The sequence below is a fragment of the Caulobacter sp. KR2-114 genome, assembly GCF_049446115.1.
Classification (GTDB): Bacteria; Pseudomonadota; Alphaproteobacteria; order Caulobacterales; family Caulobacteraceae; genus Acaudatibacter.
Window position 1 is genome coordinate 1,262,433 of record NZ_JBMSEC010000002.1, and the last position, 41,054, is coordinate 1,303,486.

The 41,054-nt window shown below is 72.1% G+C and carries 41 protein-coding genes and 1 pseudogene (1 of these 42 only partly in view); 24 read left to right on the forward strand and 18 right to left on the reverse strand.

The features are described from left to right. Both ACO2Q3_RS12255 and ACO2Q3_RS12260 read left to right on the forward strand, forming a co-directional pair. On the forward strand, window positions 1–707 hold the 3' portion of the coding sequence (locus ACO2Q3_RS12255; RefSeq protein WP_423306872.1) for an alpha/beta hydrolase. 448 nt of this gene lie to the left of the window's left edge; only the last 707 of its 1,155 coding nucleotides appear in the window; its start codon lies off the left edge, out of view; its stop codon occupies window positions 705–707. Between the two features lie 221 nt (window positions 708–928). Next, window positions 929–1,537 carry a hypothetical protein gene (locus ACO2Q3_RS12260; RefSeq protein WP_423306873.1) on the forward strand — a complete coding sequence of 203 codons (609 nt, stop codon included), beginning with the start codon at window positions 929–931 and terminating at the stop codon, window positions 1,535–1,537. Between the two features lie 294 nt (window positions 1,538–1,831). Here ACO2Q3_RS12260 and ACO2Q3_RS12265 read toward each other — a convergent pair whose 3' ends face one another. Together ACO2Q3_RS12265 and ACO2Q3_RS12270 are read right to left on the reverse strand one after the other, a co-directional pair. Continuing rightward, window positions 1,832–2,248, reverse strand: a complete 417-nt coding sequence (locus ACO2Q3_RS12265; RefSeq protein ID WP_423306874.1) for a GFA family protein — start codon at window positions 2,246–2,248, stop codon at window positions 1,832–1,834. A gap of 137 nt (window positions 2,249–2,385) precedes the next feature. Beyond that, the gene (locus ACO2Q3_RS12270) at window positions 2,386–2,979 is read right to left on the reverse strand and encodes a hypothetical protein (protein ID WP_423306875.1); all 594 of its coding nucleotides are present in this window, start codon (window positions 2,977–2,979) and stop codon (window positions 2,386–2,388) included. Between the two features lie 141 nt (window positions 2,980–3,120). Here ACO2Q3_RS12270 and ACO2Q3_RS12275 point away from each other — a divergent pair, with 141 nt between their 5' ends. Then, a complete protein-coding gene (locus tag ACO2Q3_RS12275) occupies window positions 3,121–4,110 on the forward strand; it encodes an alpha/beta hydrolase (RefSeq protein WP_423306876.1) in 990 nt (329 codons plus the stop codon). A gap of 28 nt (window positions 4,111–4,138) precedes the next feature. On the opposite strand, the gene ACO2Q3_RS12280 is transcribed toward ACO2Q3_RS12275, so the two are convergent. The 3 genes from ACO2Q3_RS12280 to ACO2Q3_RS12290 form a co-directional block, all read right to left on the reverse strand. After that, window positions 4,139–4,771: a NeuD/PglB/VioB family sugar acetyltransferase gene (locus ACO2Q3_RS12280; protein ID WP_423306877.1), complete on the reverse strand. Its 633-nt coding sequence runs from the start codon at window positions 4,769–4,771 to the stop codon at window positions 4,139–4,141. A 142-nt stretch (window positions 4,772–4,913) separates the two neighbouring features. Continuing rightward, window positions 4,914–6,032: a PAS domain S-box protein gene (locus ACO2Q3_RS12285; protein ID WP_423306878.1), complete on the reverse strand. Its 1,119-nt coding sequence runs from the start codon at window positions 6,030–6,032 to the stop codon at window positions 4,914–4,916. A 194-nt stretch (window positions 6,033–6,226) separates the two neighbouring features. Continuing rightward, window positions 6,227–7,852: an ABC-F family ATP-binding cassette domain-containing protein gene (locus ACO2Q3_RS12290; protein WP_423306879.1), complete on the reverse strand. Its 1,626-nt coding sequence runs from the start codon at window positions 7,850–7,852 to the stop codon at window positions 6,227–6,229. Window positions 7,853–8,149: 297 nt separating this feature from the next. On the opposite strand from ACO2Q3_RS12290, the gene ACO2Q3_RS12295 reads away from it, so the two are divergent. Next, window positions 8,150–8,887 carry a hypothetical protein gene (locus ACO2Q3_RS12295; RefSeq protein ID WP_423306880.1) on the forward strand — a complete coding sequence of 246 codons (738 nt, stop codon included), beginning with the start codon at window positions 8,150–8,152 and terminating at the stop codon, window positions 8,885–8,887. Window positions 8,888–9,570: 683 nt separating this feature from the next. On the opposite strand, the gene ACO2Q3_RS12300 is transcribed toward ACO2Q3_RS12295, so the two are convergent. Next, window positions 9,571–10,008 carry a hypothetical protein gene (locus ACO2Q3_RS12300; protein ID WP_423306881.1) on the reverse strand — a complete coding sequence of 146 codons (438 nt, stop codon included), beginning with the start codon at window positions 10,006–10,008 and terminating at the stop codon, window positions 9,571–9,573. Between the two features lie 282 nt (window positions 10,009–10,290). Then, window positions 10,291–10,629: a DUF2185 domain-containing protein gene (locus ACO2Q3_RS12305; protein WP_423306882.1), complete on the reverse strand. Its 339-nt coding sequence runs from the start codon at window positions 10,627–10,629 to the stop codon at window positions 10,291–10,293. Between the two features lie 292 nt (window positions 10,630–10,921). Here ACO2Q3_RS12305 and ACO2Q3_RS12310 point away from each other — a divergent pair, with 292 nt between their 5' ends. After that, the gene (locus ACO2Q3_RS12310; RefSeq protein ID WP_423306883.1) at window positions 10,922–11,818 is read left to right on the forward strand and encodes a DapH/DapD/GlmU-related protein; all 897 of its coding nucleotides are present in this window, start codon (window positions 10,922–10,924) and stop codon (window positions 11,816–11,818) included. 60 nt (window positions 11,819–11,878) lie between these two features. Here ACO2Q3_RS12310 and ACO2Q3_RS12315 read toward each other — a convergent pair whose 3' ends face one another. Both ACO2Q3_RS12315 and ACO2Q3_RS12320 read right to left on the reverse strand, forming a co-directional pair. After that, a complete protein-coding gene (locus tag ACO2Q3_RS12315; protein WP_423306884.1) occupies window positions 11,879–12,694 on the reverse strand; it encodes a hypothetical protein in 816 nt (271 codons plus the stop codon). 9 nt (window positions 12,695–12,703) lie between these two features. Further along, entirely contained in the window at window positions 12,704–13,405 is a 702-nt protein-coding gene (locus tag ACO2Q3_RS12320) for a hypothetical protein (protein ID WP_423306885.1), read from the reverse strand. 202 nt (window positions 13,406–13,607) lie between these two features. Between ACO2Q3_RS12320 and ACO2Q3_RS12325 the strand changes: the two genes are divergently transcribed. Together ACO2Q3_RS12325 and ACO2Q3_RS12330 are read left to right on the forward strand one after the other, a co-directional pair. Then, window positions 13,608–15,110 (forward strand): hypothetical protein, encoded by a 1,503-nt coding sequence (locus ACO2Q3_RS12325; protein ID WP_423306886.1) that lies wholly within the window; start codon window positions 13,608–13,610, stop codon window positions 15,108–15,110. 137 nt (window positions 15,111–15,247) lie between these two features. Further along, a complete protein-coding gene (locus ACO2Q3_RS12330) occupies window positions 15,248–15,523 on the forward strand; it encodes a hypothetical protein (protein ID WP_423306887.1) in 276 nt (91 codons plus the stop codon). 10 nt (window positions 15,524–15,533) lie between these two features. Here ACO2Q3_RS12330 and ACO2Q3_RS12335 read toward each other — a convergent pair whose 3' ends face one another. Together ACO2Q3_RS12335 and ACO2Q3_RS12340 are read right to left on the reverse strand one after the other, a co-directional pair. Further along, window positions 15,534–16,520 carry a phosphoribosylaminoimidazolesuccinocarboxamide synthase gene (locus ACO2Q3_RS12335; protein WP_423306945.1) on the reverse strand — a complete coding sequence of 329 codons (987 nt, stop codon included), beginning with the start codon at window positions 16,518–16,520 and terminating at the stop codon, window positions 15,534–15,536. 183 nt (window positions 16,521–16,703) lie between these two features. Beyond that, window positions 16,704–17,219 (reverse strand): annotated as a pseudogene (locus ACO2Q3_RS12340) (MerR family transcriptional regulator); the annotation flags it as partial. A 17-nt stretch (window positions 17,220–17,236) separates the two neighbouring features. Here ACO2Q3_RS12340 and ACO2Q3_RS12345 point away from each other — a divergent pair. Both ACO2Q3_RS12345 and ACO2Q3_RS12350 read left to right on the forward strand, forming a co-directional pair. Next, complete coding sequence (locus tag ACO2Q3_RS12345; protein WP_423306888.1) at window positions 17,237–17,698, forward strand: hypothetical protein; 462 nt, start codon at window positions 17,237–17,239, stop codon at window positions 17,696–17,698. 236 nt (window positions 17,699–17,934) lie between these two features. Further along, entirely contained in the window at window positions 17,935–18,573 is a 639-nt protein-coding gene (locus ACO2Q3_RS12350) for a hypothetical protein (protein ID WP_423306889.1), read from the forward strand. Between the two features lie 181 nt (window positions 18,574–18,754). On the opposite strand, the gene ACO2Q3_RS12355 is transcribed toward ACO2Q3_RS12350, so the two are convergent. Next, a complete protein-coding gene (locus ACO2Q3_RS12355; RefSeq protein ID WP_423306890.1) occupies window positions 18,755–19,114 on the reverse strand; it encodes an endonuclease domain-containing protein in 360 nt (119 codons plus the stop codon). Between the two features lie 240 nt (window positions 19,115–19,354). Next, window positions 19,355–19,879, reverse strand: a complete 525-nt coding sequence (locus ACO2Q3_RS12360; RefSeq protein WP_423306891.1) for a glycine cleavage system protein R — start codon at window positions 19,877–19,879, stop codon at window positions 19,355–19,357. 253 nt (window positions 19,880–20,132) lie between these two features. Between ACO2Q3_RS12360 and ACO2Q3_RS12365 the strand changes: the two genes are divergently transcribed. From ACO2Q3_RS12365 to ACO2Q3_RS12425, 13 genes are all read left to right on the forward strand, one after another. Continuing rightward, the gene (locus tag ACO2Q3_RS12365; protein WP_423306892.1) at window positions 20,133–20,366 is read left to right on the forward strand and encodes a hypothetical protein; all 234 of its coding nucleotides are present in this window, start codon (window positions 20,133–20,135) and stop codon (window positions 20,364–20,366) included. Further along, window positions 20,363–21,727 carry a CynX/NimT family MFS transporter gene (locus tag ACO2Q3_RS12370; protein ID WP_423306893.1) on the forward strand — a complete coding sequence of 455 codons (1,365 nt, stop codon included), beginning with the start codon at window positions 20,363–20,365 and terminating at the stop codon, window positions 21,725–21,727. The genes ACO2Q3_RS12365 and ACO2Q3_RS12370 overlap by 4 nt, the downstream gene beginning before the upstream one ends. Beyond that, on the forward strand, window positions 21,724–23,133 hold the full coding sequence (locus tag ACO2Q3_RS12375; RefSeq protein ID WP_423306894.1) for an amidohydrolase family protein: 1,410 nt from the start codon (window positions 21,724–21,726) through the stop codon (window positions 23,131–23,133). Before ACO2Q3_RS12370 ends, ACO2Q3_RS12375 begins: the two co-directional genes overlap by 4 nt. A 28-nt stretch (window positions 23,134–23,161) precedes the next feature. After that, window positions 23,162–23,752 (forward strand): flavin reductase family protein, encoded by a 591-nt coding sequence (locus ACO2Q3_RS12380; protein WP_423306895.1) that lies wholly within the window; start codon window positions 23,162–23,164, stop codon window positions 23,750–23,752. Window positions 23,753–23,807: 55 nt separating this feature from the next. Further along, entirely contained in the window at window positions 23,808–24,302 is a 495-nt protein-coding gene (locus ACO2Q3_RS12385; RefSeq protein ID WP_423306896.1) for a VOC family protein, read from the forward strand. Between the two features lie 387 nt (window positions 24,303–24,689). After that, a complete protein-coding gene (locus ACO2Q3_RS12390) occupies window positions 24,690–27,023 on the forward strand; it encodes a TonB-dependent receptor (protein ID WP_423306897.1) in 2,334 nt (777 codons plus the stop codon). Between the two features lie 255 nt (window positions 27,024–27,278). Beyond that, window positions 27,279–29,063, forward strand: coding sequence for an allophanate hydrolase (gene atzF, locus ACO2Q3_RS12395; protein ID WP_423306898.1), 1,785 nt, complete (start codon window positions 27,279–27,281; stop codon window positions 29,061–29,063). A gap of 102 nt (window positions 29,064–29,165) precedes the next feature. Next, a complete protein-coding gene (locus ACO2Q3_RS12400; protein ID WP_423306899.1) occupies window positions 29,166–29,720 on the forward strand; it encodes a hypothetical protein in 555 nt (184 codons plus the stop codon). 281 nt (window positions 29,721–30,001) lie between these two features. Beyond that, window positions 30,002–30,928, forward strand: a complete 927-nt coding sequence (locus ACO2Q3_RS12405; RefSeq protein WP_423306900.1) for a VOC family protein — start codon at window positions 30,002–30,004, stop codon at window positions 30,926–30,928. Window positions 30,929–30,944: 16 nt separating this feature from the next. Continuing rightward, complete coding sequence (locus ACO2Q3_RS12410) at window positions 30,945–31,802, forward strand: fumarylacetoacetate hydrolase family protein (protein WP_423306901.1); 858 nt, start codon at window positions 30,945–30,947, stop codon at window positions 31,800–31,802. Further along, window positions 31,799–33,343, forward strand: coding sequence for a bifunctional 3-(3-hydroxy-phenyl)propionate/3-hydroxycinnamic acid hydroxylase (locus ACO2Q3_RS12415; protein ID WP_423306902.1), 1,545 nt, complete (start codon window positions 31,799–31,801; stop codon window positions 33,341–33,343). Before ACO2Q3_RS12410 ends, ACO2Q3_RS12415 begins: the two co-directional genes overlap by 4 nt. A gap of 46 nt (window positions 33,344–33,389) precedes the next feature. Further along, a complete protein-coding gene (locus tag ACO2Q3_RS12420; RefSeq protein WP_423306903.1) occupies window positions 33,390–34,058 on the forward strand; it encodes a TetR/AcrR family transcriptional regulator in 669 nt (222 codons plus the stop codon). Further along, window positions 34,055–35,650 carry an AMP-binding protein gene (locus ACO2Q3_RS12425; protein ID WP_423306904.1) on the forward strand — a complete coding sequence of 532 codons (1,596 nt, stop codon included), beginning with the start codon at window positions 34,055–34,057 and terminating at the stop codon, window positions 35,648–35,650. Before ACO2Q3_RS12420 ends, ACO2Q3_RS12425 begins: the two co-directional genes overlap by 4 nt. Before the next feature lie 45 nt (window positions 35,651–35,695). On the opposite strand, the gene ACO2Q3_RS12430 is transcribed toward ACO2Q3_RS12425, so the two are convergent. From ACO2Q3_RS12430 to ACO2Q3_RS12440, 3 genes are all read right to left on the reverse strand, one after another. Next, window positions 35,696–36,235: a DnaJ domain-containing protein gene (locus tag ACO2Q3_RS12430; protein WP_423306905.1), complete on the reverse strand. Its 540-nt coding sequence runs from the start codon at window positions 36,233–36,235 to the stop codon at window positions 35,696–35,698. Window positions 36,236–36,711: 476 nt separating this feature from the next. Next, on the reverse strand, window positions 36,712–37,176 hold the full coding sequence (locus ACO2Q3_RS12435; protein WP_423306906.1) for a DUF3291 domain-containing protein: 465 nt from the start codon (window positions 37,174–37,176) through the stop codon (window positions 36,712–36,714). An 82-nt stretch (window positions 37,177–37,258) separates the two neighbouring features. Beyond that, on the reverse strand, window positions 37,259–37,849 hold the full coding sequence (locus ACO2Q3_RS12440; RefSeq protein WP_423306907.1) for a hypothetical protein: 591 nt from the start codon (window positions 37,847–37,849) through the stop codon (window positions 37,259–37,261). A gap of 225 nt (window positions 37,850–38,074) precedes the next feature. On the opposite strand from ACO2Q3_RS12440, the gene ACO2Q3_RS12445 reads away from it, so the two are divergent. Further along, window positions 38,075–38,611, forward strand: a complete 537-nt coding sequence (locus ACO2Q3_RS12445; RefSeq protein WP_423306908.1) for a DUF1003 domain-containing protein — start codon at window positions 38,075–38,077, stop codon at window positions 38,609–38,611. Between the two features lie 74 nt (window positions 38,612–38,685). Beyond that, window positions 38,686–39,219, forward strand: coding sequence for a hypothetical protein (locus tag ACO2Q3_RS12450; protein WP_423306909.1), 534 nt, complete (start codon window positions 38,686–38,688; stop codon window positions 39,217–39,219). A gap of 171 nt (window positions 39,220–39,390) precedes the next feature. Here ACO2Q3_RS12450 and ACO2Q3_RS12455 read toward each other — a convergent pair whose 3' ends face one another. Continuing rightward, a complete protein-coding gene (locus ACO2Q3_RS12455) occupies window positions 39,391–40,311 on the reverse strand; it encodes a DoxX family protein (RefSeq protein WP_423306910.1) in 921 nt (306 codons plus the stop codon). Between the two features lie 63 nt (window positions 40,312–40,374). Next, the gene (locus ACO2Q3_RS12460; RefSeq protein ID WP_423306911.1) at window positions 40,375–40,980 is read right to left on the reverse strand and encodes a hypothetical protein; all 606 of its coding nucleotides are present in this window, start codon (window positions 40,978–40,980) and stop codon (window positions 40,375–40,377) included. Window positions 40,981–41,054 lie beyond the last annotated feature (74 nt).

A 41,054-nucleotide genomic window follows, 5' to 3' on the forward strand; every position in this document is an offset into this window, starting at 1 on the left:
TCATCCACGGCGGCGTGTGGATCGCCGGCGACTTCGAGAACCACAAGCGCCTGGCCCGCGACATCGCGGTGGGCTCCGGCGCGGCGGTGGTGTTCGTCGAATACACCCCGATCCCCGACGCGGTGTTCCCCACCCAGCTGGAGGAAAGCTACGCCGCCGCCAAGTGGGTGGCCGCGCACGGCGACCAGATCGGCGTCGACGGCTCGCGCATGGCGGTGGCCGGCAACTCGGTGGGCGGCGACATGTCCGCGGCCCTGGCGATCATGGCCCGCGACCGCGGCGGCCCGGCCTTCCGCTTCCAGGCCCTGCTGATCCCGGCCACCGACGCCAGCGTCGACTCGGGCTCGTACCACGCCTACGCGACCGGCCGGTTCCTGGCCCGCGACTTCATGAAGTTCGGCTGGGACATCTACGCCCCGGACGCCGCCCAGCGGAACAACCCGTACGTCTCGCCGCTGCGCGCCACCCCGGCGCAGCTGCAGGGCTTGCCCCCGGCGCTGATCGTCACCGCCGAGAACGACCCGCTGCGCGACGAGGGCGAAGCCTATGCGCACAAGCTGGCCGACGCCGGCGTGCCGGTGACCGCCACCCGCTACGGCGGCACGATCCATGACTTCGTGCTGCTCAACGCCCTGCGCCAGGAACCGGCCACCCGCGCCGCCCTGCAGCAGATCGGCGACGAACTGCGCGCCCACCTGGCGAAGTAGATCGCCGGCTGACGCCGCCGCAAGTCCGTGGACCTCGCCCCCTCAACGGAGCGGGGTCCTTGGCGTTCCGGGGGGCCATGGCGCACTGGGGGCCCGCCAAGGGATGGAACACGGCCGCCGCACGGGCAAGATGCACAGATGCCGACGTCCGGGGCCGCTGGCCAACAACCACAGAGGGTCTAAGCTCGCGGGGCAAGGACACCGCCCAGGGAGGACAACAGATGCCAAAGCGTGGCGCGAGGCGCCGGGTCGCGATGGCGGCGGGCATGGCCTGCCTGATGCTTGCGACGGGCGCGGCGATGGCGGGGGACCAGCCGACCGGTCCGGCGCCTGCGCCCGCGATCAGCGCGGACGAGCAGGATGTCTATGAGGCCGTGCTGGCCGGCTGGCTGGGCAAGGAGACCCAGCGCCAGCAGGTCAATGAGCAGCTCAGCCCGCCGCCCGCGGCGCCGGACGACGACCTGGCCGATTGCACCAAGGGGCTGGACTTTCCGCCGCCCGCCCAGCCTCCGGCCCCGGAGAAGTCGCTGGCCGGCGTCGCCTTCAGGCTGCCTGGCGTGGTGCTCGTCGACGGCTCGCGGTGGCGCGCCGACGATCCGGGCGATGCGATCGCCGGCGGCAAGTCCGTCGACGCCGCGGTGACCCAGGGGATCAGCCACTCGCTGATCTCGTTCTCGCAGATCGCCTTCAGCCGCGACCACAAGGACGCCCTGGTCCGCTTCGGCATGGTGTGCGGCCGGCTCTGCGGCACGGGCTCGGTGATGCACCTGCGCCGGACCGGCGCGCGATGGAAGACGCTGGGCGACTGCGGCGGCCGGTGGATCTCGTAGGCCCCCACCACGCCCCCGCCCCGCCCGCCTCACCCGTCACCCCGGCCGTAGCGAAGCGAAGCGCCGGGGCCAGCCGGGCCGCGGTCTCAGAAGGGCGAGTCCGGGCGCGGATGGAGCTGCGCTTCGCCTGAGATCGCCTCGGTGGCGGAGCGGCCGGCCCCGGATCGGCGCGCTGCGCGCTTGTCCGGGGTGACGAGGGAAACGGCTGTTCGCCTGTTCGGGACACGATACCTATCCCCTACGCAACCGCGGCCGACGCCTCCGCCGGAGACAGGTGCATGTCCCGAGTCGCGGCTACTGCGGTGGGGCGGGCATGCCTTCGAACACGGCCACGCCTTCGGGGACATGGTCCCAGGCGCGGCGGCGCTTGCCGTAGATCAGCATCGACGGCTCCAGCGGGGCGTCGGGCTCCATCGTGCCCACGGCGATCATCACCACGTTCGGCATCACCGAGGCGCGGGTGAACAGGCGCGAGCCGCAGGTGGGGCAGAACTCGTGGGTGGTCGGCTGGCCGCTGTCGCCGACGCCCTGGTAGGACGTGGTCGTCCCGCGGATCGTCACCTGCGGCTCGGGATAGGCCGCGACGGTGGAGTGGCTGGCGCCCGTGCTGCGCTGGCAGTTCTGACACGCGCAGTGGCCGACGAAGATCGGCTCGCCCTCGACCGTATAGCTCACCGCGCCGCACAGGCATCCGCCGTTGATCGTCGCCATCGCTTCACGCTCCCGATTTGTGGCGTTGGATGCGCCGAGGCTAGGCCCGGGTCGGGGCCGGGTCGAGTGAAAGGCGCGTGACGGGGCCACGCTGCTGACAGCATCGGTTCTGGCGCCTGGGGTCGGAGGGCAGGCCCTCACTGGCAGGTGATGGTGGTCCCGGCAGGGTCGCCGAGTTGGAAGTCGGCCAGGTCGATCTCCACCAGCGGCCCCTGCCAGTTCTCCATGGAAAACACCCCGGGCAGCACCGGGCAGGTGCTGGTGTGACGTTCGTCCCCGCCCTTGGACAGCAGGAAGGCCTTGTACAGCAGGGGGCGCGCATAGCCGTTGCGCACCGTCAGGTTGGTCAAGGTCGAGCCGTCCATCTGGGCGAACTCCACCTCGACCATGTCCTTCAGCGTCCCGCCGGGCCGGGGCGGGTCGCTGGCCTGGCCGTGGGCGACGACGGTCAGCGGCGGCTCGCCGGGGCCGCCGACGCGCAGGTCCACCCGCTCGCCCAGCACCAGCCACAGGCGCTGATGGCCGCCGATCTGGCGCAGGAACGGCATGTTGCGGTTGAGCGCGGGGGTCTTGACGCCCTGGTCGGTGCGCAAGGTCACGGCGCCGACGAAACGGCAGTCCGGCCGCGACACGCAGCCCGGGTCCGGCGTCTCCGCGACCGCGCCCGCCGCGCTCAGGACGGTGACGGCGATCGCGGCCAGGCCGCCGACCGCCCGCAGACGTGTGACCATGCGTGTTTCCCCCCTGGGATGCGTCCTCTGTAGCACGGGCGCGCGGGCGCGGAAGCGGCCAGCCTGCGCCGCGAACCCCCTGGCCCCCTCCCCGGCCCGGACCGAGACTGGTCGGCGGGGCGGCGGGGAGGAGAGATTCGCATGGGACCACTGGCAGCGCCGGAACCGTGGCTGGACCAGCACTATGCCGCGCCACAGACGCTGGTCAGGATCGGCCGGCGACGGCGGCTGAACCTGATGCTCGCCGGCGAGGGCGGGCCGGCGGTGATCCTCGCCCCCGGCCTGATCAACACCACCCTGGAGTGGTGGCGCGTGCAGCGTGAGCTGGCTCGGGAGGTACGCACCGTCGCCTTCGACAAGGCCGGCCTCGGCTTCAGCGACCCCGGCCCCCTGCCCCGCACCGCCGGCGCGGTGGTCGAGGACCTGCGCGCGGCGCTGCAGGCGCTGGACCTTGCCCCGCCCTATGTGCTGGTCGGCTGGTCCGCCGGCGGGCTGGCCATGCAGCTGTTCGCCCTGCGCCACCCCCACGAGATCGCCGGCCTGGTGGCGGTGGACAGCGCCAGCGCGCATCAGGACCGGCGGCTCGACGCGGTGCGCGGCGATCGGCAGAGCGAGGACCGGCGACGCCAGATGCTCGCCGACTATGGCCGGCTCGACCGTCTGGCGCGCGCCGGCGCCTTGGTCCCCGGAACGCCCGACCACGCCCGCGCCGTCGGCGCCCCGCCGTCCTGGCTGACGCCGGCGCTATGCGCCGCCCGCGAAGCCCAGCGCACCGCGCCGGGGTGGTGGCGGGCGCTGCGCTCGGAGTCGGCGGCGACGGGCGGCGCCAGTTCGGATCAGGTCGTCGCCGCGCGCCAGGCGCTCGCCGCCAGCCGGCCGCCGGGCGCGCCGCCGCTGGGCGACATGCCGCTGATCGTGCTCACCGCGGCCGGCAACGCCCTGCCGCGGCCGGGCGAGAGCGCCGCCGAGGCTGCCGCGCGCCACCAGGCGTGGCGCGCCATGCACGACGAGATCGCCGCCCTCTCCGCCCGCGGCGAGCGCCGCCTCGTCGATGCCGGCCACGGCATCCCGCTGGAACGTCCGGAGGCTGTGGTCACCGCCGTCGCTCAGGTGCTGGCGCAAGCGCGCTGAAGCAGGCGCCCGTCCCCCCTTGCGCGCCTCACCCCCTGGCCAGCACCCGCGCCGGGTTGCCGACCACCGTCGTCCCCTCGGCGACATCGCGCACCACCACCGCGCCGGCCCCCACGGTGGCGCGGGGGCCCACGGTGACGCCGTTGATGATCAGCGCGCCCAGGCCGATGAAGCTGCCCTCCAGCACCGTCACCCGCCCGGCGGTATGCGAGCCCGGCCCGAACGAGACGTAGTCGCCGACCACATTGTCGTGGTCCACGCTGCAGGCGGTGTTCAGCACGCAGAACCGTCCGACCCGGGCGTCGGACTGCACGATCGCGCCGGCCGACAGCACCGTGCCGGCCCCGATCACGGCCGTGGCCGAGACCACCGCCGACGGATGGCGCACGACCGGCAGACCCGCGCCGATCCCCAGCAGCCGCTCGCACAGCATGCGCCGCGCCGGCCCTTGTACGGCCACCGCCAGGTCGAAGGCCGCCAGGAACGCCGGGTCCTGCAGCCGCTCCTCGTCCCCCAGCCGCGTCAGCGGCGTCGCCGGGGCCGGCGGCTGCGGCCCGACGTCCAGGTAGCCCGCCAGCGGCGCGCCGCCGGCCGCCGCCGCCTCGGCGATGATCCGCGGCAGCGCCGCCTGACCCGCGCCCACCATCACCAGAGGCTTCATCCGTCCGCTCCCCGCACGTCCCGCCGCACGGTCGCGCACGCTGCCCTGTTCGGCGAGGCGAAGGAAGCGGGCTCATCGGCGCCGGGCATTCCGCGCCGCGGCGCGCCAGCAGTTGTTTCGGTCCGCCAGCGCACGAACGCCCTCAGGCCGCGGGCTGCGGATCCGCCGCCAGGTTGCGCGCCGCCGGCGCCGTGATGCGGCACCGGCAGCCGGCCGGCTCGAAGGTCAGGGTCGCGGCGCCGCCCAGCGAGCGGGCGCCGGCCTCGATCACCAGGGAGCCGAACCCCTTGCGCCGCTGCGGGGCGACCGGCGGTCCGCCGGTTTCGATCCACTCGAACGCCAGCCGGTCCTCGGCGCGCGCCAGCGACCAGCGGATGTCGAGCCGGCCGCGAGCGTCGCTGAGCGAGCCGTACTTGACGGCGTTGGTCGCCAGCTCATGCACGATCATCGACAGGTTCTCCGCCGCCGCGGCGTTGAGCTCGAGGTCGGGCCCCTGCAGCGAGATGCGGTCGGCGGCCTCGCCATAGGGCCGCAGCTCGAACGCCACCAGCTCGCGCAGCGACCTGGAGGTCCAGCCCTGGCGGGCAAGCTCGACCTGGGCCGCGCCGAAGGCCGAGACCCGCGCCAGCAGGGCGTCGCGGTAGGTCGCGACGTCGGGCTGCGATCGCGCCGTCGCCTGAACCAGAGAGCCGATCACCGCGAACATGTTGTTGATCCGGTGGCGCAGCTCGCGCACGACCAGTTCGCGCTGCGCCGCCTGCTGGCGCTGGGTCTCGACGAGCTTGCGCGCGGTGACGTCGCGCAGCAGGCCCGTGAAATAACGGGTCTCGCCGTCGCGCCACTCGGCGACGGCCAGGTCGACGGTCAGCAGGGCGCCGTCCTTGCGCAGCGCCTCGACCTCCCGGCCCGACCGCTGGATCCGACCCTCGCCGCCGGCCAGATACGCGGCCAGATAGCCTGCGTGGGCCGAGCGGTGCGGCTCGGGCATCAGCATCGTCACGTTTTCGCCCAGGAGCTCGTCGGCGGCCCAGCCGAACATCGCCGCCGCCGCCGGGTTCGACGACTGGATGACGCCGGTCTCGTCGATCACCAGGATGGCGTCCGTGGCGGTCTCGACGATGGCCCTGAGCCGGGCCTGCGCCGCCGCCAGCTGCTGGTTCGCCTGGCCCCTGAGGCGCTCGGCCCGCACGTGGGCGTACGCCAGCAGCGCCAGGCCGCCCAGCAGGGCCACGGCGATCAGGAACCCGCCCGTCGCCGTCACGGCCCGAAGCAGACCCGTCCCCGGGGCGCCATCGCCGCCGCGTCGCGCAGGTCCCTGCCGCCCATCCGCCGTCTCCGCCGCGCCGTTCGAAGGAAGGGCGCGCGGGCACATTGGACCGCCGCCGCCGGGCGACTTTGCGCGACATCAATGCGCCGGCGGATTTCGTCCTCGCGGCGGCGCCCGCGCCTCGCCCCCTAGCCCGGGTGCAGGCCGGGCGCTTCCTGGCCGGTGCGGGCGACGTATTCGCTATAGCCGCCGCCGTACTGGTGGACGCCCTCGGGGGTCAGCTCCAGCACCCGGTTCGACAGGGCCGACAGGAAGTGGCGGTCGTGCGAGACGAACAGCATGGTGCCCTCGAAGTCGGCGAGGGCCGCCACCAGCATCTCCTTGGTGACCATGTCGAGGTGGTTGGTCGGCTCGTCCAGCACCAGCAGGTTCGGCGGATCGAACAGCATCTTGGCCATCACCAGCCGCGCCTTCTCGCCGCCGGACAGCACCCGGCAGGGCTTTTCGACATCGTCGCCGGAGAAGCCGAAGCATCCCGCCAGGGTGCGCAGCGCCCCCTGCCCCGCCTGCGGGAACGACCCGTCCAGCGACTCGAAGATCGTCTCCTCGCCGTCCAGCAAATCCATCGAGTGCTGGGCGAAATAGCCCATCCGGACGCTGGCGCCGAGGCTGACCGCCCCGCGGTCGGGCGCGGTGGCGCCGGCCACCAGCTTCAGCAGCGTCGACTTGCCCGCGCCATTGGCGCCCAGCACGCACCAGCGCTCCTTGCGCCGCACCAGGAAGTCCAGCCCCTGGTAGATCGGCTGGTCGCCATAGCCCTTGTGCACGTCGCGCAGGCTGATCACGTCGTCGCCCGACCGGGGCGGGCTCCTGAACTCGAACTGCACCGACTGGCGGCGGCGCGGCGGCTCGACCCGCTCGATCTTGTCGAGCTTCTTGACCCGGCTCTGCACCTGGGCGGCGTGCGAGGCGCGCGCCTTGAACCGCTCGATGAACTTCACTTCCTTGGCCAGCATGGCCTGCTGGCGCTCATACTGCGCCTGGCGCTGCTGTTCGCTGAGCGCGCGCTGCTGGTCGTAGAAGTCGAGGTCGCCGGAATAGGTCACCAGAGACCCGGCGTCGATCTCCACCACCTTGCCGATGATGCGGTTCATGAAGGCGCGGTCGTGCGAGGTGATCAGCAGGGCGCCGTCGTAGGCCTTGAGGAAGGCCTCCAGCCAGATCAGGCTTTCCAGGTCCAGGTGGTTGCTGGGCTCGTCCAGCAGCATGCCGTCGGGCCGCATCAGCAGGATGCGCGCCAGGGCCACGCGCATCTTCCAGCCCCCGGACAGCTGGCCGACGTCGCCGTCCATCCGCTCCTGGCTGAAGCTCAGGCCCGCCAGCACCTCGCGCGCCCGCGCCTCCAGCGCATAGCCGTCCAGCTCCTCGAAGCGCGCCTGCACGTCGCCATAGCGCTCGATGATCGCCTCCAGTTGGTCGGCCTGGTCCGGGTCGACCATCGCCGCCTCGAGCCGCGCCATCTCGGCGGCCAGTTCGCTGACCGGGCCGACGCCGTCCATCACCGCGGCGACCGCGCTCTGGCCCGACATCTCGCCGACGTCCTGGCTGAAATAGCCGAGCCTCATCCCGGCATCGATCGCCACCAGGCCGTCGTCGGGCGGCTCCTGGCCGGTGATCATGCGAAACAGCGTCGTCTTGCCCGCGCCGTTGGGGCCGACCAGCCCGACCTTCTCGCCCTTCAGGATGTTCATCGAGGCCTCGATGAACAGGATCTGGTGGCCGTTCTGCTTGGAGATGTTGTCGAGGCGGATCATGCGGCGGTCTGCTAGCGCGGGCGCCGGCGGAACGCCACCCTCGGACGGCGGGGGCCGGCGTCGGCCAAGCCCTGGGCGGTCGCGCCCGCCGGCCTCGGCGCTCAGGTTTCCGCCATCGCCAGCCGAAGTGTTCAGGCCGAAAGACCGCGGATTTCGCGGCCGCTTTTCACGGTTAAGCTGAAACGTATCCAGTCTTCAGCCGTTGCAGGCGGACGCCAACCCGGATCGCTTGTCGCCTTGACCAGGGCGCCGATCGTCGAGGTCGGCGACCCGCGTTGCCATTGCAGGAGAAGACCTATGCTTCGCCACACCATTCTCGCGACCTTGCTTGCGTCGAGCGCCCTGACCCTTGCCGTGGCGTCCCCGGCGGCCGCGTACGACAAGACCGACCGCGCCCGCGAAGCCCTCGCCGCCGCGGAGGCCAAGATCCACACCGCCGAGACCCTGGGCAGCGCGACCGAGGCCCCGCGCGACACGGCCGAGGCCCGCGCCCAACTCGCCAGCGCCCGGGAAGACTTCGCCGACGGCCACAAGGACCTGGCGATCCAGGAGGCGATCCGCGCCTCGGCCCTGGCCGACACGGCCATCGGCGTCTCGCAGCAGCACAAGGACGCCGCCCTGGCCTCCGCCCGCGAGGCCGAGCGGGCAAACGCCGACGCCGCCCGCGACCAGGTCGCCGCCGCCCAGAACCAGGCCGCCGACGCCGCCGCGAACGCCCAGGACCAGGTGGCCGCCGCCCGCCAGCAGGCGGCTGACGCCCAGCAGCAGGCCGCCGACGCCAACGCCCGCGCCGAGGCCGCCGAGAAGTCCGCCGCCGCCTCGGCCGACGCCGCCGCCAATGCGCGCGACGCCGCGGCCATCGCCGCCGCCCAGACGCCGCCTCCGGCCCCGCAGGTCGAGACCACGACCACCACCACCCGGCATCGCGCCGGCCACGCCACCACCCACACCCGGGTGACCCACCACACCACGACGGGCGCGGCAGCCCCCGCCAGCGACCAGGTGACCACGACGACGCGAGTGACCCCGCAATAGCGGTTCCCCGCAGGAGGCGTCGGCTGGACGTCGCCGCCCTTGCGGGGACCTCCGGTCCGGCGCCCGTGTGAACCAGCCGCGGCGCCAGGAGGAGACGAAGCGCCGGGATGGTCGAACATCCGCTGCGAATAGCGCACCCTGTCGCCAGCCGCCCCGCCCGCAGATCCTGCGGGCGGGGCGAACCGCTATGTATGGCCAGACCTTGATCCGCACGGCTGCGCCACCTGCCGGCCCAGCCGGGCGTCGCCGCGACCTCGTGGCCGGGGCCGCCGGCGGATGGGTCTTGCTATCGTGGCGATGGTCGGGGGCGCGGTTGGCGCTCCCGGTCAGCCCTGGTCACCGTTCTGCGCCGGAACCTGCCGTGCGCCGAGCGCGCCTGCAGACTGTCGGCCGAACGTGGGGCCGGTTTCGCCGCCTGAGAATGAAGGCCTCCGCCGGCTCGGACGCCGCCGCGTCCAAGGGGCGATACGGTTGCCCTGGCGCTCGGCGGCGATGGTCTGGAGCTGCAGGAGGCGTTCGGCTTGGCCGCCCCCTCGGCGCACCCGTCGTTCCGGTCATGATGCAAAGCACACGGGGCTTCTACCGTCCCAGAAACGCAGAAGGAGGCCCGGAACCGGTCCGGACCTCCTCCAGGGCGGCGCCGCGGCCGAGGGCCGCTGACGCCGATATCGTGGCTTGCGGACCTAGTGGTCCGGGGTGGTGGCCGCGCCGACCGCGGCGCCCGTGCCGCCGCCCACCGCCGCGCCCACCGCCGCGCCCGGGGCGCAACCGATCGGCAGGGTCACGATGCAGCCGATGGCCGCGCCGACGCCGGCGCCCTTGGCGCCGCCCACCAGGGCGCGCGCGCCCGGATCGTCGTGCCAGCTGCCGTCGCGCTCATAGTAGCCGCGGTCGCTGACCGGGTCGGGGCGCCAATGGACGTGCTCGTCGTTCTGGTGGGCGTCGTACCAATCGGAATTGTAATAGGTGATCGGCGCATCACGACCGTAAGCATAGCGCTGGTGCACGCGCCAGCAATCACCGTATTGGTTGCAGGCGACATAGGTCTTCTCGACCGTGTCGGCGTTGGCCGTCGTCGGAATCATCGAACCCGCACTGACCGTGGCGAGCAACGAACTCATCGCGAACGCAGCTGTAAGGATTTTCATAGCATCACCTCTTCTGGCGAAGGCCAAAGGCCCGCCGGCTGTTCCGTTCGACTACAAACGAGAAGTGAAACAGCTTGGTTCCAGCTCTGAACTGATCAGGTATAGTCGCGCTTATCACCACACCCTGTACGCCGACCTCCGCGGGCGAGTTTTTCCCCACGTTTGCAAAGGGTCGCGAGCGGTGGCCCGAACGGTTCACGAAGTTAGCGCCGCAAGCCCCCTCTCACCCGGGCAGCAGCGGAACCAAGCGCCGCGTCAATCCTGCGGCGCCCCCTCGGGGTCGGGAACGAAACCATCCGGGCCGCGGATGAAGGCCGACCCGATCGGCGCGTCCAGGAGCGGTATGATCTCCGGATCGTAGTTCGCGATCGTGTTCACGTCGTAGATGGCGTGCCGGGTCGCGTCTTCCATGTACGCCTCGTCCTCGTCGCCCGCGAGGAACGCCCAGCCGCTGTCGTGCGGATTGCTTGGCGCGGTCCTGTACATGTAACCGACGGGCATGCCGTCGACCGGAATTCTGTCGCTGGCGATGGCCCCGCCCCGACCGGGCGCAAGGGGGCGGATCTGGTCGGCTCTCAGGCGAAACGCTTTCACGGTCTCGGATCCTAGCGGCTGCGGACGGACTCGGTGATCGCCCGATTTTCCCGCTGAGTCCAATGCCGCAGACGCAAGCGCCTGTTGTGCCCCCGGCGCTCGCGCTGGCGTAGTCCGGCTCCATGCGCCGCCACTACGCCGGGTCGCGCCGGCGGGAAAGCTTCCCGGTCGCCCGACCGCCGGCGTGGATCGGCGGGCAGCCGCGGGAAGGGGTCATGGGGATTAGGTATCCTGTCCCGGCGGAGTCTGGGGTATGGCGGCGGGATTCGAACGTGAGACCAGGGGAGCAGGCATGAGCGCCATCACGAGGACCGGACATCGTTATCGCGACACGGCGTCGGGCAAGACGCTGGACGTCTGGTTCCCGCAGGGTGACGAGCGCATCGCGCGCCATTGCCTGGCCGAGACGCTGGGGCTGATCGCGGGCGACTTCGTCACCGTCACGCTCTCGTCGCCGGATGCGGCGCCGGCGAGCGCCGAGGACGTGTATCTGCGGCTGCACCTGTTGTCCGAGCTGGCCTTCCGGCCGAACACCCTGAACCTGGAGGGCGCCTTCGGCCTGCTGAACAACGTCGCCTGGACCTCGGCCGGTCCGGTGCTGCCCGCGCGGGTGCAGGCGCTGCGCGCGCAGCTGCAGGACCAGGCGCACGTCCTGCAGATCCCCTGCATCGACAAGTTCCCGCGCATGACCGACTACGTCATCCCCGAGGGCGTGCGCATCGCCGACGCCGACCGGGTGCGGCTGGGCGCGCACCTGTCGCCGGGCACCACGGTGATGCACGAGGGGTTCTGCAACTTCAACGCCGGCACCCTGGGCGCCTCGATGGTCGAGGGGCGGATCAGCGCCGGCGTGGTGGTCGGCGACGGCTCCGACATCGGTGGCAGCGCCTCGATCATGGGCACCCTGTCGGGCGGCGGGCGCGAGGTGATCCGCATCGGCGAACGGTGCCTGCTGGGGGCCAACGCCGGGATCGGTATCTCGCTGGGCGACAACTGCATCGTCGAGGCGGGCTGCTACGTCACCGCCGGCTCGCGCGTGACCTTCCCGGACGGGAAGGTGGTCAAGGCGCTGGAGCTGTCGGGCGCCTCCAACCTGCTCTACCGCCGCAACTCGCAGACCGGCGCCCTGGAAGTCGTGCCCCGCAACGCCGCCTGGTCCGGCCTGAACGCCGCGCTGCACAAGAACTGACCGCGGCGCGGGAATGGCGGGGGCGCGCCCCCGCCTGAACGTCCCCGAACGCCCGGGCCGCTACTGACTGACCAGCACCGGGTGCAGCAGCGTCGTCGACTTGTCCCGCAGGTCGGCGAGCATGGACTTTTCGATGGCCTTGGCGTGGTCCGCCGCGACGAAGTTGTTGCCGAGCTTTCCGGTGGCCGTGGCCAGCGCCGTGTCGAGGAGGACGGTGGCGCCCTTGGCGTCGACCACCTTCCACTGCACGACGATCGTCTCGACGAACGGGGCGAAGGTGGTCAGCCCCTTGTTGTGCTGTTCGAAGCGCTGGATGGTGGGCACCAGGACGTAGCTCACGCCCGTCAGCTTCTGCGCCTCATCGGGCGAGTCGACCACGCGCACGTCCAGCGCCATCGCCTTCAGCGTATCCTCCAGCGTGGCGGCTGTCGCGACGCCGAGGTTGTTGACGTCTCCCAGCTGGTACATCGGGCGAAACAGCTCCGAGGTGTGCGTCCAGACCACCGCCTTGAACTCGGGCGTGATGACCAGGGCCACGGGGATGTGCGCCTGCGCGCCGGCGGCGGCGGCGGCCGGCGCGGAAGACGGCGCCGCCGCCGGCGAGGTCGGCGCGGTCCCGGCGGCGCCGGCCGGCGCTGCGGGCGCCGACGGACCTGCGGGCGCCGACGGACCTGCGGGCGCAGTCGATGCGGGCGGGGTCGATGAGGCGGGCGCGGATGCGGCCGGGGCGGATGCGGACGGGGCTGCGGCCGGCGAAGACGACGCATCGACCGTCGGCGCGCTCGCGGCGCCGGCGGCCTGGGCGGACGCCAGACCGGGCGGGAGCAGCACGGCCGTCGTCAGCGCCAGGCCGAGAATCCTAGGGAATTTGCTCATGGGGGTCCTTCAGGGGGTTGAGGGCGCGCTGGGCGCCTGGAGGGCCAGGGCCGTCTGGAACACCGTGCCGGCGGCGCCGGGCGGCGCCGGAACGGGCCTCACGCGGAGGCTGAGCCGCAGCTGGCTCAGGTCCACGGACGTCTTTGCGACCTTGCAGTAGACGAAGCCGGCGGCCGACTGGCCCGGTGCGAGCGTCTTCGAATAGAGCTGCCGGACCATCAGATTGCGTCGCACGTCGTCCTGCCGCGCGATCTGGTTGCCGGACATCATCAGTATCGGCAGGGAGACGGCCAGGCCGATCGGACCGGCGGCCATGCCGACGGCGGCGACGTTCTCGACCACCGCGCCGCCGGTGTCGTCGACCGTGCTGCGCGAGCGCTCGGCCGCCTGGACCGGCGCCTGCCCGTAGGCCAGCCTGATGTCGTCGGCGTCCAGCAGGTAGCGCGTGGTCGACGAGCGGTTGCTGATGGACAGCCAGATCGGCAGCACGCCCGCCGCGCCCAGGTCGAGGCCGAAATACAGCTTCTGATCCTGCGGGCTGGTCAGCGGATAGGCCGAGATCGCCAGGTCGTCGCCACCGAACGCGATGAGCTTTTCGGCGCCGGGGGCGATGAAATCCGGGAACGTCGCGGCCGCCGCCAGGGCCATGCGTGGGCAGACGACAACCGCCGCCGCCGCGAACACGCCGCGGCGAGAAACAACGCCTCGCATTAGCCCCCCCAAAGCGGCTCAACCCCAAAGCCAAGCTTACCATGCCGCCAGGCCCGGCTTAGCGTCAAGGTTGCTGGGCGGTACGGGAAAGCGGAGGCGCAATCCCCGCCGCCCCGGCTCTCCGGACGACGAAAGTGGGCGCGCGGCCTGGGGGGTCAGGTATGCTGACCGCCCAATGGCAGGCGCAACACGAGGTGAGGGCATGAGAAGGCCTCTGGCGATGCTGATCGGGCTGGCCATCGCCCTGCCCGGCGCGGCGGCGGCGCAGGAGGAGCATCACCACCACCCGGCGCCCGAGCACCTGGGCCAGGTCCGCTTCGCAACCACGTGCGCGCCGGCCGTCGCCGCGGCCTTCGACCGCGCGGTGGCGTTGCTGCATTCCTTCGCCTACGAGGACGCCGACAAGGCCTTCGCCGATGTCGCCGCGCGCGACCCGGCCTGTGCCATGGCCCACTGGGGCCGGGCGATGACCCACTACCACCAGCTGTGGGACACGCCGGCCGGCGCCGGGCTGGCGGCGGGCCAGGCCGAGATCCGCCTGGCGCAGGCGGGGGCGGCGTCCGGGCCAGTCAGCTCGCGCGAGCGCGCGCTGATCGACGCCCTGGCCAGCTACTATGCAGACGCCGACAGCGTCCCGCCCGCCGCGCGCGCCCTGCGCTATTCAGGCGCCATGGCCGCGGCGGCCCGCGCCTGGCCGGCGGACGACGAGATCGCCGCCTTCTACGCCCTGTCGCTGATCGCCACCGCCTCGCCCGGCGACCGCACCCACGCGCGCCAGGCGATGGCCGCCGACATCCTGGAGCCGATCTGGCGGCGTCATCCCGATCACCCCGGCGCGCCGCACTATCTGATCCACGCCTACGACAGCGCCGCCCTGGCCCAGCGCGGCCTGCCCGCCGCCCGGGCCTATGCGAAGATCGCCCCCTCGGCGCCGCACGCCCTGCACATGCCCTCGCACATCTTCACCCGGCTGGGCCTGTGGGACGACTCGATCGCCTCCAACATCGCCGCGCGGGACGCCGCGCGCGCCCAGGGCGACGTCGGCGAGGCGCTGCACGCCATGGACTACCTGACCTACGCCTACCTGCAGCGCGGCCGGGTCGAGGAGGCCCGCCGGCAGGTCGCCGAGCTCGCCACCCTGCCCGGGCTGTCGGGCGGCGGCTTCAAGATCGGCTATGCCGGCAACGCCATGCCGGTGCGCCTGGCCGTGGAGACCGGCGACTGGGCCGGCGCCGCGCGACTGACGCCGATGGCCGGCTCGTCGCCGCAGGTGGCCGCGCTGGTCTGGTGGGCCCGCGCGCTGGGCCAGGTGCGCGGCGCGACCCCGGCGCCGCAGGCCGCCGACGCCGACATCGCCCAGCTTCAGGCATGCCGCGACGCCCTGGTCGCCCAGCACGACGCCTACTGGGCGGCTCAGACCGACGTGCTGCTGAAGTCGGCCCAGGCCTGGCGCGCCGCCGCCCTGGGCCAGGGCGAGGCCGCCGTCGCCGATCTGACCGCCGCCGCCGACGAGGAGGACGCCCTGGAGAAGCTGCCGCTGACCCCCGGCCCCATCGTACCGGCCCGCGAGCAGCTGGGCGAGCTGCTGGCCCGCCTCGGCCGCCCCCGCGAAGCCGTCGCCGCCTTCGACGCCGCCCTCGCCCTGGCCCCCGGCCGCCTGGGCGCCGAACGCGGCCGCGCCGCCGCGCTGCAGGCGGCGCGCTGACACGATACCTGTTCCCCAGTGGCATTCCCGGCCCGGCTCGACCTCAGCGCCGTCGAGGCGCCACCGGGCTGGAGGGCGGGCGGCTCTTGCCGCTGCGGGGTGGCGCGCTCATCTTTGCAGGGCAAGGGATGGATGCCATGAGCGACGCTGTCGGCCCCGGTGACCTGGTTCTGTGCGTCAACGCCGCCCCGAACCACGCCACGGGACGGCCGGTTCCGCTTCGCGCCGGGGAGACCTACCGGGTGGTCGCGGTGATGGAGTTCGCCTGCCCGTGCGGCCGGTCCGACGCCCTGCTGGACGTGGGCGTCGACTTCGCCTGGTGCCAGACGCGCTTCCGGCTGCTGCCCAAGCCGAAGGCCCAGGCCCGGACCCGCCGCGTGTCGGCCCCCCGGGAGAAGGAGACGGTGCGCTGAGCCACCGGTCTCAGCCCCCGTGGAAACCCGCAAGCGCCGCCAGCACGCGCTCGGCCACCGGCGGGGCGGGTTGCGGCGGGTCGAACGGGCGGCCGGTGATGCGCTCGTGCGCCTCGACGTAGGTCAGGGCGGTCTTCCAGATCAGCTCCGGCGGGATCTCCGGAACCTCGTCCGCATAGGGATCGCAGCGTTCGGCGACCCAGGCGCGGATCACGTCCTTGTCGAAGCTGTCGGGCGCCTCGCCGGCGGCCAGCCGCTGGGCGTAGCTGTCGGCGCGCCAGTAGCGGCTGGAGTCGGGGGTATGGATCTCGTCGGCCAGCCGCAGGGTCCCCTCGGCGTCGACGCCGAACTCGTACTTGGTGTCGGCCAGGATCAGGCCGCGCTCGGCGGCCAGCGCCTGGCCGCGGGCGAACAGGGCCAGGGCGGTCTGGCTGACCTGCCGCCACTGGTCGGGGCTCAAGAGGCCGCGCGCCAGGATCTCGTCCTCGGTCAGCGGCTCGTCGTGCGCGCCGTCGGCGGCCTTGCTGGTGGGGGTGATGATCGGCGCCGCCAGCGCCTGGTTGGGGACCAGGCCGTCGGGCAGGCTGTGGCCGTACATCTGCCGCCGGCCGGCGCGGTACTGGGTCAGGATCGAGGTGCTGGTGGTCCCCGCCAGATAGCCGCGCACGACGATCTCCACCGGCAGGATCTGCAGCCGCCGGCCGACGACGATGTTCGGGTCGGGATAGTCCAGCACGTGGTTGGGGCACAGGTCCGCGGTCTGCTCGAAGGCCCACCGGGCGACGCCGTTCAGCACCTGGCCCTTGAAGGGCACGCAGCACAGCACCCGGTCGAACGCCGACAGCCGGTCGGAGGTGACCAGGATGCGCCGCCCGTCCGGCAGGTCGTAGTTGTCGCGCACCTTGCCGCGGTAGAGGCCGGGCAGGCGCGGGTCGATGGCCTCGCGCAGCACCTGGTGAGCGCTGGCGGCGAGGCGGGCTTCGTCGATCGTGGACATGGTGGTCTCCCTGGCAAGGTCGATGAGGTCGTCCAGGGAGAGCCGTCTGTCACGCGCGATCTTGCCGCGGGCGGCCTGCACCGCCCGGCGTGCGCGCTGCAGGTCGCCGATCCGCGCGGTCAGCACCTCCTCCTGCAGGGCGAGCAGGGCCGAGAGATCGGCCACCCGCCCGTCCAGCAGCTGGGTGATGCGCGCCAGCGACAGCCCGAGCGACTTCAGCGTCAGCACCTGGTGCAGGCGCTCGATCTGCTCGGGCCCATACACCCGCCAGCCGGCCTGGGTGCGCCCCGGGCGCACCAGCCCGCGCCGCTCGTAGAGCCGCAGCGCCCGCACGCCGACGCCGAGGCGCCGCGCCGTCTCGCTGGGGCTCAGGTACCGCTCGCTCATCCGATTCCGGCGTCTCCATGGGACACGCCCTTCTATGGGGCCGGACCCAGGTTCCGGCTCAAGCGGTTTTTCATTCCCCAACCTCGTCACCCCGGGCGAAGCGCAGCGCAGACCCGGGGCCGACCGGGCCAGGGTCCAGAAGAGCCTGATGGCGCGCCGCCATTGCCGCGCCGTCCTGGAGATCGTCTCGGTGGCGGCCCGGCTGGCCCCGGACAAGGGCGCTGCCAGCGCCCTTGTCCGGGGTGACGAGAGAAGGGGTTCGGTGGGTTCTGGGTTTAGATATCCAGCCCCCGCCCCGCCCTCCCGGCGCATCGTGCTAGGGTCGACGGATGAGCGCCTTCGCCACCCTCCCCCTGCTGCTGGCGCTCGCCGTCACCGGCGTCCTGGCCTTCGGTTTCCTGCGCTGGCAGCGCGACCGGCTGGCGCCGCCCGGCCAGGGGGTGAGCGTCGGCGCCGACGGGGTGATCGTCGTGCCGATCCTGGCGGCGGAGATCCGGGGCGGCATGCTGGGCGGGCGGGCGCACAACAGCCTGGGGCCGAAGCTGTCGCTGGACGCCCAGGGCCTGGCCTTCAAGGTGCTGAAGACCGACCGCTGGACCTACGACCAGCTGACCGGCGTGCGGCTGGCCCGGGGCCTGCTCGGCCCGGCGCTGGAGTTCCGCACCGCCCGCGCCCACCTCACCGTCACCCTGCGCGACCTGGCCACCGCCCGCCAGGTGCTGGCCGCCCTGCCCCGCGCCGCGCCGCTGAGCCCCGAGGCCGCGGCGCTGCGCGATCACGGGGAGATCTGACGCCCCCCCAAGGGGACGCCCCGCGCAAGGCGAGGCCCGTCCGGCGGGTCGATTTATCCGCCCCGGACGGCGAAATGTCGGCCGCGGCGGTTGCCTGCGCCCGGGCGATATGCTGGCCTGTCGCCGTACCGGAATTGGCGTTCGCAGGGGGCGGCGCGGGCCTTTGCAGGGCTCGCGCGGGTCGTCCCAGTGACAGGCGCTTCGCCTGAAGTCCTGATGAGGGAGGGAAGACTCCAATGGCCGCGAAATACATCAAGTCCACCACGACCCTGACGCCGAAGAACGTCTGGGACAAGCTCAACGCCGGCGAGTGGTCCTTCGACGACTGCCCGTGGGTGATCGTCGGCGATGTCTATGCGGCGGTGAACTTCACCGGCGACGGCTCCTGGCAGGAGATCGTCGTCGACCTGTTCAAGAAGGGGCAGCGCAACTTCGCCGTGCTGGCCGGCCGCCACGGCGACCAGCTGGGCACCCAGGTCGACACCAAGACCGGCAAGTTCATCAAGCGCGATCCCGGCGACAGCGCCATCAACCCGGCCGACGACCAGAAGGTGGCCGACCGGCTGCAGGTGTCGCTGAAGGGCTGCAACATCGTGGTGCGCGACGTCGGCAACGGGGCGCACGACACGGTCGAACTGCTGACCCAGGAGATCCGGACCCAGCTGGCCGCCAACCGCATCGTCATCCTGGCGTGGTGCTATTCGCTGTACGCCATGAAGCCGGGCTGGGACAGCAACGTGAAGAACGCCTGGCCGCAGGTGTTCAGCGGCCCGAACATGACGCCGATCTCGTGGATCGCCAAGGACTGGGACTGGGCCGCCGCCCTCGGCAAAAGCCCCGCCACCACCGCCGCCGACCTGCAGGCCGTCGCCTGAGGTTCCGCCGGCGGGGCCCGTAACCCCTCACCCTCCCAACCGCTCCGCGGTCGGGCCCCTCCCTCTCCCTCTGGGAGAGGGGGACACTTCGGCCGCTCTTCGAACACCTCTCCCAAAGGGAGAGGGAGGGGCCCATGGCGCAGCCATGGGAGGGTGAGGGGTTACGCCGCCCGCCGCCCCCTCACGGACGAGCGATCCGCAATACCTCCAGGATCGCCAGCACGAGGCCGTCCGTCTCCAGCAGCGCTCCCGCGTTGTCGAAGCGCAGCACCTGCCACCCGGCCGCTTCCAGATCGCGCGTGCGTGCGGCGTCGTAGACCGCCTGGGCCTCATGGTGGCTGCCGTCGAGCTCGACGATCAGCCGCGCCTCACGGCAGGCAAAGTCGGCGACGTAGCGCCCCACGGGGACCTGCCGCCGGAACTTGAAGCCCTCCAGCTGTCGGTTGCACAGCGCCGACCAGACCTTGCGCTCCGCATCGGTGGCGCTGCGGCGCAGGGCGCGGGCGCGCCGGGTTCGCGGCTTGAGGTTGGCGCGCGGCATGGACGCAGCTTATGCGCGATTGCACCCGGAACAAAGCAGAAACATCTTAACCCCTCACCCTCCCATGGCTATCGCCATGGGCCCCTCCCTCTCCCTGTGGGAGAGGTGGATCGAGGGAGCTGCGCGGCCCCTTAAATGCCTGAAACCACGAGGAAAAAATACCTCTCCCATAGGGAGAGGGAGGGGCCCGACCGCGGAGCGGTTGGGAGGGTGAGGGGTTCCGCCAGCCGCCGGGCGCCCTCAGGCCGCCGGCGCCAGGGAGACGTCGACCATCACCTCGGCGGAGATCGCCTCCAGCGCCGCCTGGGCTCGGTCCACCGACAGGCCGGGCGGGAGGCGCAGCTGGGCGTGCATGTTGAACAGCGGCGCGCCGGAGTGGGCCTCGGCGCTGATCCAGGTGCGGAAGCTCTCGATGTTGGCGCCCAGGCCGCTCAGCACGGCGGTGACCTGGTTGACGATGCCCGGCCGGTCCTGGCCGACCAGGCTGAACTGCAGCGCCTCGCCCTCGGCGGGCGCGGCGGCGACGTCCAGGGCGGGGGCGATGCGCACCTGCAGCCCGTGGGCGTCCACCGCGCCGACCGCCGCGCGCAGCCCCTCGACGTCCTCGGCGGCCAGGTCCACCAGCACCGAGCCGACGTAGAGCCCGCCCAGCCGGCTGAGATGGCTCTCCAGCCAGTTGCCGCCGGCCGACAGCACCGCCGCCGCCAGCGCCTGGGTCAGCCCGGGCCGGTCGCTGCCGACCACGCTGAGGACGAAGTGGGCCATGGGAAGATCTCGCCGTTGCGGGCCGCGCCGGGCCAGGAGCGGGCATTGATATTACGCGCCGGCGACGGAGGCCATGCGCCAGGCGGTGACAGGCCGACCGCGGCCCGCCCCCTCCCCGTGCGATCCGCCGCGGTCACAGGGGCGCGATTTCGCCGATGGCGGGGCCGGCCCGGCTTGACACCAGCGCGCCCGAGGGAAAGACTAACTGAAATTTCGAAACAGTGTTCCGCTCATCGGAACAGCGGGCGGTGAGATGAAAGTGGCGTGCTGGGAGAGTATTGGCGCGGCGGCCATTGCCAACGAGGCGGCCGTTCACGCGACCGGCGCGCGGCTTTGCCTGGATGTTTCGAGCATTTCCAAAGATGTCTTCTGTAATGCCGAAGCTTTCGGCGGTTTGGCGATGGCCGGTTGCCTGACGCCGCCGGCGGGATCGCTGGCCGGCGCGGGGATCACCTGCCGCGCTGTGCTTGCGGCGATGGCCCAGTGAGCGTGGCGGCGCAGGACACGGGCGACGGCGCCCCGCTCGCCCCCACGGCCGAAGCCGCGGTCGCCAACTCCGGGCGCACCCTGCGCGTGGTCCCACGGGCGGCGCAGCCGGTGATCCGCAACCGCTGGGCGGCGTTCGCGGCCCTGTCGCTGATCTTCTTCGTGGTGTCGGCCGGGGCGTTCTCGTCGATCGGCGTGGTGCTGCCGTCGATGGTCAAGGAGATGAACTGGACCTGGCAGGAGGCCGGCATCGGCTTCACCGTGCTGGGCGTCGCCTGCGGCTTCGCCAGCGTCGTGCCGGCGGTGCTGATCCGCTCGATCGGCGTGCGCGCCACGGTGGGCATCGGCGCCCTGGTGCTGGTGGGCGGCTTCTGGCTGGAGGCGACCACCCATTCGGTGACCAGCTACCTGGCGGGCACCACCCTGATCGGCCTGGCCTTCGCCCTGGTGAGCACGGTGCCGGGCTCGCACGTGCTGACCGGCCTCTTCAAGCGCCGCTCGACGGTGCTGGGGACCTATTTCACCATCGGCGCCCTGGGCGGCGTGGCCGGCCCGCAGGTGTATGTGGTGGTCAACGCCGTCACCCACGGCTGGCGCGGCTACTGGCTGGTGTTCGCCGCCGCGGCGGTGGCGAGCGGGGTGATGGCCGTGCTGACCACGCCCGGGCGCGGCGGCGAGGCGCCGCACGAGGACGAGCCGCCCGAGCAGCTGGGCCCGACGAAGATGTTCCGCGAGATGAGCACGCCGGCCGTGCGCCGCGCGCTGCTGTCGCCGCAGTACTATGTGATCGTCGGGGCCTACACGACCTATCTGCTGATCAACACCACCGCGCACGGCTTCGCCATCGAGCACCTGATCGAACGCGGCGTCTCCAAGACCGCCGCCGCGGCGATGTTCTCGGTGGAGGCGCTGATCGGGGCGGCGGTGTCGTCGATCGGCGGCCTGGTGGGCGAGAAGGCCCCGCCCAAGACCCTGCTGCTGGTGGCGCTGATCGGCACAACGGTGGGCATGATCGGCCTGGCCGAGGCGCGCGGCTTCTGGATGATGTCGGTGTTCGCCCTGGGCCTGGGGGTCGGCTTCGGCCTGTCGTTCGTCGCCTCGACCATGCTGCTGCTGCGCTATTTCGGGCCGCGGCCGTACCTGGAGCTCTATTCGATCATGTGCCTGCTCTCGACGGCCGCGGCGCTGGGCCCGGCCTATGGTGGCCACGTGCGCGACGTGCTGGGCGGCTTTTCCGAGGTGTTCTGGGCCTGCGCCGGGATCACCGCGGTGATGCTGGTCCTGACCCTGTTCCTGAAGCCGCCGCGCCACGAGGCCGCCGCGGCGATCGATGCCGCCGTCGTGCCGGAGTCCCAAGCGTGAGCGAGACCTTGATCCCCAACCCGGCGCAGGCGCCCGCCTGGATCCGCGCCGACCTGCTGATCGCCGGCGCCACCGTGCTGACCCTCAACGCGCGGCGCGAGGTGATCCTCGACGGCGCCATCGCCATCGCCGGCGACCGCATCGTCGCGGTGGGAAAGCGCGCCGACCTGGAGCGGTCGGTGGACGCCGCGCGCACCCTGGACGGCCGGCGCTTCGTCGCCACCCCCGGCTTCGTCGACGGCCATATCCACATCACCGGCGATCCCATCACCCGCGGCTTCGCCCGCGGCGGCCCGGACGACAACTGGTCCGACAAGCTGATGAAGTGGGTGATCCCGATCTTCCGCACCCAGACGCCGCAGGACGAGGCGCTGGCCGCCCAGTGCGCCGCCCTGGCCATGATCCGCTACGGCACGACCACCTTCATGGAGGCCGGCACCGTCAGCCACCTGGACGCCACGATGGAGGGCCTGGCCGCCACCGGCATCCGCGGGCGCGTCGGCGAATGGGTGGAGGGCCGCTATGGCCCCAATGCCGAGGCCGAGGCGATCGCCGTGCTGCAGAGCGAGGTCGAGCGCTATCCGGACCAGGCGGGCGAGGCCCTGCTGGCCGCCTGGCCGGTGCTGGTCGGCCATTCCACCAACACCGACGCCGTCTGGCAGGCCGCCAAGGCGCTGGCCGATCAGCACGGCATCCGCGTCTCGGCGCACATGAGCCCGCGCGCCGGCGACCCCGAGTGGTACCTGGCCAACACCGGCAAGCGCCCGGTCGAACACCTGGAGGCGATCGGCGCCCTGGGGCCGAACGTCTGCCTGACCCACCTGGCCGACGTCTCCATGGGCGAGGTCGAGGCGCTGAAGCGCAACGGCGTGCACGCCATCCATTGCGCCCACGCAGCCTTCCAGGGCGGCTTTGGCCTGTCGCGCATCGGCCTCTATCCGGAGATGATCGACGCCGGGGTCAACGTCATGCTGGGCACCGACGGCGTGGCCGCCGACATCCTGTCGTCGGCGCGGCTGATGGGCAGCGTGTTCCGCGACGCGCGCGTGGACCAGGACCTGTTCCCGCCGGGCCTGATGCTGGAGATGGCCACCCTCAACGGCGCCGTCGGCATGGGGCTGGACGGACTGATCGGCTCGCTGGAAGCCGGCAAGAAGGCCGACCTGGTGCTGCACGACACCGACCTGCCCGAATGGGGCCCGGTGTTCGACGCCCCCGCGCAGCTGGCGATGAGCGCGCCGCCGCACGGGGTGCACAGCGTGTGGGTGGACGGGGTCCAGCTGCTGGACGCCGGGTGCTCGACCCGCCTGGACGAAGACAAGTTGCTGGCCGACGCGCGCCAGGCGGGTCTGGGCGTGATCGCCCGCACCGGCCTGCCCAACCGCACCAGCTGGCCGGTGCTGTGATGGCCAATGCTGTGATGGCGGTGCTTTGATGATCGAGACCACCGTGAGCCTCCGCCCCGAACCCGCGTCGCCGACCGCCCCCGCCCGCGCGCCCACGCCCGCCGAGTGGCGCCAGGCCATGGGCTGCTTCCCCACCGGCGTGACCATCGTCACCACCTGGGACGACGTCGGCGACGCCCTCGGGGCGGACGTAGAGGGCGGCGCGCGGCCGCTGGGCCGCCCCGAGCCGGTCGGCTCGACGATCAACGCCTTCTGCTCGGTCTCGCTGGATCCGCCGCTGCTGCTGATCTGCCTGGACCTGAACAACCCGATCCGCCGGGCGCTGGAGCGCACGCGGGTGTTCGGCGTCAACATCCTGTGCAGCGACAGCCACGGCATGGCGATGCGCTTCGCCACCGACCCGCTGACCGACCGCTTCACCGCCTTCGACTGGGGCCACGCCGAGGGCGGCGCGCCGCAGCTGAAGGCAGCGCCAGTGTTCGTCGACTGCCAGGTGCAGGACATCCACACCGCCGGCGATCACCTGGTGATCATCGGCCGCGGGGTCGGCGCGCACGTCGACCCGGCCCCCACGCCCCTGCTCTACCACCGCGGCGCCTTCCCGAAGCTGGGAGCCTGACCATGGCCGCCAGGAACGCCGCACTCACCACCCCGAAGCTCCAGAGGACCTAGCCATGGCCACCGCTCCCGCCCACTCTGTCGGCCCCCGCCGCTCGACCTGGACCCACATCGCGCTGTGCGTGAAGGACATCGACGCCTCGATCGCCTGGTACGAGCGCCACACGCACCTGAAGCTGCTGACCCGCGGCGAGGACAACGACGGCAAGAACGCCTGGCTGGGCGACGACACCCAGGCCGACTCGCCGTTCATCCTGGTGCTGGGCCAGTTCTACGAGGGGCACGACCCGTTCGCCCCGGCGCCGCACCACCCCATGGGCCCGTTCGCCCACATCGGCATGGAGCTGCCCAGCAAGGAAGCCGTCGACGAGATGGCCGAGCGCGGCAAGGCGGAAGGCTGCCTGGCGTTCGGACCGGTGCAGATGCCCAAGGCGATCGGATACCTGTGTTTTCTGAGAGACCCTGACGGCAACACGGTCGAATACTCGTTCGACCAGGGCGTCTACGAAAAGGCCCGGGAAGTCTGGGGCAAGGCCAAGGCCTCCGCCTGAGATCCTCGGCCTGACAGCAAGCGCCCCCTGGATTTTCAGTTCAGGGGGCGTTATTCCAAGTATATTCCGCTGAACGGAACATGTCCGTTTAGTAAGACCCCGCACATTGTGAGTGAAATTTACACCTTCACAGGGTCCGCGCCGCCTGATGACAATTCCAGGCTGCAAATTGCGCTGAAAATGTCACACATCGTGTGAAATGTCTCGCGCCTCTTCTCGACACGATTTGACAATCTTGACCGTTCGGTGACTAAATTCCGGGCAAATGGCCAGGGATGCGCGCCGGCGGCTTGCTGCAGGGGGGCGCCGACGGCCCAGGCCGGATAGAGACCGGACGCGTTTTTGGTTCACCTCGGCAAGTCGCCGAAAGAAGAAGAAGTTGGGGACATGAGACCTTCTAAGCTGCGCCTGCGACACAAGCTGATCGCGTCCACCTATCTCCTGGCCGCGGGCGCGGCCGCCCCCGGCCTGGCCCACGCCGCCGACGCGGCCGCCGCCGCCACCGCGGCCAACGACAGCACGGTCGAACAGATCGTGGTCACGGCCGAGCGCCGCAGCGTCGACATCCAGAAGTCGGCCCTGGCGGTGACGGCGGTGACCTCCGCGGCGCTGGACAAGTCGGCGACGATGAACATCTCCGGCCTGAACGCAGTGGTCCCCAGCCTGGAGATCACCAAGGCCTCGGGCTTCGAGAACCTGGTCACCATCCGCGGCGTCGGCTCGGCCACGCCGGAGAACTCGCTGACCACCACGCCGGGCGTCTCGTTCTTCATGGACGGGGTCTACATCGCCAACACCGTCTCGCTGGACCAGTCGCTGTTCGACGTGGACCAGATCGAGGTGCTGCGCGGCCCGCAGGGCGCCCTGTACGGCCAGAGCTCGATCGGCGGGGCGATCATCCTCAACACCAAGCAGCCCAAGCTGCACACCTTCGACGCCTCGGGCGACTTCAGCGCCGGCACCTACGGCCTGTTCCGCGAGCGCGCCGAGGTCAACATCCCGCTGGGCGACCAGTTCGCCGCGCGCCTGTCGGTGCAGAAGTTCGACCATTCGGGCTTCACCCGCGACGTGGCGATCCCCGGCTTCTACCTGGACGCGGCGCACGACGTCAGCGGCAAGGCGGCGCTGCTGTGGAAGCCGCGCGACGACTTCCAGGTCACCTTCACCGGCCAGTGGTACCACTCCAGCCAGGCCGGCGACGCGCAGAAGAACATCCTCGACCCGAACCCCGATCCGCGGGCCGTGTCGCAGGACTATCCGGGCCACTTCCAGCTGAACACCCAGCTGTACCACGTCAACGCCCAGTGGGATCTGCCGTGGTTCCAGGTGCGCTCGGTCACCGCCTACCAGGTGCTGGACCACGTGCAGCAGGAGGACGGCGACCGCTCGACCTACGCCATCCTCGGCCGCTATGACCACATCGCCGCCTGGAACACCTGGGTCGGCAACTTCACCCAGGAAATCGACCTGGTGTCCAAGCCGGGCGGCAAGCTCGACTGGGTGGTCGGCGGCTTCTACCTGAACCAGCGCAGCCACCAGTTCGTCGCCGAATACGGCGCCTTCGCGCCGCCGCCGGTGCTGACCATCCCGTCCAACATAGAATCCAGCCCGCCGTCCAACCTCAGCTACGGCAACGACAGCCACGCGGTGCACCAGTCCTACGCCGGCTTCGCGCAGGGCACCTACCACGTCTCCGACCGCTTCCGCCTGACGGCCGGGGTGCGGGTCAACGCCGACTACAACAAGGACCCGAGCTTCAACTTCTCGGCCTTCGGCACCAGCCACGTCGAGAACAAGTCCTGGGACGTGGTGCCCACCTGGCGCGCCGTGGCCGAGTACGACGTGACGCCGACCAACATGGTCTACGGCAGCGTGTCGAAGGGCTACAAGCCGGGCGGCGTCAACGGCAGCTACAACCAGCAGGTCATCCCGACCGTGTTCAAGCCGGAGACCAACACCTCGTTCGAGATCGGCTCGAAGAACACCTTCTTCGACCACGCCCTGCGGCTGAACGCGACGGCGTTCTACTATATCCACAAGAACTTCCAGTACATCGAGACCGACCCGGTGCCGTTCGACGGCGGCATCGCCAACATCCCGGAAGTGCACGACTACGGCGCCGAATTCGAAGCCTCGTATGTGGGCATGGAAGGCCGCTTCCACCTCGACGCCAGCCTGGCGCTTGAGAAGGGCACGGTCTCCAGCCACTACAAGTCGATCGACTCCACGGTCGCGGACTCGCTGGAAGGCCCGAACTTCACGGGCGCCAATTCGCAGCCGTTCTTCGGTCCCTGCTCGTTCTACGGGGCCTACGGCAACCCCGCCTGCTGGGCGGCGGTTGAGGCGGCGGCCATCGACCTGAAGGGCCACGAGGCGCCGGCGATGCCGAACGTCTCCGGCTCGATCTCGGCCTCCTACCGCTTCGACATGTTCGGCGGCGACTTCACCCCGCGCGCCGAGCTGGTCTACCGCGGCAAGGAATGGGCCCGGTTCTTCAACGAACCCGGCCTGGACCGCGTGCCGGCCTACACCATCGTCAACCTGAACTTCGAGTACGTGCCCAAGGGTAACGACCACATCAAGTTCCAGCTGGCCGTGACCAACGTCGGCGACAAGGCGGGCATCAACTCGCGCTACACCGACCCCTACGGCGTGTTCCAGACCAGCGACCAGTACATCCCGCCGCGCCAGGTGATCGGCACCGTGGCCTACAAGTGGTAGGTCTTTCGGGGGGTTCCGTTTTCGCAGCCGCGCGCGGCGAGGACGGAGCCCCTCACCTTCCCATGGCTGCGCCATGGGCCCCTCCCTCTCCCAACGGGAGAGGTGTTTTGTTTTTTGAGACAGGCGTTTAGAGCCACAGCTTCGCCGCCTTCCTCACCTCTCCCACAGGGAGAGGGAGGGGCCCGCGGGCCTTGCGAACGCAAGGGGCGTGGGAGGGTGAGGGGTTCCGCCATCGCCGCGTAAAGCCCGACGCTCATGACCGACTTCGCCCGCCTGAACCTGATCGACATCGCCGCCGAGGTGAGCGCGCGTCGCCGCAGCGCAGAGGCGGTGGCGCGCGAGGCGCTGGACCGCATCGCCGCCTATGACCGCATCCAGCCGGCGGTATGGATCTCCCGCGCGCCGGCCGAGGCGGTGCTGGCCGCGGCCCGCGCCGTCGACGCCCGCATCGCGGCGGGCGAGACCCTGCCGCTGGCGGGGGTTCCATTCGCGGTGAAGGACAACATCGATGTGGCCGGCCTGGCCACCACGGCCGCCTGCCCGGCCTTCGCCTACCGGCCGGCCGAGACCGCGCCGGTGGTCCAGCGGCTGATCGACGCCGGCGCGGTGGTGCTGGGCAAGACCAACCTCGACCAGTTCGCCACCGGCCTGGTGGGCGCGCGCAGCCCCTATGGCGCGCCGGGGGCCGTCTATAACCGCGACTACGTCTCCGGCGGCTCGTCGTCCGGATCGGCGGTGGCGGTGGCCGCCGGCCTGGCGGCGTTCGCGCTGGGCACGGACACCGCGGGCTCCGGCCGCGTGCCGGCGGCCTTCAACCACCTGGTCGGCTTCAAGCCCAGCAAGGGCCGCTGGAGCACGCGCGGCCTGGTTCCCGCCTGCCGCACCCTGGACTGCATCACCGTCTTCGCCGGCACGGCCGACGAGGCCCTGGCGGTGGACCGGGCGGTCGCCGGCTTCGACGCGGCCGATCCCTATTCCCGCCGCGCCCCGGCCGAGGTCCCGGCGCCGGTCGGCGCGCGTTTCCGCTTCGGCGTGGCGCGGCCGGAGCAGCTGAATTGGCTGGGCGATCTGCAGTCCCCCGGCCTCTACGACGCCGCCGTGCGCCGGCTGCAGGCCGCCGGCGGCGAGGCGGTGGTCGTCGACATCGCGCCGCTGCGCGCCGCCGCCGACCTGCTCTACCAGGGCGCCTGGGTGGCCGAGCGCACCGCGGCGGTGGAAGACCTGCTGCGCGACAGGCCCGCCGCCATCGAGCCCACCGTGCGCGCCATCCTGCAGGGCGGCCTTGCCCTCACCGCCGTCGAGGCGTTCCGCGCCGAATACCAGCTGCGCGGCTTCGCCCGGCAGGCCGAGGCCATCTGGGACGCCGTCGACGTGCTGCTGCTGCCCACGGCGGCCACCACCTGGCGGATCCGCGAGGTGAAGGCCGAGCCCTTCGCCCTCAACGCCGGCCTCGGCCTCTACACCAACTTCGTCAACCTGCTGGACATGAGCGCGGTCGCCGTGCCCGCCGGCTTTCGCGACAACGCCACCGGCTTCGGCGTGACCCTGATCGGCCCGGCCTGGGCCGACGAGGCCCTGCTGGCGCTGGCCCGCCGCTACGAGGAGATCGCCCCCATGCCCGACACCCCGCCCCTCGACCTGGCCGGCGCCCCGGCCCGCATCCGCCTGGCCGTGGTCGGCGCGCACCTGGCCGCCATGCCGCTGCACTGGCAGCTGACCTCGCGCGACGCCACCCTGGTGGCGCGCACCACCACCGCCCCGGCCTATCGCCTGTACGCCATGGCCGAGAGCACCCCGCCCAAACCGGCGCTCGTGCACGTCGGCGACGGCGGCGCGGCCATCGAGGTGGAGGTCTATGAACTGGACGTCGCCCACTTCGGCAGCTTCGTCGCCGAGGTGCCGCCGCCGCTGGCGATCGGCACGGTGACCCTGGCCGACGGCGCGCTGGTCAAGGGCTTCGTCGCCGAACCCCGCGCCCTCGACGGCGCCGCCGACATCACCCACCTGGGCGGCTGGCGCGCGTACATCGCGGGGCTGTAGGCCCCCCTTCCCCTGACCGCGGCGCCAGCGCCTGGATGATGTCGGTCGTGTTACGGCGAAAGCCATTGAATGGACACAGCAATGGGCGCATGGGCTGAAGCCATGTTCGCACGACGCCAGTTCCTGGTTCTCGGCGGCCTGGGCGCGCTGGGCCTGGCCTGGGGAGCGCGCGCGGCCGAGCCGACCGCCACCGTCCAGCTTCCCGCCTATCCGCCGGCAGGGCCTTCGGCTGCCGACTATCAGGCGCAGGCCAGACGGCTCGCCGAACTGGCGGCGGAGGCGGCGCGGCAGCGGCCGAACAGCGTGCTGAACTTCACGCCCGAAAGCCTGCGCATCGTCGACGACATGCTCGCCGAAGCCGCCGCCCACGCCCCGCCCCTCACCGACGAGCGCAAGCGCGAAGTGGTGCAGGCCTTCGGCTGCTACGTCCTGGAAGTCGCGCGGCGCGAGTTCGGCGGCGCCTATCAGTGGTCCGATGGCGACAGGGGACCGATGCTGGTGGTCGGCGATCCGGACTTCCAGATCAGCCTCGTCACCTGGCCGCGGATCGCCAAGCGCCTGGGCGGCGACCCCGCCGCCAGCCTGTCGGCCGTCTACCAGGGCTTCGCCGACCGCGCCCGCGCCGCCGCGCCTGGCGACAAGGCGGCGTTCGGCTAGGCGGCGGCGGAACCCCTCACCCTCCCATGGCTGCGCCATGGGCCCCTCCCTCTCCCTGTGGGAGAGGTGCATTTGGGTGGCGGCTTCAGTTCCACATCCCTCTGAAATTATAGAAAAAACACCTCTCCCATAGGGAGAGGGAGGGGCCCGACCGCGGAGCGGTTGGGAGGGTGAGGGGTTACGCCGCTCCAGCCGCTCATCTGACGTTTTCGTCAACTCGCTTGCCTCACACCCGCCTCACCGCTACAACTTGACCAAATCGTCAACTAAGGGAGGACGGCGTGGCGATCATCAGGGTCGAGGACGTGGCCTATGTGCGCTTCCGGGCGCCGGACCTGGGGGCCATGCAGGGCTTCCTGGAGGACTTCGGGCTGGCGGTGGTCGAGGCCGGCGAGCGGCGGCTGGTGGCGCGCGGGGCCGGCGCGGCGCCGGTGGCGCACGTGACCGAACCGGGCGAGCCGGGGTTCGCGAGCCTGGCCCTGCGGGCGGCCTCGCTGGCCGACCTCGAGACCCTGGCCGCGGCCGAGGGCGTGTCGGTCGAGCCGCTTGACCTGCCCGGCGGCGGCCAGGTGGCGCGCCTGCGCGATCCCGATGGCCACGTCGTCGAGGTGGTCGCGGGCCAGGCCGAGGCGGCGCCCCTGCCGCTGCCCCAGGCGCAGGCCTGGAACCGCATCGGCGCGCACCCCAGGCTGCGCGCCACCAAGCGGGTGGCGGCCGGCCCGGCGCACGTGGCGCGGCTGGGCCATGTGGTGCTGAACGTCTCCGACTTCCGCGCCGCCGAGGCCTGGTACAAGGACCGCTTCGGCTTCATCACCTCCGACGAGATCCGCCTGACGCCGGAGTTCGCCCTGGGGGCCTTCCTGCGCTGCGACCGCGGCGCGGCGCCCACCGACCACCACACCCTGTTCCTGATCCAGAGCCCAAAGGGCCCCGGCTTCAACCACGCCGCCTTCGAGGTGGCCGACCTGGACGACCTGATGCTGGGCCACCAGCGGCTGCAGGACGCCGGGCGCCACGCCGAATGGGGCGTCGGCCGGCATATCCTGGGCAGCCAGGTGTTCGACTATTGGCGCGACCCGTGGGGCCACACCCTGGAGCACTGGACCGACGGCGACCTGTTCACCGCCGCCGATGGCTCCAACGTCGCCACCCTGCAGGACCTGCTGGGCGTGCAGTGGGGCCCGGCCGCCCCGCCGACCATGGGCTGAGCCGGAGACACACCCGATGAAACTCGCGACCTTCGACGCCGGCGCCGGCGCCCAGCTGGGCGTGGTGACCGGCCAGACCATCGTCCCGCTGAACGCGGCCGCGCCGGGGCTGCCCGGCGAGATGACCGCCCTGATCGCCGCCTGGCCGCAGGTGGAGGGCGAGGTGCGCCGCGTCGCCCAGGCCGGCGCCGGCGCCCTGCCGCTGGATGGGGTGCGGCTGAAGGCGCCGATCCGCCGGCCGGGCAAGATCATGGCCATCGGCCTGAACTACGCCGACCACATCGCCGAGAGCGGGCTGGGCACGCCCGAGCACCAGGTGTGGTTCTGCAAGGTCTCCTCCGCGGCCAACGGGCCGTACGACGCCATCCAGGTGCCGCGCGTGTCGCAGGCGCTGGACTACGAGGCCGAGCTGGTGGCGGTGGTCGGCGCCGGCGGGCGGCACATCGGCCGGGCCGAGGCGCCCGCGGCGGTGTTCGGCTACTGCTGCGGCAACGACGCCACCGAGCGGGCCTGGCAGCACCGCACGCCGCAGTGGGTGGTGGGCAAGTCGTTCGACACCCACGCCCCGTTCGGCCCGTGGATCACCACCGCCGACGAGGTCGCCGACCCGCACGCGCTGGAGATCCGCTGCCAGGTCAACGGCGAGACGCGCCAGCACTCCAACACCCGGCATCTGGTGTTCGACCTGTGGGCGCAGATCGAGCATCTGAGCCAGGCCATGACCCTGGAGCCGGGCGACCTGATCTTCACCGGCACCCCCGGCGGGATCGGCGCGGCGATGAAGCCGATGCGCTTCCTGAAGGACGGCGACCGGGTGCGGGTGGAGATCGAGGGCCTGGGCGCGCTCGACAACCCCTGCCAGGCCGAGCCGTGAGCGCCGTGGCGGACGGCGCTTTCGACGCCGACGTGCTGGTGGTCGGCCTGGGACCGGTGGGCGCGGCCCTGGCCGCGCTGCTGGTGCGCCAGGGGGTGCGGGTGATCGCCGTCGACCGCGACACGCGCGTCTATCCGATGCCGCGCGCGGTGCACTTCGACCACGAGATCATGCGCCTGTTCCAGCAGCTGGGCGTCGCCGAGGCGGTGGGCCGCCAGGCGCGCCCCGTGCCGGCCTACGAGTTCCGCAACGGCGAGGGCCGGCTGCTGATGCGGCTGCCGCCGGCGCCGGCGACGCCGTCGGGCTGGGCCTCGGGCTACATGTTCCACCAGCCCAGCCTGGAGACGGCGCTGCGCGAGATGCTGGCCGCCTCGCCCCTGGCCGACGTGCGGCTGGGCGTGACGCTGACCGGCCTGGCGCAGGACGCCGAGGGCGTGAGCGCCGACCTGGCCGGGCCGGACGGCGCGGCGACGGTGCGGGCCCGCTGGCTGATCGGCTGCGACGGCGCGTCCAGCGCGGTGCGCGAGGCGATCGGCGGGCGGCTCAGCGACTACCAGTTCGACGAGCCCTGGCTGGTGGTCGACGTGCACGCCGAACCTGGCGCGCGCCTGCCGGAGGTCAACCTGCAGGTCTGCGATCCGAGGCGCCCCACCACCTGCGTGCTGGGCGGCCCCGGCCGCCACCGCTGGGAATTCATGCTGCTGCCGGGAGAGACCCCGGAGGCGATGCTGGACGAGGCAGTGGTGCAGGCGCTGATCGCTCCCTGGGACTGCGGGCCGGTGACCCTGGAGCGCATGGCGGTGTACCGCTTCCACGGCCTGGTCGCCGACCGCTGGCGCGACGGCCGCGTGCTGCTGGCCGGGGACTCCGCGCACCAGACGCCGCCCTTCGCCGGCCAGGGCATGTGCTCGGGCCTGCGCGACGCGGCCAACCTGGCCTGGAAGCTGGCGGCGGTGCTGCGCGGCGCGGCCGGACCGGCCCTGCTGGACAGCTACCAGGCCGAGCGCGAGCCCAACGTGCGCGGCTATATCGAGCTGGCCATCGGCATGGGCCGGATGGTCTGCACCCTGGACCCCACCGCCGCCGCCGAACGCGACGCCCAGATGCTGGCGCGGCTGGACGCCGGCGCCCCGCCCCTGCCGCCGCTGCGGCCCGCGCCCATGGCGGCGGGCTGCGTGATGGCCGGCGCGCCAGGAGCCGGGGAGCTGTTCCCGCAGCCGGTCTCGGACGGGCTGCGCCTGGACGATGTGCTGGAGGCGTTGGCCCCAAACGCCGCCTGGCTGATCAGCCGCGAGGCGCAGATCCCGGCGCCGACCGGCGTTCTGGCCCTGAGGCTGGACGGTGAAGCTCTGGCCCTGAGGCTGGACGGTGAAGCTCTGGCGCCGTTCCGCGCCGAGCTCTCGACATGGCTGGATGCGCACGAGGCCGAGGCGGTGCTGGTCCGCCCGGACCGGCATGTGTTCGGGACGGGCGCGCCGTCAGATCTGGTGCTCGCCTGGGCCCGGATGCTGGCCGCGCCCGAGCCAGCCCCCCAACTGTGATCACAGCGCGCTTGCACAATCGCGCGCGGCCGGCCAGGAACGCGGCATGAGCGAGTCCCGGCCCAACCCCCGCGCCGAGCGCACCCGCGCCGCCCTGCTGGGCGCGGCGCGGCGGCTGCTGGCCGAGCGGCCGGTGGACGCGGTGACCGTGGACGACATGGTGCAGGCCGCCGGCGTCGGAAAGGGCAGCTTCTACAACCACTTCGAGGGGCGCGAGGGGCTGGTGGCGGCGCTCTCCGGCGAGATCCGCGCCGGCGTCGAGGCGGCCGTCGCCAGGGTCAACGCCGCCGAGACCGACCCCGGGCGACGGATGATCCGCGCGGTCTGCACCTACCTGCGCTACGCCGTCGACGAACCGGAGCGCACGCGGCTGCTGGTGCGGCTGCACGGCGGCCACGCGGCACTGGGCTCGCCGCTGAACCGCGGCCTCAGGGCCGACATCGAGCAGGGCCTGGCCGCCGGCCGCTTCACCGTGCCCGACGTCGACGCCGGCGTGCTGTTCGTGCTGGGCCTGGCGCAGATCACCATGGTGCGCGTGGCCGTCGAGCCGCAGCCCGAGCCCGCCGCCCGGCTGGCCCAGGACCTGGGGACGATGCTGCTGCGCGGCCTGGGCCTGGCCTCGCCGCAGGCCGACCAGCTGGCCGCGGAGGCCGCCGACGAGATCGTCCGGCGCGGCGCCTTCGCCCAACCTTCCCCCGCCGGAGCCGCCGCATGAGCCCCCGCCCGCTGAGCCCCCGCCCGCTGACCCCGTTCGAGGGCATGGATATCCGCAGCCTGGTGGACGAGCAGGCCGCCCGCCGCGGCGACCATCCGTTCCTGATCTGGGAGCCGTTTGCCAGGGACGACGAGGCGGGCGAAGGCGAGACCTGGAGCTACGCCCGGTTCGCCGACACCCTGCGCCGGTTCGCCGCCGGCCTGGTCGCCCGCGGGGTGAAGCCGGGCGAGCGGGTGCTGGTGCATCTCGACAACTGCCCCCACTCGGTGATCGCCTGGCTGGGCTGCGCCTACGCCGGGGCGGTGGCGGTGACCACCAACGCCCGCTCGGCGCGCGACGAGCTGGCCTATTTCGCCAGCCACTCGGGCGCCGTGGGGGCGATCACCCAGCCGAGGTTCGCCGACCTGCTGGCCGCCGCCGCGCCGGACCTGCCGTGGCGCGCCGTGACGGCCGACGACAACGGCGAGCCGCCGGCCCCCTTCGCCGCGGCGTTCGAGCCGGTGGCGGCGATCGACGCCGACCCGGCCACCCTGCCCGACCGACCGCACGACCCGTGGGCGCCGTTCGCCATCCAGTACACCTCCGGCACCACGGCGCGGCCCAAGGCGGTGCTGTGGACGCACGCCAACGCCCTGTGGGGCGGACGGATGTGCGCCCAGCACGAGGATCTGGGCCCCGACGACGTCCACCTGACCCACCTGCCGATGTTCCACACCAACGCCCAGGCCTATTCCGTGCTGGCGGCGCTGTGGGCGGGGGCGACGGTGGTGCTGCAACCGCGCTTCTCGGCCTCGCGGTTCTGGCCGGTGTCGCTGAAGCACGGCGCCACCTGGAGCTCGATGGTGCCGTTCTGCGCCAAGGCGCTGATGAGCCAGCCCGTGCCCGAGCGGCACGGCTACCGCTTCTGGGGCAACGGGATCTGCGAGCCGGGCTGGGACCGCCACTTCCGGGTCAAGACCATCGGCTGGTGGGGCATGACCGAGACCATCACCCACGGGGTGGTGGGCAGCGCGCACCGCCGCGACGCGCCGATGTCGATGGGCCGCCCGGCCCCCGGCTACGAGATCCATGTGCTGGACGCCGCCGGCGCCCCGGTGGCCCCCGGCGGGGTCGGCGATCTCTATGTGCGCGGCCTGCCGGGCGTGTCGCTGTTCCTGGAGTACGCCGGCGATCCGGCCGCCACCGCGGCCGCCTATACCGCCGACGGCCTGTTCATTACCGGCGACCGGGTGCGCGTGGGCGAGGACGGCTATCTGTATTTTGCCGACCGGGTCAAGGACATGCTCAAGGTCGGCGGCGAGAACGTCGCCGCCTCTGAGATCGAGCGGGTGATCGCCGCCGTGCCCGGGGTGTCGGAGGTGGCGGTGGTCGCCATGCGCCACCCGATGCTGGACGAGGCGCCCGCCGCCTTCGTCATCCCCCTGCCCGGCCACGCCGAGGACCTGGCCGAGCGGATCGCCGCCGCCTGCGACGACGCCCTGGCCGGCTTCAAGCGCCCCCACCTGATCCGCCTGGTCGACGCCCTGCCCCGCGCCACCCTGGAAAAGGTCGCCAAGGCCGAGCTGCGGGCGATGCTGGCCGCGGAGGGGTAGGCGGGCGCCGGCGTCTGCCCCCCGCGTTCAGGTCAGGGCCCCCGTTCAGCCGTTCTCGGTCAGCAGGCGGTTGGCGGTCAGGGGTTGGACCTGGCTGCTGGCGCGGTCGACACCGTCGATGGTGATCGCCAGCAGCCCGTCCTCGCGCCGCGAGATCCAGCGCTTTTCCTTCAGGTACCAGAGATGGAAGTCCAGGTGCTCGGGCGGGCAGTCGAGCAGGTCGGACAGCTCCGCGTCGCCGATCCCCGGGTCGCGGATGTTCTTGCGGCACTTGACGTAGAACAGCGACAGCAGCCGGTTCTGGATCAGCACATCGTGGTCGATGCCCTCGCGGTCGCCAGCTTCCTCGATCAACTGCAGGCGCAGGCGCGCATGGTCGCGGTGTTCGAGGTCGTATCGCGCCCGCTTGGCGGGATCCTTCAAAGTATTGTTGGCGTCGAGCACCAGCTCGAAGCGCGATCTGTCCCCTGTATCCGGGTTGTCCGGGTGATATCGCTGAGCCAGATAGCGGAAAACGCGCTCGATCGTCTCCGAATTGGCGTTCGGGCTGATTTCCAGCACTTCGTAGTAATCGACGAAACTCAAACGATCGGCTCCATCCGCGGTAGCAGCCTGGCAGTATTCTACGGAACGCGGCGCAGGTGCAACCAGGACGCAAGCCAAATCCGCACCTTCGCGCCCAGCGCCGCAACCCGCGCCGTCCGGCCGGCGGCGGTCGACCTCACACGTTCATCCGCGCCGCCAGGGCGCGCAACTGCGGCGGGGTCTGTTCCCGGGGGCCGCCGAGGCGCTGGGCGAGATCGCCGAATTCGCGCTGCGCTGAGGCGGGGGGCGATACCGAAACACCTCTCCCATCGGGAGAGGGAGGGGCCCGACCGCGCAGCGGTTGGGAGGGTGAGGGGCTACGCCGTTCCGGCGAACTCACGGACGGGCGACCCGCAACGCCTCCATGACGGCCAGGGCGACATCGGCAACAAGGCGGAGAGGTGGTGGCCCCTCACCCTCCCATGGCTGCGCCATGGGCCCCTCCCTCTCCCTGTGGCAGAGGTGGATCAGGGCCGTCAGGCGCAGCGGCGCTCCAGCCAGGCCTTGGCCTCGTCCAGGTCGGCCCAGCCGAACGCCTGCTCGCTGGGGCCGTGGGCGCGGTAGTGATCGAGACGGGCCTTGGCCTCGTCCAGGGTGGGGATGTGGCCGGGCTCGACCCACCACAGCACGAAGCTGGGGCGGTCCGGCGCCTCGAAGAAGTCGTGCTTGCGGGCATAGATGTTGCGGTGGACGGTCTGGAACACGAACCGGCCCAGCGCCTCGGCGCTCTCCCACACCGACATGTTGACGCTCATGGTCGGGTCGCCCGGCCAGTGCAGCGCCATGGCGCTGTCGCCAGTGTCGTCCTGCAGCCGCCAGACGAAGCCCGGCATCCGCTCGGCCAGGGCGTTGACCCGCGCCAGGTTGCCGTAGAAGTCCGCCATCCGCGGGTCGTCCGGGCCGCCCAGCACCCGCCCGATGTTCACTTCCGCCAGATGCATGCGGCCCTCCGGGTTGCGGGCCGACCCTAGCACCGCGCGCCCGCAAGCCAAGCTAGCAAGCGCCGCTGCCGCCGATCCGGAGCTAGCGTTCCGCCGAGCGCTCGAAATCGCTGCGGCCGTCGAAGCCGTGTGTCAGGTGCATGGGCGTGGCGGGGCCGCCGCAGCCGCGCGCTTCGCCAAGCCCCTTCAGATAGGCGCGGCGCGCGTCGCCGGACATGATCGCGTCGAGCACCAGCTTGTCGTGCTGCTCGGCGCCCGACAGCTTGCGCACGAAGCCGGAGAACGGCAGCAGGGCCTCGGAGCCGGCGTGCAGCCCCTCCCGGGCGGTGCGCGCGCGGCGGGCGTCCCGGCTGGTGTCCTCCTGGACCACGGCGTCGAAGTCGTCACCCAGCGCGACGTTGAGGGCGCTGACCTGCGAGGCCAGGGCGGCGCAGTCGAGCGAGGCGGGGCGGGCGTAGGGATCGGCCATCACCGCAATCAGCAGCGGCGGGATCTTCTGGCTCATCAGGTTCATGTCGTGCATCGGCGCGGCGGCGGCGATGCCGGCGCTGGCCTGGCCGGCCACGTCCGGCGGCTGCAGCGGCTGCGGCCGAGGCTGCTGCGGATCGGCGTGGGTCAGGCCCGGCGCCAGCAGGGCCAGGGCGCCGAGGGCGGAGACGGTGAGGCGGCGCATCGGGGAGGCCTTCGTTGCAAAGGTGAGCCTGATGACACAACCGTTGCCGAGCCTGGCCGTTCCCCGGCGGACCGCCGGCGGCTCTCCGCTGGAGCCCGCATCCCGGCCTTCGACCCTTCGCGCGGCGCCCGGACGCGCTATCATCGGCTTCGCGGCCAGGACCACGGGAGAGTCGGCCGCCGCCGGCGCAGGGGTGGCGTCGGCGCACGCCATCCAGGACCGGCCATGCAAGATCTCGAGAAGATGCAGCACGAGCTCCACGCGCATGAAGTGAACCTGCTGAAGGAACTGCGCCTGATCCGCCGCGGCCTGCGACGGGCGACGGAGGGGCGCGCGACCCCCGAGCTGACCACGGGCCAGAAGATCGCCGACGCGGTGGCGGCGACCATGGGCTCGTGGCCGTTCATCATCGTCCAGACCACCATCCTGGCCTTCTGGATCGCCGCCAACGTCACCGCCTGGATCAACCACTGGGACCCCTATCCCTTCATCCTCTTGAACCTGGCGCTGTCGTTCCAGGCGGCCTATGCGGCGCCCTTCATCATGATGGCGCAGAACCGCCAGCAGGACATCGACCGGATGGCGGCCGAGACCGACCACCAGGTCAACGTCAAGGCCGAGCTGGAGATCGAGCTGCTGCACCAGAAGATCGACGAGCTGCGCGAGAAGGAGGTGCTGGCCCTGACCGAGGCGATCGCGGTGCTGTCCCGGCACCTCGAGGCCCACGGCCTGACCCCGCCCAAGGCGCCGACCGAGGTCTGAAGTCGCAGGTGGCGAGCCGTCCGGGCCTGTGCTTCTTCAGGCGGGGCGCGCGGCGCCTGGGCAGGGAGATTCGAATGCGACGATCGGGACTGGCAGCCATCGCCTGGGCCATGGCGTCGACATCGGTGAGCGCCGCGGCGTTGCCGCCCCCGATCGCCCCGGCGGCCGAGGGACGGCTGCAATGCTACGCTCCCAACCGCGCCGCCCGATCGTGCCAGTCGCTGGCCAGCTATGCGCCAGCGCCGGGCGGCGGGATCGACAATCCCTCCACGGTGCTGATCTCGCCCTCGCCCGTGGTCACCATGCGGACGACGACGCCGGTGACGGTCAAGGCGGGCCAGGTCTGCGGCTTCATTCGCCCCGAAGACATCCAGTCGGCCACGTTCGAGATCGCCGGCGCGCCGGCGACGCCCGCCCAGGCGACGATGCTCAGGCAGAAGATGACGGCGGCGCAGCAGGGCGTCTTCGGTCACGAGATCTGCACCGCCTACGTCCCGGACGGCGATGCGATGATCGCCAAGGCGTCGATCGACGGCGTCGCCCAGCCCGCGATGGACCAGACGGTGATCTGGGTCTCGCCCGCAGACGGCTTCAAGGTCGCCCCCTAGGCTCGCCCCCTCCGGGTCCATTCAAAGGCGGCGTGATCCAGGGGGGATCTCCGGCAGGCGACGGCGCGCGCAGTCCCTCGAGCAGCAGGGCGATCATCCGCCGCCCGACGCCGGCGTCGCGGCTGCGGGCCATGGACTGGTCCGCGGCCTGAGGTCGGCGCCTCGCCTACGTCAGGTCGTCCGCGCCGCCGCCAGCCGCCGCACCGCCGCGCGCAGCAGGGCCGGGGCGTACACCCGGTGGAAGGGGACCAGGGCGCGAAAGCCGAGGCCGAGGCCAGGAGCGCCCCGGCGCGGGACCAGCGCCGTGCCGAACCGCAGGGTGGTGGCCGACGCGTCGCCGGCGGCGGCGGCCGGCGCGCTCATCAGCCACGAGCGCGACGCCCCCAGGAAGTCGCAGAGCAGGATCTGGTCGGCCGTGCGCGCCTCAACCGTCCAGGCGGCGAACCGCTCGGCCTGCCCGGCCGCCAGCCGCCGCGCCTGCGCGTCGCTGGAGGGGCGCGCCAGCAGCACCGCCAGGACCAGCCGCTCCAGCTTGAACAGGGCCGTGGTGTAGAAGGCCTCGACGAAGGCCGCCTGGGTGACGTGGCCGGGAACCCGGACCACCAGGCAGTCGGCATAGCCCCCCTGCCCCGCATAGCGGCCCAGCAGCGCCCCCGCCGGCAGGTCGGCGGCCTCGATCGTCACCGGCATCGGCGGCCAGCGCACGACGCCGCCGGCCAGCAGCGACCACCAGACCAGCACCGGCTGAAACGCCAGCCGCGGGCCGTGGTACCACCAGCTGTCGGGCAGCGGCGGCGCATGCACCCGCCCGAAGGCGTGGTACAGGTTGGCCGGGAACACGCAGACGCAATAGGCGGCCAGCAGTATCCCCGCCAGCCGCCGGGTGCGGGGCAGCAGGAGCCCAGCCGCGCCGGCGATCTCGCAGGCGCCGGTGAAAAGCACCACCTCGCGCGGCCACGGGATAGCCGGCGGCATGATCCGCACGAAGCCGCCCGGCGCCGCCAGGTGCAGCGCCCCGGCCGCCAGGAACAGCGCCGCCAGCACGAGGCGCGAGACCTGATCCAGGACCGGGTGATGGCGGGTGGCGCTCATCGCCGCACAAGCGCCCGGCGGGGGCGCGCCGTCAATCGTCGCGGCCGCCTGGGCGGCGCGGCCCTACCGCTCGAACGGCGCGGGGCCCTGGTCGTACTGCCGGGCCATGCGCACCAGGTCGCTGTCGCTGTGGCCATCGCGTTCGGCGATGCGGAAGCTGGCGGAATAGGTCCGGGCCGAGGGGATGAACACCTGGCGTACGCCCCGCTGGCGGCCGCCGACGAAGATCGCCACGGGCTTCAGCGTATGGGTCTGGGCGTCGTTGGGGGCGACGTCGCCTTCGCCGTAGAAGGCCTTCAGCGGGGTGGTCAGCCGCACGGCGGTGACCAGGCCCAGATGCCCCGCGTCGTTGCCGTCCCAGTCCCAGCGCACCGCCAGGGTCGCCTGCAGGATGCCCTTGCCGATGTTGCGCCCCTCGCCGAACGCCGGCCCGCCGCGGCCGAAATAGTCGATCACCGTCTGCATCTCGTGCGGGGTGGTCCACCAGTCGCCCAGCCACCGGGCCGGGTCGCGGTAGGTCCGGAGCAGCACCTGCCCGGCCGCGAGGTCGACCACCACCGGGTCCTTCAGCCCGCCGCTGCGCCGCCCCTGCACCGAAAAGCCGCGGGCGGCCAGATAGGCCCCTCGCACCTGGGGCTCGCGGAACAGGGCGGCATTGGCGGCGCTCATCGCGCCAGCCTGCCTCCATCGAGGCCGGGCGGCAAGATCGCCGCACGGCGGCGGCGGCGGCCCCCTCCACCGCC

What these genes read in the sequence shown, in the direction of transcription:
- ACO2Q3_RS12260 (WP_423306873.1), top strand. Translation starts at nt 929, where the DNA reads ATGCCAAAGCGTGGCGCGAGGCGCCGGGTCGCGATGGCGGCGGGCATG.
- ACO2Q3_RS12265 (WP_423306874.1), bottom strand. Translation starts at nt 2,248, where the DNA reads ATGGCGACGATCAACGGCGGATGCCTGTGCGGCGCGGTGAGCTATACG.
- ACO2Q3_RS12270 (WP_423306875.1), bottom strand. Translation starts at nt 2,979, where the DNA reads ATGGTCACACGTCTGCGGGCGGTCGGCGGCCTGGCCGCGATCGCCGTC.
- ACO2Q3_RS12275 (WP_423306876.1), top strand. Translation starts at nt 3,121, where the DNA reads ATGGGACCACTGGCAGCGCCGGAACCGTGGCTGGACCAGCACTATGCC.
- ACO2Q3_RS12280 (WP_423306877.1), bottom strand. Translation starts at nt 4,771, where the DNA reads ATGAAGCCTCTGGTGATGGTGGGCGCGGGTCAGGCGGCGCTGCCGCGG.
- ACO2Q3_RS12290 (WP_423306879.1), bottom strand. Translation starts at nt 7,852, where the DNA reads ATGATCCGCCTCGACAACATCTCCAAGCAGAACGGCCACCAGATCCTG.
- ACO2Q3_RS12295 (WP_423306880.1), top strand. Translation starts at nt 8,150, where the DNA reads ATGCTTCGCCACACCATTCTCGCGACCTTGCTTGCGTCGAGCGCCCTG.
- ACO2Q3_RS12300 (WP_423306881.1), bottom strand. Translation starts at nt 10,008, where the DNA reads ATGAGTTCGTTGCTCGCCACGGTCAGTGCGGGTTCGATGATTCCGACG.
- ACO2Q3_RS12310 (WP_423306883.1), top strand. Translation starts at nt 10,922, where the DNA reads ATGAGCGCCATCACGAGGACCGGACATCGTTATCGCGACACGGCGTCG.
- ACO2Q3_RS12315 (WP_423306884.1), bottom strand. Translation starts at nt 12,694, where the DNA reads ATGAGCAAATTCCCTAGGATTCTCGGCCTGGCGCTGACGACGGCCGTG.
- ACO2Q3_RS12320 (WP_423306885.1), bottom strand. Translation starts at nt 13,405, where the DNA reads ATGCGAGGCGTTGTTTCTCGCCGCGGCGTGTTCGCGGCGGCGGCGGTT.
- ACO2Q3_RS12325 (WP_423306886.1), top strand. Translation starts at nt 13,608, where the DNA reads ATGAGAAGGCCTCTGGCGATGCTGATCGGGCTGGCCATCGCCCTGCCC.
- ACO2Q3_RS12330 (WP_423306887.1), top strand. Translation starts at nt 15,248, where the DNA reads ATGAGCGACGCTGTCGGCCCCGGTGACCTGGTTCTGTGCGTCAACGCC.
- ACO2Q3_RS12335 (WP_423306945.1), bottom strand. Translation starts at nt 16,520, where the DNA reads ATGTCCACGATCGACGAAGCCCGCCTCGCCGCCAGCGCTCACCAGGTG.
- ACO2Q3_RS12345 (WP_423306888.1), top strand. Translation starts at nt 17,237, where the DNA reads ATGAGCGCCTTCGCCACCCTCCCCCTGCTGCTGGCGCTCGCCGTCACC.
- ACO2Q3_RS12350 (WP_423306889.1), top strand. Translation starts at nt 17,935, where the DNA reads ATGGCCGCGAAATACATCAAGTCCACCACGACCCTGACGCCGAAGAAC.
- ACO2Q3_RS12355 (WP_423306890.1), bottom strand. Translation starts at nt 19,114, where the DNA reads ATGCCGCGCGCCAACCTCAAGCCGCGAACCCGGCGCGCCCGCGCCCTG.
- ACO2Q3_RS12360 (WP_423306891.1), bottom strand. Translation starts at nt 19,879, where the DNA reads ATGGCCCACTTCGTCCTCAGCGTGGTCGGCAGCGACCGGCCCGGGCTG.
- ACO2Q3_RS12365 (WP_423306892.1), top strand. Translation starts at nt 20,133, where the DNA reads ATGAAAGTGGCGTGCTGGGAGAGTATTGGCGCGGCGGCCATTGCCAAC.
- ACO2Q3_RS12380 (WP_423306895.1), top strand. Translation starts at nt 23,162, where the DNA reads ATGATCGAGACCACCGTGAGCCTCCGCCCCGAACCCGCGTCGCCGACC.
- ACO2Q3_RS12385 (WP_423306896.1), top strand. Translation starts at nt 23,808, where the DNA reads ATGGCCACCGCTCCCGCCCACTCTGTCGGCCCCCGCCGCTCGACCTGG.
- ACO2Q3_RS12390 (WP_423306897.1), top strand. Translation starts at nt 24,690, where the DNA reads ATGAGACCTTCTAAGCTGCGCCTGCGACACAAGCTGATCGCGTCCACC.
- atzF (WP_423306898.1), top strand. Translation starts at nt 27,279, where the DNA reads ATGACCGACTTCGCCCGCCTGAACCTGATCGACATCGCCGCCGAGGTG.
- ACO2Q3_RS12400 (WP_423306899.1), top strand. Translation starts at nt 29,166, where the DNA reads ATGTTCGCACGACGCCAGTTCCTGGTTCTCGGCGGCCTGGGCGCGCTG.
- ACO2Q3_RS12410 (WP_423306901.1), top strand. Translation starts at nt 30,945, where the DNA reads ATGAAACTCGCGACCTTCGACGCCGGCGCCGGCGCCCAGCTGGGCGTG.
- ACO2Q3_RS12420 (WP_423306903.1), top strand. Translation starts at nt 33,390, where the DNA reads ATGAGCGAGTCCCGGCCCAACCCCCGCGCCGAGCGCACCCGCGCCGCC.
- ACO2Q3_RS12425 (WP_423306904.1), top strand. Translation starts at nt 34,055, where the DNA reads ATGAGCCCCCGCCCGCTGAGCCCCCGCCCGCTGACCCCGTTCGAGGGC.
- ACO2Q3_RS12435 (WP_423306906.1), bottom strand. Translation starts at nt 37,176, where the DNA reads ATGCATCTGGCGGAAGTGAACATCGGGCGGGTGCTGGGCGGCCCGGAC.
- ACO2Q3_RS12440 (WP_423306907.1), bottom strand. Translation starts at nt 37,849, where the DNA reads ATGCGCCGCCTCACCGTCTCCGCCCTCGGCGCCCTGGCCCTGCTGGCG.
- ACO2Q3_RS12445 (WP_423306908.1), top strand. Translation starts at nt 38,075, where the DNA reads ATGCAAGATCTCGAGAAGATGCAGCACGAGCTCCACGCGCATGAAGTG.
- ACO2Q3_RS12450 (WP_423306909.1), top strand. Translation starts at nt 38,686, where the DNA reads ATGCGACGATCGGGACTGGCAGCCATCGCCTGGGCCATGGCGTCGACA.
- ACO2Q3_RS12455 (WP_423306910.1), bottom strand. Translation starts at nt 40,311, where the DNA reads ATGAGCGCCACCCGCCATCACCCGGTCCTGGATCAGGTCTCGCGCCTC.
- ACO2Q3_RS12460 (WP_423306911.1), bottom strand. Translation starts at nt 40,980, where the DNA reads ATGAGCGCCGCCAATGCCGCCCTGTTCCGCGAGCCCCAGGTGCGAGGG.